Consider the following 56,444-nt stretch of genomic DNA (forward strand, 5'->3'; position numbering starts at 1 on the left):
CTCAAGAAGCATTCGATTTTTGAACGTGATGGCGATGACCTGCATTGCGCAGTGCCCATCAGCTTCACCAAAGCAGCCTTGGGCGGCGAAATCGACGTGCCCACTTTGGGTGGCAAAGCGGCCATCGACATCCCTGAAGGCACCCAGACGGGCAAGCAGTTCCGTTTGCGCGGCAAAGGCATCAAGGGCGTGCGAGGCAGCTACCCCGGCGACCTGTACTGCCACATCACCGTGGAGACGCCGGTCAAACTCACCGAACACCAGCGCAAGCTGCTCAAGGAATTTGACGAATCGCTCTCCAAAGGCGGCGGCAAACACCAGCCCAGCGGCGAAAGCTGGACCGACAAGCTCAAGGGGTTTTTCGGGGCTTGATGTTTTGCCGGGTCGTGTCTGTTGTGGGAGCGAGCCCCTGCTCGCGAATGTTTGCTGTGGCGGTGCAAGCATTCGGCCGCAGGGGCAGCCTCCCACAGAAAGAAGGACGCGAATATTTGGTGTGACTCAGACACCCGCCTGTCAGTGATCCAAAGGCTGTTTGACTTGCGTCAAACAGCCTTTTTGTTTTAGGCGCAGCATGATGGGCATGAGCGCTACCATCACCTTCCTCGGCGGAGCCGACACCGTCACCGGATCCAAGTACCTGATTGAGCACAATCACCAGCGTTTGCTGGTCGATTGCGGCTTGTTTCAGGGCTACAAACAACTGCGTTTGCGCAACTGGAACCCTTTGCCGGTGGTGGCCGAAGCCATCAATGCGGTGGTGCTGACCCATGCGCACTTGGACCACAGCGGCTACCTGCCCTTGTTGGTGAAAAACGGTTTCAGGGGCCGTGTGCACGCCACATCGGGCACCTGCGATTTGGCGACGATCTTGCTGCCGGACAGCGGGCACATTCAGGAAGAAGACGCTTTTTTTGCCAACCGGCATGGTTTCTCCAAACATGCCCCTGCCCTGCCGCTGTACACCAAGCAAGAAGCCATCGATTGTCTGAAGCAATTGCATGCGGAAAAACAAGGCCAATGGTTCGAACCCATTCGCGGCTGGAAAGCCCGCTTTCAACCGGCGGGCCACATCCTGGGGGCAGCGAGTTTGCTGCTGGATGTCGGCGGGCGGCGTATTCTGTTTTCAGGCGATCTGGGGCGGCCGGACGACCCGCTGATGAACCCGCCCGAGCCGCCACCGCAGGCCGATACGGTGTTGATCGAATCCACCTATGGCGACCGCCAACACCCCAAGGAAAAACTGTTCGAAGAACTCGGCCCACTGTTGCACAAACTGGCCGCACGCGGTGGCGTGGCGGTGGTGCCCGTGTTTGCGGTGGGCCGGGCTCAAGCGGTGCTGCACACCATTGCGCAGCTCAAGGCCGCCGGCACCATCCCCAAGGGTTTGCCCATTTTTCTGGACAGCCCGATGGCCATTCACAGCACGGCCCTGTTTGAGCGCCATCCCGGCGAGCATCGCCTGAGCGCGCAAGAGGTGCGCAGCATGGACCATGTGGCGACCATGCTGGAGACACCTGAACAATCCAAATCCTTGGTCCATCGGCATGGCCCGATGGTGATCCTGGCGGCCAGCGGCATGGCCACCGGCGGACGCGTGCTGCACCACTTGACGCAATACGCGGGCGATCACCGCAACATGGTCATTTTGACGGGCTACCAGGCACCGGGCACCCGTGGCGCTGCGCTGGCCAGCGGCCACACCACGATTCGCATCCATGCACAAGATGTGACCGTGCGGGCCGAGGTGGTGCAAATCGAATCCGCGTCGGCACATGCCGATGCCAACCAACTGTTGAGTTGGTTGCACAAAATGCCCAGCGCACCGGGTCAGGTGTATGTGGTGCATGGCGAGCGAGAAGGCTCGGACATGCTGCGCCAGCGCATCGAGCACGAAATCAAATGGCGTGCGCTGGTGCCCGAGCAAGGCTCGGTCTGGCCTTTGTAGCCAAACGGGCTGGGGTTTGATTGAGCAGCAACCGGCTTGCAGGCGATCGCAAGGGGTTCACACACCATCGCTGGCAGGCAAGCGCCCACCAACACCCGCACCACTGGTTTTGAATGTCGAATGCGCTTACAAAAAGCGATCGAGCAGCTTGCGGGAGTGTTTGTCCATGGCCGCCAGGTCGCGGATCATGAACTGAACGCCATTGGCATCGTTGATCAGCAGCACCGTGCCGGTCAGGCGACGGATGTCTTCTTCGCCTTTGAGCAAAAACTGCGTGGTACCCCGATCGGTGAGCACCGACCAGGTGCTGGGCGTGGCAAAACTGCTGACGTCCGTCAGCTGCAGGATTTCAGGCAAGAACTCGCGCTCATTCAAAGCCTGCATCACCTTGGCCCGCAGCGATGCGTCAAGTTGCGCCAATTCGTCAATCCAAAAGATCTCATGCCCATCCACGTCCATCAGCGCCACACCCGCATCGGGGGCCGACACAGGGTAAGCACGCAAAGCCGTCACAGGCACATGGCGCGTGCCGTCGGGCATCGCCAACACCCAACGACCAAAGGCATCGCGTTGCAAGTCAAACGGGCTCATGCGCTCACCTTTTGTTCTGATGCTTCGAGGCTGCCGCCCAAAACCGCCTCGGTTTCGGCTTGGCGCTGCTGGGCTTCGTACAGGCGCCAATAAGCGCCTTGCGCCTCAATCAAGGCCTCATGCGTGCCCTCTTCCACCACCACACCTTTGTCCATGACCACCAAGCGGTCGGCTTTGCGCAAAGTGGACAGGCGGTGCGCAATCGCAATCGTGGTGCGGCCACGCACCAGGTTGTCCAGCGCACGTTGAATTTCTTTTTCGGTCTCGGTGTCCACGGCCGATGTGGCTTCATCCAGAATCAAAATGCGCGGGTTGATCAGCAAGGCACGGGCAATCGAAATGCGCTGGCGTTCGCCGCCGGACAGGCCCTGACCGCGCTCACCCACCAGCGAGTCATAGCCCTGCGGCATGCGCAAGATGAACTCATGGGCATGGGCAGCACGGGCTGCCGCAACGATGTCTTCACGGGTGGCTTCGGGCTTGCCATAAGCAATGTTGTCGGCGATGGTGCCGAAGAACAAGAACGGCTCTTGCAACACCAAGCCGATTTGGCGGCGATAGTCGGCCACTTTCAGCTGACGGATGTCGGTGCCGTCCAGTTCGATGGCCCCTTCGGTCAAATCGTAAAAGCGGCAAATCAGGTTGACCAAGGTGCTCTTACCCGAACCGCTGTGGCCCACCAGACCGATCATCTGGCCGGGCTGGATGTCCAGGTTGAGTTGGCGGATCACGGCGCGGTTGCCATAACGGAAGCCCGCATCGCGCACCGTGATACGGCCTTGCACCTGAGGCGGCAAAGCCACCGGGTTGACGGCCTCTGGCACGCTGGACACATGGTCCAGGATGTCAAAAATGCGCTTGGCCCCCGATGCGGCTTTTTGCGTGTTCGAGACGATTCGGCTCATGGAATCGAGGCGGCTGTAAAACCGGCCGATGTAGGCCAAAAAGGCGGTCAACACACCCACCGTGATCTGGTCGTCCGACACCAGCCAGATGCCAAAACCCCAAACGACCAGCAAGCCGATTTCGGTCATCAAGGTCACCGTGGGCGAGAACAGCGACCACACCCGGTTCAAGCGGTCATTGACCTGCAGGTTGTGTTTATTGGCGTCCTTGAAGCGCTGGGCTTCACGGTCTTCCTGCGCAAAGGCCTTGACCACCCGAATGCCGGGAATGGTGTCGGTCAACACGTTCGTCACCTCGGCCCAGACGCGGTCGATCTTTTCAAAGCCGGTGCGCAGTTTTTCGCGCACCACATGGATCAACCAGGCAATAAAAGGCAAGGGCAGCAAGGTGACCAGGGCCAAGGTCGGGTTGATGGTGAACAGGATGACCGCCGTCATCAGGATCATCAGCACATCGGTGGCAAAGTCCAGCAGGTGCAGCGACAAAAACACGTTGATGCGATCGGTCTCGCTGCCAATGCGGGCGATCAGATCCCCCGTGCGCCGCCCGCCAAAGTACTCCAAAGAGAGTTTGAGCAAATGCTCATAGGTCGTGGTGCGCAGATCAGCGCCAATGCGCTCGGACACCAAGGCCAAGATGTAGGTTTTGGCCCAGCCCAAACCCCAGGCGAGCAAGGCCGAGGCCAGCAAGCCCAGCAAATACAGGGATACCAATGTAGGGTCGATTTCTTTGCCGTTTTGGTACGGAATCAGGATGTCGTCCATCAGCGGCATGGTCAGGTAAGGCGGCACCAAAGTGGCGGCCGTCGCAGCCAAGGTGAGCGAGAAGCCCGCCAGCAAAGAACGCTGGTAAGGCCGCGCAAAACGCCAAAGCTTGAACAGGGTCCAGGTCGATGGCGGTGCCAGGTCTTCACGGCCACAGCTGGGGCACTCTTCGTCGTCATCGCCCATGACGGTCTGGCAGACCGGGCACACCGAACCCGACAACACCGCCTGCAATGGGCGCCCCTCGGCAGGGTTGCCCCATTGGGCCAATTGGCTTTCGAACTGTGCGGCCCAGCGCGCAACGGCCGCCTGCAGACCCAGCGTGAAGCGCCAAACGGCCAATTGCCCCTTTGGGCTGGTCAATGCCAGACACCCCACACCCGCATGGTCCGTGAGTTTCAGAGACAAACCGGGCTGCAAAGCCCAGCTGGACCAGTTTTTTTCACCTTCGGGCCGGGATAAGACCCGCTGATCGGTCAAAATGATGGCACTTTTGGCAAATCGCAAGCTGCCGTCAAGGTCAACCTCTAACCAGGCTGTTGCGTTCTCATCAGGTTGCAGACAAGAATGGACTTCAACCTGCCAAGCGTCTGGAAGAACCTGACGGGATGCAGAGGCCAAAGAAGAAGTTGATGTCATTGAAAGATGAACCGGAAGCGACTCGAACGACCACGGCGGCCGACGAGACAAAAAACAACCATTGATGTCGCACACGACTGCAAATGAACTGCCCATGACTCTTTTGAATCCAGCGCAATCTACCAGTGCCATGACGGGCCGGTCATTGTATAGCCGCCCTTTTCATTCATGAACGCCAAAAATATCCAATTTCTGCGCATGACCCATTTGCGCGGTCCCAACATCTGGACTTACCGTCCTGTCATGGAAGCGCTGATCGACATTGGTGCACTGGAAGACTTCCCCTCCAACACCTTGCCCGGGTTCAACCAACGCCTGACCGCCTGGCTGCCCGGTCTGATCGAACACCGCTGCAGCGTCGGTGAACGCGGCGGCTTTTTGCAACGCCTGGAAGAAGGCACCTGGGCTGGCCATGTGCTGGAACACGTTGCACTGGAGTTGCAAACCCAGGCTGGCATGCAAACCGGTTTTGGCAAAGCACGCGAGGCAGGGCCACGAGGCATCTACAAAGTCGTGATTCGCACCCGCCACGAAGCCGTCAGCCGCAGCGCACTCGAGACCGCTCGTGAGCTGATCCTGGCCGCCATCGAAGACCGGCCTTTTGACGTCAAGACCGAAGTCAACCGCCTCAAGCAAATGGTGGACAGCCTGTGCATTGGCCCCAGCACCGCCAGCATCGTGGACGCGGCCAGCGAGCGGGGCATTCCCGCCATTCGCCTGAACGACGGCAACTTGGTGCAGTTGGGCCACGGTGCCCAGCAGCGCCGCATCTGGACGGCTGAAACCGACCGCACCAGCGCAATTGCCGAAGGCATTTCCAAAGACAAGGACCTGACCAAGCAACTGCTCAGCATGTGCGGCGTGCCTGTACCGCAAGGTCAAATTGTGGACAGCCCCGCTGCAGCCTGGGAGGCCGCACAAGACATTGGCCTGCCGGTGTGCGTCAAACCCACAGACGGCAACCATGCGCGTGGCGTTTCGCTCGAACTGTCCAAACAGGAAGACATCGAAGCCGCCTACGACATTGCGCTGGCCGAAGGCAGCGAAGTCATTGTGGAAAGCTTCATTCGCGGTGAAGAACACCGCCTGCTGGTGGTGGGCGACCATGTGGCCGCGGCCAACAAAGGCGAAACCGCCAGCGTGGTGGGTGATGGCGTGCACACCGTGGCCGAGTTGATCGAACTGCAAATCAACTCCGACCCCCGCCGTGGCGAAGAAGAAGATTTTCCGCTCGACACCATCCGACTCGATGAACACACCACCTCGGTGCTCGAACTCAAACGCCAGGGCCTGACCGCTGACAGCGTGCCAGACAAAGACCGCTCCGTGCTCATCATGCGCACCGGCAACATGGCGCTGGATGTGACCGACGAAGTGCACCCCGATGTGGCCGCGCAAGCCGTGCTGGCCGCACGCGTCGTGGGCCTGGACATCGCGGGCGTTGATCTGGTTGCACAAGACATTTCACAGCCGCTGGCGGCACAAGGTGGCGCGATTGTCGAGGTCAATGCCGGCCCCGGTTTGTTGATGCACCTGAAACCCGCTGTCGGCCAGCCACGCCCTGTGGGTCAGGCCATTGCCAATCACTTGTTCAAACCCGCAGATACCGGGCGCATTCCGGTGGTGGGCCTCATGGGTGATGGCGACACGACCCGCCCGGCGCAATTGGTGGCCTGGCTGTTGCACCTGAAAGGCCTGTACACCGGGCTGGCCTGCGCAGACGGTTTGTTCATGAACCAGCGCCAACTGCAAAACCACGGCGGCATGGACTGGGAAAATGCCCAACGGCTTTTGATCAACCGCTCGGTCGAAACCGCTGTGTTTGAAAGCGATGTGCGCCATTTGCTGGCCGAAGGTTTGCCTTATGACCGCTGCCAAGTGGGCGTCGTCACACGCATGCCCAAGGCCCAAGGTCTGGACGACTTGTACGCTGGCAGCGACGAAAAAATGCCGGGCTACGTGCGCACACAAATCGACGTGGTTTTATCTGATGGCACAGCCGTGCTGAACGCCGCCGACCCGCAAGTGGCCGACTTGGCCCGCCATTGCGATGGCAGCGTGATCTTTTACGCCGATGACGAAACCAATCCTCGCCTTGTGGCCCACTCGGCCGAAGGTGGCCGAGTCGCTTTCTGGCGTGACGGTCAACTGGTGCTGAGCGAAGGCTCGCGCGAGTCGCTTGTGCTGTCTGCCAAACGCCCTGCCGTGTCACGCTTGCTGCAAGACGGCCGACTCAACACCGACGACATGCTGGTCGCGGCCTGTGTGGCTTGGGCTCTGGACATCAGCACCGATCTGATCCGTGCCGGCGTCAAAAGCTTCGGCCAGAACACCTCCCATTAACACCCGACGAGCCCCTCGGCCTTACCGCATCACAGGAATCCTGGTTCATGGAAGTGTCAAGAATTCGCGCACTGCGCGGTCCCAATTTGTGGAGCCGTCACACGGCCATTGAAGCCATCGTGACTTGCCCGGAGGCAGAACGCAGCCTGTCGGCCAACCACCCGATCGAGCAGCGCCTGCGCCGCATCTTTCCGGAAGTCGGCCCCATCGATGGCAGCCGCTCGGGCCAAGCGCCGTCCATGGCCCATGCCCTGGAAAAAGTCACACTGGCATTGCAAGCCCATGCGGGCTGCCCCGTGACTTTCAGCCGCACCACAGCCACCGAAGAGGCTGGTGTTTACCAGGTCGTGGTGCAATATTCCGAAGAGTCTGTCGGTCGCATGGCGTTGGAGCTGGCAGAAAAACTCTGCAAAGCGGCCACAGAAGGCCATGGCTTTGACCTGGAAAGCGCGCTGGCCCAACTGCATGAACTTGATGAAGACGTGCGCCTCGGGCCCTCTACGGGTTCGATCGTGGACGCAGCGGTGGCCAGAGGCGTACCCTTTCGCCGCCTGACCGATGGCAGCTTGGTGCAATTTGGCTGGGGCTCACAACAGCGGCGCATTCAAGCGGCAGAAATCGACTCGACCAGTGCGATTGCCGAATCGATTGCCCAAGACAAAGACCTGACCAAAAAACTGCTGCACGCAGCCGGTGTGCCCGTGCCCTTGGGCCGCCCGGCCCAAACGCCTGACGAAGCCTGGGCCATCGCCCAGGAAGTGGGCTTGCCCGTGGTGGTCAAACCGCAAGACGGCAACCAGGGCAAAGGCGTCACGGTCAACATCACCGAGCGCACCGCTTTTGACAACGCCTATGCCACCGCAGAGCGCTATGGCACCGTGATGGTCGAGAAGTTTTTGCCCGGCCATGATTACCGCCTGTTGGTGGTGGGCAACAAGCTCATCGCCGCAGCACGCCGCGAACCGCCTTTGGTGGTCGGTGACGGCAAGCACACCGTGCGCCAATTGGTCGATCTGGTGAACGCCGATCCGCGTCGCGGCACCGGCCACTCCACCTCGCTCACCAAAATCCGGTTTGACGACATCGCGATTGGCCGTCTGCACGCCCAGGATCTGGAGCCTGAATCGGTGCCCGAAAAAGGCCGCCGCGTCATTTTGCGCAACAACGCCAACCTGTCCACAGGCGGCAGCGCCACCGACGTGACCGACGACGTGCACCCCGAAGTGGCTGCCCGTGTCGTGGAAGCGGCGCAAATGGTCGGTCTCGACATTTGCGGTGTGGACGTGGTGTGCGAATCCGTTTTGCGGCCTCTCGAAGAACAAAACGGCGGCATTGTCGAAGTCAATGCCGCACCCGGCCTACGCATGCACATCAGCCCGTCTTACGGCAAAGGCCGTGACGTGGGCAATGCCGTGATCGACCAGATGTTCCCGGGCGGCGCAACCGGCCGCATCCCCGTGATCGCGGTGACCGGCACCAACGGCAAAACCACCACCGTGCGCCTGACTGCGCATTTGCTCAAGGCGCAAGGCCTGCGCGTGGGCATGACCAACACCGATGGCGTTTACGTCAATGGCCGTCAGACCGACTCTGGCGACTGCAGCGGCCCGCGCAGTGCACGCAATGTGCTGATGCACCCCGATGTAGATGCCGCTGTTTTTGAAACCGCGCGTGGCGGCCTGCTGCGCGAAGGCCTGGCCTTTGACCGCTGCAACGTGGCCATCGTGACCAACATGGGCGGTGGCGATCACCTGGGTCTGAACTACATCACCACGCTCGAAGACCTGTCCGTCCTGAAACGTGTGATCGTGCTCAACGTGGAACAAAGCGGCATGGCAGTGCTCAATGCAGCCGACCCTGCCGTGGCCTCGATGGCACCCCACTGCCCGGGCGATGTGACCTTCTTTGCGCTTGACGCCAACCAGCCCGTGCTGGCCACGCACCGCGCACAAGGCAAGCGTGTGGTGTTCACCGAAGACGACCACATCGTGGCCCAAAAAGGCAAGCAGGTGTTCCGCATTCCGCTGTCCCAAGTGCCGATCACCCGGCAAGGCCAAATCGGGTTCCAGACCGAAAACGTCATGGCATCCATTGCTGCGGCCTGGGCCGTGGGTGTGCCGTGGGAAGCCATTGCGCAAGGTGTGGCCACTTTCATCAGCGACATTCAGGGCGTGCCTGGCCGGTTCAACGTGTTTGACTACCGTGGCGCCACCCTGATTGCCGACTACGGCCACAACCCGGATGCCATTCAGGCCCTGGTGCAAGCCGTGGACAACATGCCCGCCAAAAAGCGCATGGTGGTCATCAGCGGTGCAGGTGATCGCCGCGACCAGGACATCCGCGACCAGACCAAAATTCTGGGCCAGGCTTTCGACGAAGTCTTGCTTTACCAGGATGCCTGCCAGCGCGGACGCGAAGACGGCGAAGTGATTGCCTTGCTGCGCGAAGGCCTGCAAGGTGCGGCCCGGACCACCTACGTGCAGGACATCCAGGGTGAATTCAATGCCATTGACACGGCCTTGAGCCGCCTGTCAGCGGGCGACCTGTGCCTGATTCTGATCGACCAGGTGGAAGAGGCTTTGGCCTACATTGGTCAAAAGGTCGCATCCGCCAACTGACGGATGAGGCCTGTCGCTGACAGCGTTGCCGATGCAGCGCTTTCAGCGAAGCCCATGCTCAGGCCAGCGCCATTGCCAACCCGCCGCTCAAAGCAAACGCCACCTGCCACAGCAGCAAATGGCCCCAGGTGGCAGGCCGGCACTCCACCGCACGGTAAAGCCCTGAGCCCACCCACAGTGACATGGCAAACGACAGGCACATGCCGGCCAAATTGGCCCATGGGTCTTGCCAGTCGACTTGGAACCACGCGGCACTCACCAGCAAGCTGACCGCAAAGTGCACCAAAAAGACCGAATACGATTTTTGCGCCAGACTTGAAATGGCCCGCCGCCAGCCTGCCCCCGCAGAGGCCACCGCCTCGGACGCTGCGCTGGATGGCAAAGCCGCCAACATCAAGGCCATGCCCCAAGCCAGCCCCATGCGCATGCGCGGCTCCAGCCACAAAGCAAACAAGCCCAATACAAAAATAATGGACCAGCCTTTGGCCGTGATGCGACTCAGGCGAACCCGGTACGCCAGCATGCCCAAACCATAAGAGCCAAAGAAATACAGGCCCTGAACATCGAGGTTGTCCTGACGGTTCCACCAGTCCAACGACAAAGCGGACAAGCTCAGCCACAACAACACCGTCAGCCCACGCAAATTGACACGGGGCTGCCACCGTTGAATGTGACCGGCCAACCAGACACAGCCCAAAGCAATCGCAAACAACTGAAAATCAATGGCCACATACCAGATGCCGGCCGACAAGGCAGGCACCCCCAGCAGGTCTTGCAGCATCAAGGCATGCACCACCAGCGTCCACACGCGGGGCGCATCGGACAAAGAGCCATGTGGATACCAGGGCCGAACCAGTGCTGTCACGCACACGGTGAAGGTGAGCGCCGCCATCAAGGGGATGGCCAGTCGCAAGTACCTTTTGGCCAGCAAACGGAGCACTGAAAAGCGGGCAGGCAAAGCTTGTGCATTCACGGGCACAAATCGCAAAAGCTGCGCCGCACTGAGGAAACCCGCCACCACCAGAAAAGCCTGAACAGCCAGTTGCCCGTGGTTGTAGAGCACAGCGAACGGATCGGGTGCCAGCCACATGACCCGGTCGAACATCGGGCTGTACACCGCCAGGTGGTGCCAGACGATGAGTACGCAGCCGATGGCCTTGATCACATCCAATAAAAACCAACGGCCTCCATCGCTGGAGGCCGTTGCAGGGGAAAAATCACGAATCGAATCCAAATCGGCTTTCAACAAGGCCCATCAAAGCGCCAGTCGGGCGCGTGCAGCTGCGTATTCTCGCTTGAACTTGGCCGCCAGCTCGGCCGTGCTTTGAACAGCCTGGATGGCCCCAATGCCCTGCCCGCAACCCCAGATGTCTTTCCAGGCTTTTTTTGCATCGCCGCCAAAATTCATTTTGGTCGGATCGGACTCGGGCAGGTTCTCTGGGTCCAGCCCTGCCGCACGGATGGAAGGTGCCAAGTAGTTGCCATGCACGCCGGTGAACAGGTTGCTGTAGACGATGTCGTCCGAGTTGCTGTCGACGATGGCTTGCTTGTAGTCGTCTGCAGCACGCGCCTCGTGGGTCGCAATGAAGGCCGAGCCAATGTAGGCAAAGTCTGCGCCCATGGCTTGTGCGGCCAAAATGGCATCGCCCGAAGCGATCGAGCCCGACAAAGCCACCGGACCGTCAAACCACTGGCGGATTTCCTGAATCAAGGCAAACGGGCTTTTCACGCCAGCATGACCACCAGCCCCTGCAGCCACGGCGATCAGGCCGTCAGCGCCCTTTTCAATGGCCTTGTGCGCGTGCTTGTTGTTGATGACGTCGTGCAACACCACACCGCCGTAGCTGTGCGCGGCGGCGTTGATCTCTTCGCGGGCCCCCAGCGAGGTGATGATGATCGGCACCTTGTATTTCACGCACATGGCCATGTCGTGTTCCAGACGGTCGTTGCTCTTGTGCACGATCTGGTTGATCGCAAAAGGTGCAGCGGGCTTGTCCGGGTTGGCGGCGTTGTAGGCGGCCAGGGCTTCGGTGATTTCGATCAGCCACTCTTCCAGTTGCGCGGCAGGCCGGGCGTTCAGGGCAGGCATGGAGCCCACAATGCCGGCCTTGCACTGCTCGATCACCAGCTTGGGGTTGCTGATGATGAACAAGGGCGATGCGATGACAGGGAATGGCAATTTAGCCAGAACGGGGGGCAACTTGGACATGGGGTCTCCTGAAATGATGGCGCGATTGTGTAAGACCGGTGCAGCACGAGCTGTCGGCGTGGAGACACGCCAACAGCTGCAGCGGCCCGATCAGAATGCGTCGAGCGGCAAAGCCGTGACGCTGCCAGCACCTTCCACGATGCTGTCACGCACCCCAGGGGCTTTGGACAGGATGTGGTCGGCATAGAAACGGGCGGTCGTGACCTTGGCGGCCATGAAGGCGGCGTCTTGGGCCTGCGCTTCGGGTGTGAGCGCCACCAGCAAAGCGCGGCCCAGTTGCCAGCCTGCCATCAGGTTGCCAGCCAGCATGAGGTAGGGCACGCTGCCTGCAAACACGTCGTTGGGGTGGGCTTTGGTGTTGCCTGCCACAAAGTCCACCACATCCACAAAGGCCACGCGGGCGGCTTTGAGGCGACGGGCCACGGCCTGCGCGTCGGCGTTGCCCGAAGCGGTCAGTTCGCTTTCGGTCTGTGCCACTTGCGCGGCCAAGGCTTTGGCGGTCTGACCACCGTCGCGGGCGGTCTTGCGGCCCACCAGGTCATTGGCCTGGATGGCGGTCGTGCCTTCGTAAATCGTCAGGATCTTGGCGTCGCGGTAATACTGGGCGGCACCGGTTTCCTCGATGAAGCCCATGCCGCCGTGCACTTGCACGCCTAGGCTGGTGACTTCCAGGCTCATCTCGGTGCTGTAGCCCTTGACCAGCGGCACCATGAATTCGTAAAACGCCGCGTTTTGCTTGCGCACTTCGGCATCAGGGTGGTGGTGCGATGCGTCATAAGCGGCCGCAGCGGTAGAGGCCATGGCTCGGCAGCCTTCGGTGTAGGCGCGCATGGTCATCAGCATGCGACGCACATCGGGGTGGTGAATGATCGGGCCGGCTGCGGGCAAGCTGCCGTCTACAGGGCGACTTTGCACACGGTCGCGGGCGTACTGCACGGCACGCTGGTAAGAGCGCTCGGCAATGGCAATGCCCTGCACACCCACCGCATAACGGGCGGCGTTCATCATGATGAACATGTATTCGAGGCCCCGGTTTTCCTGACCCACCAGGAAACCGGTCGCGCCGCCGTGGTCGCCGAATTGCAGCACCGCAGTCGGGCTGGCCTTGATGCCCATCTTGTGTTCGATGCTCACGCAATGCACATCGTTGCGCTCACCCAATGAGCCATCGGCTTTGACCATGAATTTGGGCACCACAAACAGGCTGATGCCCTTGACGCCTTCGGGCGCACCCTGCACGCGGGCCAGCACCAAATGAACGATGTTGTCGGCCATGTCGTGCTCACCATAGGTGATGTAGATCTTGGTGCCAAACACCTTGAAGGTGCCGTCTGGCTGGGGCTCAGCGCGGGTGCGCACGGCAGCCAGGTCCGAACCGGCTTGGGGCTCGGTCAGGTTCATGGTGCCGGTCCATTCGCCGGAGATCAGCTTTTCGAGGTAGGTCGCTTTGAGTTCGTCGGAGCCTGCGGTCAGCAAAGCCTCGATCGCGCCGTCGGTCAGCATGGGGCACAGCGCAAAGCTCATGTTGGCCGAGTTAAGCATTTCGCCGCAGGCTGCGCCAATCGTTTTGGGCAGACCCTGGCCACCAAACTCGGCGGGATGCTGCAGGCTTTGCCAGCCGCCTTCGGTGAATTGTTTGTAGGCTTCCTTGAAGCCAGGGGTGGTGGTGACGCCGCTGCCGTTGTGGAACGAGGGGTTCTTGTCGCCTTCCCAGTTGAGCGGTGCGATCACGTCGCGGTTGAGCTTGCCGCATTCCTCGAGCACGGCCTGCGCGGTTTCCAGACCAGCGTCTTCAAAGCCGGGAATCTGTGCAATCTGGTCGATGCGGGCCAAGTGTTCGATGTTGAACAGCATGTCCTTGAGGGGGGCGGTGTAGCTCATGAAAGTCTCCTGTCTGTCTAGGGTCGGGTACAAAAAAGACCTCTCACGGAGGCCTTTTTTGCAGTCATCAAATGATCACAGTGCGTTGGTCAATTCAGGCACTGCAGCAAACAAATCGGCTTCGAGGCCGAAGTCGGCCACGCTGAAGATCGGCGCTTCAGGATCCTTGTTGATCGCCACGATCACCTTGGAATCCTTCATGCCCGCCAAATGCTGGATAGCACCCGAAATGCCGCAAGCGACATACAGCTGCGGTGCGACGATCTTGCCGGTCTGGCCCACTTGCAGGTCGTTGACGGCATAACCGGCATCGACCGCAGCGCGGCTGGCACCGATGGCCGCGCCCAGCTTGTCGGCCAGCGGGGTCATCACTTCATTGAACTTTTCCGAGCTGCCCAAAGCACGGCCACCGGACACGATGATCTTGGCGGCGGTCAGTTCGGGGCGGTCGTTCTTGGCGATCTCGCTGCGTGTGAAGCTGCTCTTGCCGCTGTCGGCTTGGGACGCGGCGCTTTCAACGGCGGCAGAGCCACCGGTGGCTGCTGCGGCGTCAAAGCCAGTGGTGCGCACGGTGATCACTTTGGTCGCGTCCTGGCTTTGCACGGTGGCGATAGCGTTGCCGGCGTAGATCGGGCGCTCAAACGTGTCGGCCGCAACCACTTGGGTCACGTCGCTGATCTGGCCCACGTCCAGTTTGGCGGCCACGCGAGGGGCCACGTTTTTGCCTGCGGCCGTGGCGGGGAACAGGATGTGGCTGTAATTGCTGGCGATGGCCAACACCTGGGCGGCCACGTTTTCGGCCAGGCCGTGGGCCAGCGCTTCGCTGTCGGCATGGATCACTTTGGCCACACCGGCAATTTGCGCGGCAGCGGCTGCGGCTGCGCCCGCGTTGTGACCAGCCACCAGCACGTGCACATCACCACCGCAAGCGGCAGCGGCTGTCACGGTGTTCAGGGTCGCGCCTTTGATGGAGGCGTTGTCGTGTTCTGCAATAACGAGAGAAGTCATGTTTTTTCCTTGATTCGTTGTTCTGTAGGAGCGAGCCACTGCTCGCGAATGGCTGTTAACCGTCATTCGGCCGCGGGGGCGGCCTCCCACAAGAGCTTCAGATGACCTTGGCCACGTTTTTCAATTTATCCACCAAAGTGGCGACATCGGGCACCTTGATGCCAGCGCTGCGCTTGGCGGGCTCGGCCACTTTGAGGGTCTTGATGCGGGGGGCCACATCGACGCCGAGGTCTTCGGGCTTGAAGGTGTCGAGCTGCTTTTTCTTGGCCTTCATGATGTTGGGCAGCGTCACATAACGCGGCTCGTTCAGGCGCAAGTCGGTGGTCACCACCGCAGGCAGGCTGATGGACAGCACTTCCAGGCCGCCGTCGATCTCGCGGGTCACTTGCGCCTTGCCGTCCACAATCTCGACCTTGGAGGCAAAAGTAGCCTGGGGCAAATCAGCCAAAGCCGCCAGCATCTGGCCGGTCTGGTTGCAGTCGTCGTCAATGGCTTGCTTGCCCAGAATGATCAGGCCGGGTTGCTCTTTGTCCACCAAGGCCTTGAGCAGCTTGGCCACAGCCAGGGGCTGCAGGTCCAAGTCGGCTGGGGTCTCAACCAAAATGCCGCGGTCGGCACCAATGGCCATGGCGGTGCGCAGGGTTTCCTGGCACTGGGCCACGCCGCAGGACACGGCGATGACTTCGGTGGCAAAACCTTTTTCTTTGAGGCGCACGGCTTCTTCGACAGCGATTTCGTCAAAGGGGTTCATGCTCATCTTGACGTTGGCGATGTCCACACCCGAACCATCGGACTTGACGCGCACTTTGACGTTGTAGTCAACGACCCGCTTCACGGGAACCAGAATTTTCATGAAAGCATCTCCATTGATAAATCAAAACCAGCGACGTTTTGAAACACGCCATTAAGGGGAACCAATTGACGTTAACGTAAACGTCAATTGTGCATCAAAACACTTTTAAAACCATGGATTATCAGCAAAAAAGCACGGTCGTTCGTATTTTCCAGACTGCATTTTGGCATTTTTTCAGCATCCTAACCCCGGGAATTCACCGACCAACCGGTTGGCGAATCAGGGTTAGCATGGAGTGCGTTCTGGCCGAATCCAGATTAGATTATGTTTTGTAACCAATTTGACGGAGCATTCTGATGAAAAAAACCCTGATTTCCATGGCGGCAGTCGCTCTGACCAGCTTGACTGGTCTGGCCCAAGCGCAGACGGTGCTGACCGTCTCCAGCTGGCTCCCCCCCACACACACCGCCAGCATGGCGCAAAAGGAATGGTGCGATCTGCTGACAGAAAACACCAAGGGTCGCATCAAGTGCAACATCTTGCCCCGCGGTGTCACGCCCGCACCTGGCACCTACGATGCCGTCAAAAACGGTTTGGCTGATCTGTCGTACACCGTGCACGGCTACACACCCGGCCGCTTTGTGATGACACAAATGACCGAATTGCCATTTTTGGGCAACAGCGCAGAAACCATCTCGGTGGCCCTGAGCCGCGTGACTGGCAAACACCCTGAATTCGCCGCCGAGCACCAAGGCGTCAAAGTCCTGACCTTGTTCTCGCACGGTCCCGGCATCGTGTTCAACACCAAGCGCCCCATCACCAAAGTGGATGACCTGTCCGGTCTGAAGTTCCGCGTGGGCGGCGGCATGGTCAACGAAATGTCCAAGGCTTTGGGCATGAATGTGACCTTGAAGCCAGCACCTGACTCTTATGAGTTGCTGTCGAGCGGCGTGATGGACGGCACTTTGTTCCCGGCCGAATCCACCGAGTCGTTCAAGATCGACAAGATCATCAAGCACGCCACCACGTTCCCAGGCGGCATGTACAACACCAGCTTCGTCTTCATGATGAACCAGGCCAAATACGACAAGTTGTCGGCCGAAGACAAAAAAGCTGTGGATGACATCTCTGGCGAAACTGCAGCACGCATCTTTGGTCGTGGCTGGGACAAAGTGGACCGCCGCGCTTTCGCTCTGATGCAAGTCAACGGCGTGGTGATCACCAAGGCCGATGCCAAGTTTGTCAAAGAGGTCAAGGACAAGACTGCCCCTCTGGAGCAAGCATGGGTCAAGGCCGCTGAAGGCAAGGGCCTGAAGAATCCAGCCAAGGTGCTGGCCGACTTCCGCGCCGAAATCGCCAAACTGGAGAAGTGATGCCCGCTTTGCCTCGCAAGGGCAAATGCTGATATCCGGCAGTCCCCGTCTACAAGGCGGAGACTGCTTTTGAATTTTGAAAGACCCGATTTTGAAAAAATTGCTCGAAACCCTCAGCGGACTGCTGGCAGGCATTGCCCTGTTTGCCATCATGCTGCTCACCTTCCTGGATGTCGTGGGACGCAAACTGCTCGACCACTCCATCACAGGCTCTCTGGAACTGACCGAACTCTTGATGGTGGTCGTGATCTTCGGGGCTTTGCCTTTGGTGTCCGAACGCGGAGAGCACGTGGTGTTCGACTCCATGGACCCCTATTTGCCTCAATTCATTCAGAAACTCCAACGCGCAGTGGTGCACCTGCTGTGTGCTGCGGCCCTGCTGGGTCTGGGCTGGCTGATGTGGAAAACCGGCGGTGACTTTCTCGAAACGGGCGAAACCACGGCTCAACTCAAAATTCTCAAGGCCCCGTTCATTTATGGCATGGGCCTGCTGTGCGCCTTCACGGGCGTCATCCACTTGGGCTTGATGTTCAAGGAACAACAAGACAACGAAGGAGGCGTGCTGTGATTGAAGCGCTGATTGGATTTGCGGCCATCTTTGGCCTGGCGCTGCTGCGCGTGCCCTTGGCTTTTTCGATGGGCCTGGTCGGCCTGGTCGGTATTGGCCTGACCCGAGGCTGGTTGCCAGCCCTTGCCAGCACGGCGCAGGTTGTTTACGAAACCGGATTTGCCTACACCCTGTCGGTGATCCCCTTGTTCATCCTGATGGGCAACTTTGTCGCCCGCGCAGGTCTGGCCCACGAACTGTTTCATGCGGCCTACACCTTCATTGGTCACCGCCGAGGGGGTTTGGCCCATGCCACGATTGCCGCTTGCGCGGGTTTTGGCGCCATCTGCGGCTCGTCGATTGCCACCGCTGCCACGATGAGCAAAGTGGCCTACCCCTCGATGAAAAAGCTCGGTTACAGCGATGCGCTGTCGACCGGCGTGATCGCTGCGGGTGGCACCTTGGGCATCATGATCCCGCCGTCCACCATCATGGTGATCTACGGCATCATCACCGAGACCCACATCGGCAAGTTGTTTGCTGCTGGCGTGATTCCCGGCATCCTGACCGCCATCTTGATGATGGTGGCCGTGGTCATCATGACCTCACGCGACCCCGAACACGCGCCTGCCGGTGAAAAATTCACCTGGGCACAACGTTGGGCGGCACTGCGCGGCATCTGGGGCGTTTTGTTGCTGGTGGTCATTGTGCTGGGCGGCATCTATGGCGGCTTTTTCACTGCCACCGAAGGCGCAGGCATGGGGGCCATGGGGGCTTTTGTGTTTGCCGTGGCACGCGGCTCTCTGAGCTTCAAGGCCTTGTTCGAGGTGCTGGTCGAATCGGCTCGAACCACCGCCATGCTGTTCACCTTGCTGATTGCCGCCACCATTTTTGCCAACTTCGTGAACTTCACCACCATGCCCATGGAGCTGAAGGACTGGATCACCCACCTGGGCCTGTCCCCCATCATGGTGGTGGCCGCCATGATGCTGATTTATGTGATCCTGGGCACCGTGATGGAAGAACTCACCATGGTCTTGCTGACCATCCCCTTGTTCTTCCCCATCGTGGTTCAACTGGGTTTTGACCCAGTCTGGTTTGGCGTGTTGATCGTGATGGTCATTCAGATCGGCCTGATCTCGCCCCCCGTCGGCATGAACCTGTTTGTGCTCAACACCTTGTTGCCCAAAGTCGGCCTGGGCACCATCTTCCGTGGCGTCTGGCCGCTGGTGGTGGTGCTGGTCATCACTCTGGGCATCTTGCTGGCCTTCCCCAGCCTGAGCCTGTGGTTGCCATCCATGATGGACTGAGCCCCAAGTCCCACCTGGCTCCAACGAAAAAGGCACACCCGGGGTGTGCCTTTTTTCATGGTGTTGACCCGTCCTGCCAGAGGTTGACACCTTTTCTTGAAAGAAAAGGCAAGTCAAATGGAATCAGGCATCAAGAGAACTCAGAAAGACTACACGCTGGCTTTTAAACTGGCTGTGGTCGAGCAAGTAGAAAAAGGCGAGCTGACCTACACACAAGCGCAGCAACGGTATGGGATCCAAGGACGCTCGACGGTGCTGGTGTGGATGCGCAAGCATGGACGCCAAAGCTGGGGCATTCAGGCATCATCGGCAGCCATGCCCCGAGACAAAACACCCACATCTCTGACACCCGAGCAACAGATCAAGGCCTTGCAAGTTCAACTGAAAGAGGCCAACGAGAAGGCCCAGTTGTTCGAGGCTGTACTGGACGTCCTGAAGAAGGACTATGGGGTGCGCGTCGTAAAAAAGCCTTTGGGCAAGTCCTCTCGCAGCAACTCGTCCAAGGGTTGAGTGTGAAGAGGGCTTGCCGCCATATGGGGGTGAGTCGCCAAGCTTACTATCAGGGCCAGCGGCGTCATGCCCAGCTTGAGAGTCGAAGCCAGGCGGTGGTGAAGTTGGTGCGAGATTGGCGTGTGCGACAGCCTCGGTTGGGCACACGCAAGCTGCACCATGTGTTGCACGAGTCACTGCAGCGTGCTGGCATTGAACTGGGGCGCGATGCGATGTTTGATGTGCTGCGCAACGCTGGCATGCTGGTGCCGCAGCGACGGGCGTATCACAAGACCACAGACAGCCATCACCGGTTTCGTCGCCATCCGAACTTGCTCAAGGCGGGGGCGCAGCAACTGTGCGCTACAGCCAGCGAGCAAGTATGGGTGGCCGATATCACCTACTTGCCCACGAACGACAAATTTGTCTACCTGAGCTTGGTCACTGATGCCTACTCGCGCAAGATCGTGGGCTGGCATGTGCACGACAGCTTGCAAACCGAGCCGGTAGCACAAGCCTTGAAAATGGCCTTGCGCACACGTCAAAGTGATCAACGCTTGGTGCATCACTCGGATCGGGGCATCCAGTACTGCTCGAACTATTACCAAGCCATTCATCAGCGCCACGGCCTGCTGTGCTCGATGACCGATGGCTACGACTGTTACCAAAATGCGCTGGCAGAGCGGGTCAACGGCATCCTCAAAGGCGAGTTGCTGTTGCAGCGCCCCGCTGATTTGGAGCAAGCGCGGCGGATGGTGCGAGAGTCAGTGCAGATCTATAACGACGAGCGCCCTCATTTATCGCTGAAAATGCAAACGCCCGATGCGGTGCATCGGGCGTCTTTGGCCGACATTCGTCGGCTTGAATCACCGTCCCAGGTGTCAACCTAATTTAGGACGGGTCATGTGAACCACGCCCATGGTCTCTCAGGACTTGTTTGGCATGTGCACCACGCGCTGGGGAAACGGAATTTGTATCCCGTTGTCCTGCAGCGTTTTCAATATCGCCCGGTTGATGTCCGACTTGAGGTTGAGCTGACCACTGGCCGGGTCTTCAAACCAATAGTTCACCGTGAACTCCAGCCCATCTGCGCCAAAGGCCGACAAAGCCACCAAAGGGGCTGGGTCGGTCAACACGCGGGGCTGCGCCACACAGGCTTGGTGCAGCAGCGTCATGACCTGGTCAACTGGTGCGTCATAAGCCACCGAAACCACCGTGCTTTGCGCGACCTTGGCGTCAGCCAGTGACAAATTTTCTACACGCTGCGTGATCAGCATCTCGTTGGGCACAATGGACTCGCGCCCAGACGGAGAACGGATGACGGTGTAGCGGGCTTTGATGTCGGTGATGCGGCCTTCAAAATTGTCGACCTTCACGCTGTCGCCAATCCGCATGCTGCGCTCGGCCAGGATGACAAAACCACTGACATAGTTGGCCGCCAGCTTTTGCAGGCCAAAGCCAATGCCCACACCCACCGCGCCGCCCAGCACCGACAAGGCCGTCAGGTCAATGCCCACCGAAGACAGCGCCAACAGCAAGCCCACAAACATCAGCAAGGCCCGCACCGTGTTGCTGATGACCTTGCGCAGCGACAAATCGCTGCCCGTGGCCGACTTGAGCAAGCGTGACTCCAAGGCCGCAGACACCCACAAGGTAACGATCAGCACCGCGCCCGCTGTCAGCGCACCTTCGATCAGGGTGCGCACCGAGAGCATGGAGCCGCCGACCTTCCAACGAATCTGGTCCAGCTCGTCCAGGATGAGCGGCAAGATGCCCGTGACCCACAACACCACCGCCAACCAAGCGATCCACGAAATCGTGCGCTCCAGCACCCGCACAAACGGGGCCGCGCCAAACGCCACCTGCAACACCTTGACCCCGAACCGGATCAAGGCCAGCGAGATGCAGACCGGCAACAAAATGCCAAACAAAGCCACCGGGTGGTCAGCCGTCAACAAGGTCCGCGCCACAAACGTCAGACCCAACAACAGCGCCGGAAACAAGACCCCGTCGATCAAGCGCTTGCCCAACAAAACCGACAAATCCTGCGCCGCGAACGCCTGGCGAATGAGCCAGACGGCCAACCAGGTCAGCGCCACGCAAACGGCAAACGCCCCCAGCACCTGAAGCGACTCGGCACGGGCCAAAGCATCCAGCCAGCCCAGCGGGTCGGCAATGTTCAAAGATTTCATGCTCGCCATGACGGTTTCCTTTTGTCGATGAAAGCCTGCACGCCCTCTTGGGCAACGTCATCCATCATGTTGCAGGCCATGGTTTGGCCTGCCAATTGGTAAGCGGCCTCCACGCCCATTTCGCGCTGCTTGTAAAACAAGGCTTTGCCCAGGCGCACCGCTTCGCGCGGCTTGCTCAGAATAGCGTTCACCAGCGCATCGACCTGGGCATCCAGCTCGGCGGCCGCACACACCCGGTTGACCAGCCCCCGGCTGCGGGCCTCTTCGGCCGAAATGAACCCACCCGTGAGCAGCATCTCCATGGCTTGCTTGGCGTGCATGTTGCGTACCAAAGGCACGCTGGGCGTGGCACAAAACAAGCCCACGTCAATGCCATTGACGCCAAAGCTCGCGCTGTCCACCGACACCGCCAGATCGCACTGCGCCACCAACTGGCAGCCCGCTGCTGTGGCCAGGCCCTGCACGCGGGCGATCACAGGCACCGGTAAATTCTGAATCGACAGCATCATGCGGTTGCACTGGGCAAACAGCTTTTGGTAATACGCCAGCGCGGGTTGCGCCCGCATTTCTTTCAGGTTGTGCCCGGCGCAAAAGGCCTTGCCAGCAGCGGCCAACACCACCACACGGGCCTCTTCGTCCTGCGCGATGGCGTTCAAGGCTTTTTGCAGCGCATCGAGCATGGCCTCGCTCAGGGTGTTGAAGCTGGCGGGGCTGTTCAAGGTCAAGCGGTGCACGCCACGCGCATCGCGCTGGTGCAGCAGCAAGTCAGCGGAGCCAGGTGCAGTGGAGGCTGGAGCAATGGAATCGGTCATGTGCCCGATTGTGCCCAAACTGGCGCGTCAAACGTCGGCCAGCACGCGCAGGTGCGCTTCGACACTGCGGCCGAGCGCACTCAGGTTGTAGCCGCCCTCCAGGCAACTGACGATGCGGCCCTTGGCGTAGCGCAACGCCACGTCCTTGATGCGCTGGGTGATCCAGGCGTAATCCTGCTCGACCAAGCCCATCTGGCCCATGTCGTCTTCGCGGTGCGCGTCAAAGCCTGCGCTGATGAAAATCAGCTCGGGCTTGTGCGCCTCCAGCCGCGGTATCCACATCATGTCGATCAACTCGCGGATGTCCATGCCCTTGGTGTAGGCGGGCACCGGCAAGTTGACCAAGTTGGAGGCATGAGATGTCGAGCCACCCTCCGGGTAAAACGGATGCTGGAAAAAACTGACCATCAAAATGCGGTCGTCGCCCGCCACGATGTCTTCGGTGCCGTTGCCGTGGTGCACATCAAAGTCCACGATCGCCACCCTTTTCAGGCCATGGCGCTCCACCGCATGTTTGGCAGCAATGGCCACGTTGTTGAAAAAGCAAAAACCCATGGCCTTGTCGCGGCAGGCGTGGTGCCCGGGTGGGCGAATGGCACAAAACGCATTCTCCAGCTCGCCTGCCATGACGGCATCGGTGGCCTCGATGGCGGCACCGGCCGACAGCAAGGCCGCGTCCCAAGTGTGGGCGTTGATCATGGTGTCCGGGTCCAGCGCGGTGTGGCTGGGGCCGCCCGCAGCGATGTCTTCGCGCAAAACATCGCCCAAACCGCGCAAAGCCGCCACATGCATGCGCCCATGCGCCAACTCGATGTCGGCCAAAGCCGCAGGCCCGGCCTCGCGGCGCTGCAAGGCCATGTCCAGGCCGGTGATCAGCAAACGGTCTTCGATGGCGCCCAATCGCTCCGGGCATTCGGGATGCCCCGCGCCCATTTCGTGTTTCCAGCAAGTGGGATGTGTGAAATAACCTGTCGCACCCATACGGCTTGTTTTCCTGCATGCTCAACAGCTTGTCAAATCTGTCGATTTTTTTGAATGACTGCACATTTGCTGCTTTCAGCTTATCACGCCAAGCCGCCACTTCCAGAGGCCATTTCGTCAGCCCCCTCCTTCGCACCTTACGCAACACCGCCCGAATGAATGCCCCTCGGGCGATTAAACTGGCTGCCGCATGAATTTTCTCTCACACCCCTCACACCAGCGCAGCCCCTTGCGCCTGAAAACCGTCTTGACAGGGCTGTTGGGCCTGGCTTTTTCGCTGGCATGCCTGGCGCCAGCCCAAGCGCAAACCCCGCCCAAAAAAGTCGCCAAACACACGCAACACGCGGGCAAAAAAGCCAAGAAGAAAACCAGCGCAGCCGAAGGCCGCAAACACAGCACGCCAAAACCATCTGCAGTGCCCGGTCCCAGCCTGAGCCAGAACCCCGAAGTGGCCATCTGGGCGCAAGAAGCCGCAGGGCGTTTGCAACTCGACCTGGACTGGGTGCAAAAAACCATTCAGCAAGCCCAACGCCTGCCCTTGGTGGAAAAGCTGGTGCTGCCAGCCACCAGCCCTGTGGCCAAAGACTGGGGCGCTTACCGTGCACGCTTCATTGAGCCCGTGCGCATCCAGGCGGGCCTGCAGTTCTGGCTCAAGCACCGCACCACGCTGGCGAAAGCCGAGCGCGAGTACGGCGTGCCCGCCGCCATCATCGTCGGCATCATCGGTGTCGAAACCCTCTATGGCCAAAACACCGGCCACTTCCGTGTGGTGGATGCCCTGAGCACCTTGGCCTTTCATTTTCCGCAAGCCCACCCCAGAGCCGCAGAGCGCCAAGCCTTCTTTCGCAGCGAGCTGGAGCAGTTTTTGTTGCTGACTTCGCGCAGCGGTGCCAACCCGATGGCCATCCGGGGCAGCTACGCAGGCGCGTTGGGCCTACCGCAATTCATGCCGTCCAGCTGGACCAAGTTCGCGGTGGACTTTGATGGCGATGGCCGCATCGACCTGTTTGGTAGCCCCGCCGACGCCATCGGTTCAGTGGCCAATTACTTCAAGGCTTTTGGCTGGCGCACCGGCATCCCCACCCACTACCCCGTCACCCTGAGCCCGGGCCAAACCGACATGGACAGCCTGCTGGCCCCGGACATCTTGCCGACCTTCAGCGTGGCCAGCTTCACAGGCAAAGGAGCTGCCTTGGAAGGTGCAGCACTGGCGCACACCGGCCCCTTGGCACTGATCGAGCTGCGCAACGGCAGCAACCCACCCAGCTACGTGGCAGGCACCGAAAACTTCTATGCGATCACCCGATACAACTGGAGCAGCTACTACGCCATGGCGGTGATCGAGCTGGCTGAAGCGGTGGCGCACGAGATGCAAAGCAAGCCATGAACCCGCTGAACCCTAAAAAATTGCTGCTGACCAAGTGGACAGCGGTCAAGCCCGTGGCCAAGCAAAAGCATTTTTTGGTCAGCCGGGTGATCCAACCCGACGATCCCACGGCTCCGATTGAGCATGTGGAAATCGAGGCGGTGTTTTCCAAGGCCACACAAGTTATCGCTTGGCGGGATCTACAGGACGACAGCGTGTGGCGGCAGGGTTGGGTTTAAAGGGTTTTATGTGTACGGGTACTTGACTGGACGAATTATTGACCCGGTCTCGATGCGCTAAAAACTGATGCGGCACGCCCAAATGTGCGCTTGCTCACTGACCACACCCCTTTCGAATCCTACGATGCCCCAATGGTGAAGGCATCCTTTATGGTTGTCCTTTCAAGTCGATCTATCTCGTCACATGTACGTGATCATGGGCACGGATCGATTCCAGATGATCAACAAAGGGGTGAATGATGAAACTGAAACATGCTCTCGCGGCCCTTACCTCAATCGTGATGTTGACCAGTGCCGCAATGGCCCAGCCTTACGGTAAGGGGGCGGCGATGATGGGCGGCTACGGTGGCAGTTACGGCATGGGCCCGGGAATGATGGGGGGCTACAGCATGGGTCCAGGCATGATGTCCGTTTGCGACAACGCTGCCTACGCAGGTTTGGACCTCACCCCAGAGCAGCACAAAGCCATCGCGGGCATCCACGAGCAGGCCTCCAAGGCAATGTGGCAGCTCATGGGAACGGTGCACGGACACGGTCACCATATGCAAGGCATGTTCGGACTTGGCCCATTGGACGAAGCTGAGACACGAAAGTCTTTCCAAGCGATGGCTGATGCCCAGAAAGCGATGTTCGAGTTGCAACTGAACACACGCAAAAAGCTTGAAGCTGTGTTGACGAAAGATCAGCGCGAAAAACTGAACCGTCACTGGCGTAGCCGCTGATTTGGCGATCGGAAAATCATGGCTTACGAACACATGATGGGTTGGGGCGGCGGCCACATGTTCGGGTTCGGGCTGCTTGGCTGGGTGCTCGTGGTCGTTGTTGCCGTTGTTGTGGTTCTGTTGGCCACCCGATGGCGCATTGGCAGGTCCCCAACCGACCCGCGCGGCGAAGATCGCTCGGTGGCAATCCTAAAGGAGCGCTACGCACGCGGTGAGATTGATAAAGCCGAATTCGAAGCCCGCAAACGGGATCTGAGCTGACTATCGGATCACTTACGTGATCTGACCTGACTTGCCCGAAGATCCCATTGCGTGGGTGGACATTGAAGCCGTGTCCTCAAAGGCCACACAAGTTATCGCTTGGCGGGATCTACAGGACGACAGCGTGTGGAGGCAGGGTTGGGTTTGATGTGGGTCGATGACCCTATGACTTGAGCTTGAGCAGCCCTTTCAACGCATACAAAAAGAACAAGGCACCCAGCACGTCCCCCACGAACATGGGCCAAACATCCACTATGAAGCTGGCACCATCTCGTTGAAATGCCCACCAAACCACTTGATGGAAGACAGCATTGAGCAGGGCATAAATCAATGCATATTGAATTAAGACAGAACTGGTTAAAACCATCAGGTCTGCGTCAATTTGCCCGCGCCAACGCATCAGCAACAGGGCAAACCATGCACCGAATCCTGATGCGACGGCAGTCAGCAAAAGGACCGTGCCATTCATATCTTCCATGTGCAACAGGTTGATCACAATGGTCGCCGCAAAGATACCCCAAGCGCCATTCAGTCCTGCTACCAAAACAAACACCACACGCAACCCTGCCGGCAAATAAAACCAATTAACGCCGGACACGTGCTCGGTGAACTGAAAAAGCCACCCCTGAAATTCATAACCTAACCAGTACAAAACCGCTGCTAAAAATATCAAAAAAGCGGTCTCAATTTGTCGCCTCACCATGTGGTCTCTTGTATTTGCCAGTTTAGGAACACTTGATTGACATCAAGCTGACCCAACTGCTTTTTCTAGGCTTGTATGTGTGGTTGAATCGCCCCGGGTTTCGTGGAGGCCAGTTGGTCTAAGTTGAGACCTCGGTCTTGCTCGTTGCGGCCAGTTGTCGGTAGCAGTTCAACTCAGCTTCAGCCGGTTGAATTTACCCAATCGGGTTGCGCAGTCGGTGGTAGTTGAACCAGGCCACCCATTTCAGGGTTGCCAGTTCCGGTGCCTCCTTGGTTTTCTAGGGTGCACGGCGGTGGATCAATTCGGTCTTGCACAGCCCATTGATCTTTTCGGCCAAGGCGTTGTCGTATCTGTCGCCATGGGTTTTATTCCTGCTTGGGCCATCCGTTCAGTTTGGATAATGGAAACATAATGAGACCCCCTGTCTGAGTGGTGAATCAAGGCATCCAAGCGTTCTGGTTGCCTGTCGAACAAGACTTGCGCCAGGGCATCCAAGACAAAGTCCGTGCGCATCGAACCCAGTCGTTGAGAGTTTGCAGCATGCAGCCATTCTTGGGGACAATGGACTCAATGGTGGCCCACAGGGAGGGGTACTAGCCTCGATGTTCAAGCACCATAAGGACAGCGCGTTGGGGCACCTCGGGTAAAAAACGGTTTGATTTCTTGCTCATGGCTCCATCTTCTCAAAGTGTAGCGCCTCCTCAAAACCCGGGGCAATACAGTCTGGTATTAACTATTGCCGAGGGAACGTGGAGATTCAAAATTTCTTATTACTGGAAAAAGAAGCGTGGGATTGCCATCGCACTAATTCAGAGCATACCTCACACCAAAAGATGGACGCTCTCCAGTCACATGCTTGAATTTATGGATAACAGCGCAGCGTTAACCCTCTGAAGACTGGCATTCATCCAAACCAGCGTTTTCAATACATAGAAACATTCACATTTTTAATTTGTGTGAATTCAAACAGTTCCTCTTTGGATTCTTCACGCCCAAGACCCGATTGCTTGTATCCACCAAAGGGGGCACCAATAAAATGTGAGGAGCAATCATTGATCCAAACATAACCAGCCTCTAAGCGATCAGCAGCTTGATGGGCGGTGCGCAAATTGTTTGTCCAAACTGAGGCTGTTAATCCCAAGTCTAAACCGTTGACGGCTGAAAAGAGCTCGCCCTCATGGCTCCACCGCATGATGCTCAGCACAGGTCCAAATATTTCCTCACGGGCAATGCGCATAGATGGCGTTACGCCAGTGAAAACGGTAGGTTGTATAAAAAAACCATGGGCCAAGGCTGGGTCTGATGGAGGGTGTCCGCCGGTCACCAGCAATGCACCTTCAGCTTGCGCACTCGCAATGAAGTCCATGGTGCGCTCGTACTGAGCACGGTTGATCAGGGCGCCCATGGTGGTGTCCATGTGCGTAGCCATACCCGGTTTGTGGCGTTTGGACAGCAGGTCCAAAAGCTGATCTACAAAACGATCATGCAAACTGTCATGGATGAATAGCCGACTGGTCGAACCACATGACTGTCCGCACCAGGTAAAGTTCATACCCCGCACAGCACCATCGACTGCTTTTTCCAGATCTGCATCGGGGTAAATCATCATGGCATTCTTACCGCCGAGTTCAAGCAATGTGCGCTTGAAAGTGTCAACCGCCGCGTGCAAGACGGCCTTACCAGCTTGCACGCTGCCGATCAAACCCACTGCTGCAACTTGCGGATGAGAAGTCAGCGCAGCGCCGACTTCCCGGCCACCGACCACGCAGTTGAGCACACCCGGCGGAAAAACATCTACCAGCAATTCCATCAAACGCAGGGTTGATAGGGGCGCTTGCTCAGGGGGTTTGATGACAACGGTGTTCCCTGCGGCCAAGGGGGCCGCAATTTTACCTGCTGCAAACATGAAGGGATGATTGAAGGGAAAGATGCGGGCGACGACGCCAAGCGGTTCGCGGCGGGTGTAGTTCAGTGAACCATTGCCCGTTGGAATAGTCTCGCCCTTGATCTCCAGGACTAAACCTGCAAAGTATTCCAACTGTGTGGCGGCAATTTCCGCATCAAAAAGCATGGCCTTCACGGGGTTGCCACAATCAGCCGCATCCAGCAAGGCAAGATCGGCTGCGTTGGTTCGAATGCGAGCAGCAGCCTCGCGCAAACAACGAGCACGAACCAAGGGCGGTGTTGAGGCCCAAGACTTGAAGGCAGCTTTTGCACTGCTGACAGCCGCGTCCACATCAGCGTCATTGGCTGTCTCAACTTCAGCCAATACCGCGCCTGTACAAGGGTTGATGCTGATGAGGCGTTGGGCTTTAGGGTTTTGGTGCCATGTTCCCCCATAAAACTGGCCTTGGCTAACGGGTAAAACTGATGAAACGTGGTTGGATAAATCTTTAGAAAGATCAGTCAAAGGAAAACCTTAAAGTGGAGAGGAAATTTTTTCGATGTGTGCACACGTTTCGTCCAAACCAACCACGTCGGCATACTTGGCTTGCAAGTCAAACAAGCTTTGGTCGTGCGCATTTTTTGAGCGGTCACCCACGCATTCGCGAATGACCATGGCTCGAAGCCCCGTCTGTAAAGCGTCAACTGCAGTAGCGCGAACGCAGCCGCTCGTAGTGCAACCAGCAATCAGCAAAGTGTCTATCCCTTGGGACAACAGTCGCGAGGTGAGATCTGTACCGAAAAAACAAGAGGCATATTTTTTGACCAGCCATCCTTCAGAGGGCATGCGCTGCAAACGGGGGTCTAGTTCAACTTCTGCTGTGCCAGCGCGCAAATTCATCACACCGCGTTGTTTCAACGCCCAAATGCCAGCGTCCTTGAGGTCAACATCGTCATAGCTGACTGTTGAAAAGATGACGGGGAGACCCCGTGCACGGGCGCTCCTCAGCAAAGTCTGAGTGGCTTCGATTTGTGCGTCCAGATTGGCACCCAACATCGCATCCGGGTTAGTGAAAGCCCGGATCATGTCAATCACCAACACCGCAGGGCGATGGCCGTACCCAATGGTCAGACCAAAACCACGTTGTTTAAAAAAATCCAATTCGTTTGTCATCGTACTTGCGCTCACCCCATCAAACCTGGCAACCAAATGGCGATGGGTTTGAAATAAAAGACCAAAACCAGCATCAAAAGGCTGATCATCACAAAAGGATAGGCCGATGCAAAAACCTCACGCATGGTGATGTGGGGTGGGGCAACGCTTTTCATGGTGAAAAGTAACAAACCAAAAGGAGGCGTCATCAGACCCAATTGCATGGCGATTAAGAAAAGCACGCCAAACCAAATCGGATCAATTCCGGCGCTCATGACCAGCGGCATAAAAAACGGCAACGTCAAAAGCATCATGCTGACTTGATCAACAAAACAGCCGAGCACCAACAAAATGAGGATCATGGCCAATATCAACATGTTGGGGCTCAGATCAAGCGCACCTACCGCCCCCAGAAAACCATTGGTGGCACCCGAAAAACCCAATATCTGAGAAAAAGCTGTGGCCCCAACGATGATGAAAAGTACCATGCAAGACACTTGCACCGTACCCTTCAACGACTCCACCAAGCTTTTCCAGGTCAAGACTCGGTAACAAGCTGCCAACAAAATCGTGGCAGCTGCCCCCAATGCCGCAGCTTCGCTCGGAGTGGAGATACCTGATGACATGGCACCGATCACCACACCAAAAACCGATAACAGTGGCAGTACATAGAGAACGAAAAGGCGCCAACGCTGCCAGCCGACGTAACGTGTTCCCTCATCATCAGAAGGTACGCTGTCTGGCTTTAAAACTGCTGTTGCAATGATGTAGGCCACGAAAGATATCGCCAACAAAATGCCAGGAATAATTCCTGCAAATAAGAGTTTAGTGATGGATATGTTGGACAAACTCCCAAACAACACAATGAGCGCTGATGGTGGAATGAGCATGTCAACGCCGCCAATAGCAATGATGGGCCCCATGGCCAAAGAGGGGTGATATTTCTTCTCCAGCATGATCGGGGTCATGGAGCGGCCCAACATGGCGGTTGTCGCAATGGTGGATCCAGAGATCGCTGAAAAGGCGGTTCCTGCCACCACAGACACGACTGGAAGACGCGCCGGTACGCGGTAGATTAGCCGATCAAACGCATCAATCACCTTCAGTGCTAGTCCGGTCTGGAACAACACCTCTCCCATCAAAATGAACAAGGGTATCGGCGTGAGAGAGAAAGTTATGACCGATGCAATCGAGTTGCGTGCCAGCTGATCAATCCCAGCCATGCCACCCATGAAGGCAAAGGCAGCCACTACGTTGGTGGCTAAAAAAGCCAACGCTACAGGTAACCCAATGAACATCAAAAAAATCACGCCTGCAAGCAACGCGATCAGGCTTATCATCCAGTCCACTTTGAACCTCTTGTTTCAATTAAAAGACATCAAACTGATGAAGTGGCTTCAGAGCGAATGGTCTTGGGACTGTTCATTTGACGCAAAAGCCTGAGCACGCACTCAACAGTCAAAACACCAAAAAGTATGCTTGCTGGCGTGATAAGCCACCATTCAGGAAATATAAAAATCTTGAACACCAAAGAGCCTTGTTCAGCGCTAGCCAAAGCTGCCTTGCTGCTTGCAATAGTTAAAGCACTGCATGCCAAAATTGCAAAAATGTCGGCCAACACCTCGAAAGCCCAAGCCAGATTGGTTGGCAGCATTTTGAGCACAACGTCCATGCGCACATGCGCTCCTTGGCGCAACAACCAAGGAGCAGCCAAGAAGGTAGACAAGTAAAGGGTGTACTCGGCCACCTCATTGGCCCAAGCCATATTGCCGAGCCTCAGGTTGCGCACCAAAACATCAGCGCATATGACCACCACCATCAAAGCCACCAACGCACAAGCGAGCAGCGCCAATATAGAAAGCAGACGTTCCCAATGAGCGTCGAGGCGAGCGAAGATTTTCATACGCAAGGGCTTAGATGAAATTTCACGTCTTAGCGAACAAGAAGCTGGCGCAGCTTGGGACCGTGCTCTGGACTGCGTTTGTTAATGCTTTCCCAAATGGCGTCGGTTGCACGCTTGGAATAAGCCGCCGTTTCAGCAGGCGAAAACACAATGGCTTGGATGCCGGCGGCGGCTTGACGTTTCTTCTCGTCCTCCCACTTTTTAGGGTTTTCCAAGTTGAGGTTTTCCATCCAGATTGCGGCATTCGTTAGTACGGCACGTTGCTTTTCGTTCAAGCGTTTCCACGTGTTCAGATTCATCAAAACGCCAACCTCTGTGTTGTAAAAACCAGGCTCCACGCGGTATTTGGTGTGTTCTTGCAGGTTCAGATCAAAAATACCCGAAACTGGCCAGCCGTAACCGTCAATGACCCCTCGCTCCAGTGCTGTGTAAACCTCACCTGGAGCAATTGTCAGAACATTGCCACCCATACTTTGAAAAAATTCTCGGTAAATGGGAATACCGCGAAGACGCATTCCGGCAAGATCAGGTTTGGCAATCGGCTTTTTCAAGAAGATGTGGTAGGGCATGTTGTCAATCGACCGGCCCAAGTAGTGTGCGTTGAGCTTTTCACCCCAGAGTTTGTTGACATAGTCGTAAGCGCCATTTTTACGCCATTCCTGAACGGGAATAGTGCTCACCGACAAAGCGTCAGACTCGGGTAGCAAGTTGGTATAAAAGTTTCCTGTGACATTGGCGATGTCGACCACGCCACTTTTCACAGCATTGCCCACCTCAAAGGGAGGCATCACCTTAGCGCCACCGCCCACATAATTGATCTGAATAGAACCTTTACCATCCGTATTGACTTTTTGAACAAATTTTTCAAAATTTTGTGAGAAAAAATTACCTTCAGGCCAAGCGCTGACCGCCTTGATGGTGACTTCTTGCGATAGCGCGGGGGCTGAACTCAGAGCAAATGCGCAAGCAGCCGTTAAATGGCTCAGTTTTTTAATCAATTTCATTTTGTCTCCTGGTGGTTGGGAATGAATCACAGCTGAAATGACGTGGCGTGGAAATTACAAAAAGTAGTAGCCGCCATCAACGACCAATGACTGGCCTGTGATGAAAGCACTTTCGTCAGAGGCAAGAAAGCTGACCACGCCTTCCAGATCGCGTGGACCTTCTTCTCTCTGGATGCAACGCATGGCAATTTGTTGGCGCTTTTGTTCAGGTGTCACCGTGCCACGGGGCACTTCAGTGTCAGTGGCCCCGGGAAGAAGTGCATTGACCGTGATGCCGTCCGGCCCAAGCTCGCGTGCGAGTGAGCGGGTCATTCCAACCACTGCAGCTTTGGAAGTGGTGTAGTGGAGGTAATTGGGACGACCCATTAAAAAAGCAGCGGAGGATACGTTGATCACCCGCCCCCATTTGTTGCGCCGCATCAGCGGAACCAACGCCCGGGTCATCAAAAAAGTGCCCGTGATGTTGACATTGAGGACTCGAATCCACTCGTCCACTGGAATTTCTTCGAATGGCCGCATGGTTATGGTAGAAAAAATCGCAGCGTTATTGACCAGTACATCGCAAGACCCCAATTCCTGCTCGATGGACATGGCAGCTTGCTCGACGCTGCTGACATCAGACACATCAACGGTCAATGGAAGACATGTGGCCCCCAGCGCCCTGACCTCTAGAGCCACACGATTGAGCGCATCTGTTTGCAAATCCATGGCCACCACTCGGTGGCCCTCTTTGGCAAAGCGCAATGCATAGGCCCGTCCTAGCCCTTGTGCTGCGCCAGTGATCACAACGACCCGGCCTTTCGGGTTTTGTGCTGATAGTTCTGTCAAAGGATTGTCCCCTTGTGAAGCCTGCGTTGAAAAACTCGAATTATTCTTAGTTGACGAATCATTTCGATTGCTGCTAGTCTGTGAATTAGTTGATCGCGTGTCAATCTCGATTCGATCATCGATCAACGAAAACCCCTAGATGCCTCCGTAGCTGCTGATTCCTTTTCAAGATGGAGACACGGAGGGGTTTGCTGGTTTACCCAACATGTCCCAACCGATCACTGCAGGAATATGATGAAACCAGAACCTTGCATAGACGCAGGTCAATTGCTGACTGCGCAAGAGGCCAGCGCCATGTTGGGGATCAAACCTGCAACGCTCTACACCTATGTCAGCCGTGGACTTTTGCACCCTTTGCGGCAAGCCCATCGCAAAGCCAATCGCTATCTCTTAGAAGAACTTCAGAGCTTGAAGGTCCGAAGCAGCGTGAGACAAGGCAGCGGCCCAGTGGCTGCCGCAGCCATGCGCTGGGGCCAACCGGTCATCGAGACCTCCATCACCGAGATAGAGGCAGATGGCCCACGCTATCGAGGATATTTGGCTACGGATCTCGTCAGACACCCGGGTAGATTTGAAAATACGGCTGAACTGTTGTGGAGTGGATTGCAAACCGATGGTCCTCAAACATGGCCCGTCGAGACGATGAAAGTCGATGTGGCTCGTGCCTTGGAGGCCGTGCTGCAGCAAGGCAGTAACAGGCCGCGCATGATGCGGGTTTTTTCAATTGTTGCGACAGTCTTGGGTGGTGGAACATTAGAGCAAGAGCTTCGCATGGGATCGACAGAGCGTTTGTCGCGACAGATGCTTTTTGCTTTTGCCGGGGCTTGTGGTTTGCTCGGCCCAAGAGGGGTGTACCAACCGCCCCAAGTTGAGCAATCTCTTGCGCTGCATGTGATGGAAGCCATGGGCGTAACGAAGACATCTGCTTTGGAAAATGCCATCAACACGGCTCTGATCCTTAGCGCAGACCACGAACTCTCGTCCAGTACATTTTCAGCGCGAATTGCTGCGTCTACGGGTGCCACCCTCCATGCATGCGTGGTTGCCGCTTTAGCCACACACCAAGGAGCGGCTCTGGCAGGCGGAACCGATGCGGCCGAAGACTTGATTGAAAGCTTGCGTTCAAATGCCGATTTGAAAGGCCGACTGGCTGAGGCCGAACTTAAAGGGCAGCGACTCCCAGGCTTCGGATTGCCCATTTACCCGAATGGCGATCCACGCGCAGCGCTGATGATCAAATTAGCCCAGCAAACGGCTCCAGGATCTGCACAAGCGGACTTGGCGCTGCGTTTCGTGGAGGGTATCAACGAACGACTTGGCTTGCATCCCAATATCGAAATGGGTTTGGTGGTACTGTGCAATGCATGGCGCCTGCCACCAAGAAGCGCTTGTGCGCTGTGGGGCATCGGCAGAACCGCTGGTTGGATCGCTCACACGATGGAGCAGAGGCTGGCAGGCTTCACCATACGACCACGGGGCTTGTATCAGGTGAATCGTTGAAGGATAGGCTTTGCCTGTGAATCCAAGAGATCGCTCTGCAACTTTTCGAGGACCGCGACGGCATCGGCCACTCGGGCTTCTTGCCACATCTGAAATTTGTTCGCACAGACACTGGCAAAGCCTCGCGGGGAAAAGCTTGTTGACGCCGACCGAAAACTGACCATCTAAACGTTGGAGTGCCGACTCAAAATTGACCAGGTTGTTCAACTGGCCTGCTGAATATTTCAGCAGGAGAGCAAGATGGTGATCAGCATGGAAATGATAGGTAAGGTCAGGCACATGAAGTTGCACGTGAAACTCTCAAAAAGCGAGATCGCCAAGCGCATGGGGTTATCGCGCAACACGGGCAAAAAATGGCTCAAGGCCCTAGGCGATCAAACGCCCAAATGCAAAGGACAAAGCGGATTCACCAAGCTCAGTGCGTTTGAGGCGACATGGGTACAGGCACTCAAGGCCGATTCCCACAGACCCCAATATGCCCGGCGCAGTGCGCGGGCGTTGTTGGCGCAGTTGCAGGCGCAAGGCTATCGGGGCGGCTACAGCCGCTTGACGGATTTCATTCGGGCTTGGCGCGCGCAAGAGGGCAAGGCGGCATCCAAGGCCTATGTACCTTTGAGTTTTGAACTGGGAGAGGCGTTTCAGTTTGACCAGAGTGAGGAAGGGTTGCTCAATGGCGGGGGGTTCAGACCCCGTGCAATCTGTGCGTCACGATACTTGGTGGCGTGTGAATGCCGCAACTCTTGCAGAGTCAAATCACCAAACTGGGCCCGAAAGTAATTGAAATCTCGCGTGGCGTTGTCACGGAACTTCTTACGACTGGCCGCTGACTTTTCATGCATGTAGATCTCAAACGCCGTTGTCAATGTTGGCTGCTTGAGGTGTCCTCGCTGGCTCATGTGCTTGGCAACTAGTCCAGCCAGGAACTCTTCATCAAATTCCACGCCGTTGATGGCCACCCGCTTGATGATGCGTGTATCGATGTAGTTGTCTGTGATAACTTGGAGATCGTTGGTCATGGCTTTGCGTAAAAAGCTCTATCTAGAGGGCATTGGCGTGGATACCTGCAATCTGGATTCAAATGGCATGGTCACACAGCAGCCCTCGTTGCTGCCGTGCCACACTCATGTCACTTGCCAAAACCTTCACGAAGCTTGATGCCAGCAGCTTCAATTTGTGCGTCTAACTCCCCTGCTTCCACTGCCTGTTTGATCAACTCCAATGTGGGCACCAGTTGATCAGTGCCGCCGATCTCGATTGAGCTTTTGCCCTTGGCCAATTCAATCCTTCGAGCACCGTAGAGAACATTCATTGTCAGCTTGCCGTTATCAGCGGTGAACCACCACGGTTTGACCCGCTTGGTCGATTCCACCTGCCGACGAAAGCCCGTTTCCTTGTCCACATACGAACGCAGCTTGATGGGTGCGAATACGGTGCCTGACTGCTGTGCACGGGCCAGTTGTATCTGCTCCCACAAGCGTCGAGACATTTTGTTACGCCGCACTTGGACTGCGGGCATGTGGGTGGGTTTGACTGCTGTGCTCAGCTTGAGTGTTGCAAGGGTTGCCATGTGCTTTTCCTTTCAGATGTTGTTAAAGCACAGACTATTTTGTGATCGACCACGGCTTCAGGACGACCAGAAACCCGAAACCGTGGCGGGTTATAAAAAAAGCCTGTCGTGCTGCATGCACGAACAGGCTTGGAAATGTGTGCGGATGCTCAACTCTCAAAATGAGAGTTGGATCAACTCACAGTGTCATGGGAGCAATGCGATCCAGCAACGTGAGGTGCTTTTCCATCTCATAGGATGCAGCCACTGCATCGCTGCAGGCAAAAAAACTTTTGACTAGTTCAATGCACCCCCAGTATTCAACAGGAATACGCTGGGTGTCACGTTGTTCAAACAAATGATTTGCTCGAGCAAAAGCATCCAAATGAATCCAGATATTGTGATTGATCAGCAAGGTATTGCTGAGCGAATCAAATTGTCGTGGCTCCCACTTGCCCTCTTTGACATTCAGCTGGTTGAGCATCAATTGCTTCCCAAGTGGACTTTCAGGATACGGGAAAGGATCCTGGCATGAGTCCAAGGCCAGAGAAGGACGCTGCGGGGCTCGCTCAGCACGCAAGGTCCAGGTTGACTTTTCTGCAGTCAATTCTGGTGCCAAGCAGGCTTGCTCAAAACGCCCACCCAACAAAAACGGACTACTGGAGTCAAAGCTGATGGTCAATGCACTGTTGGATTTCCGCAATTCCTGCTGAACCGTTGTCAAGATAACTGCCCAGATCGGAGTTGATACACCCAGTACATGCAACCAGTCTTGACCAGGCCTAAAAGCTCCCTTGTCTCGCATGATCAACACGGTCATCAGGAAGTTAATCAACCCACCCGCCACACCAGCAGAACCAGCCAAAGCCCACCCACCGCGCTGGAACCACTTGACCGCCTCAAACCACTCGATGGTGTCCAGATAGTTTTCGCCACCTTGGACCACATTGAGCCATTTGGAATCGGCAGGGGCGAAGGCTTCAACGTGACGCAAATTTTGCACCGTCATGTCCATCAGTTGCTGACTTGAACAGTTGTGAAACGGTGAATTTGCACCACTATTGGTCATGGCCCACAAGGGCATGTCAATGGTCATGCCATAGTCGCATTGCTGGCTCAGCCAGTCCTTGATCCAATTGCGTGCTTCACGTTCATGACGCCATGCATCAACTGCATCAAGAGCAGTCATGGGTCCATTTTTGACTTGTTCAAGGCCTTTTAAGGTGCCTTTTCCAATCTGGAACCCACCACTGTCACCCAACAGCAAGCTGTCACTTCGGCTGGCCTTGTCCAGCACCGCACTGGGGCTGGTGCCAACACGATACTGCCCAATGCTATGAAGTAAGACGGGGTAGTGCCACAGGTTGTTTTTCTCCCAAAACATCAGGTCCTTGGGGATAAGGCCCTTGGGGAAACGTCGACCCTTGGCCATGGTGCGGGTAACGCTCGCGATGTAGCCAGAGTTGACCGCTGGCGTGTAGACGGCAAATTGAGGGTTGTACAGTTCCATTACAGATCTCCCTCGTCGGTGTCACTGACCAAAGCGTCGATTACATGATCCGCAGGCACGATTGACTGCATGCTGTATTGACCAAAACCATGGGCTTGATGAACGCCAACACTGTTGACCGTTGGGATGTACAAGTGAATCGCCCCGGATTTTGAGGAGGTGACCCGTCCTGCCAGAGGTTGACACCTTTTCTTGAAAGAAAAGGCAAGTCAAATGGAATCAGGCATCAAGAGAACTCAGAAAGACTACACGCTGGCTTTTAAACTGGCTGTGGTCGAGCAAGTAGAAAAAGGCGAGCTGACCTACACACAAGCGCAGCAACGGTATGGGATCCAAGGACGCTCGACGGTGCTGGTGTGGATGCGCAAGCATGGACGCCAAAGCTGGGGCATTCAGGCATCATCGGCAGCCATGCCCCGAGACAAAACACCCACATCTCTGACACCCGAGCAACAGATCAAGGCCTTGCAAGTTCAACTGAAAGAGGCCAACGAGAAGGCCCAGTTGTTCGAGGCTGTACTGGACGTCCTGAAGAAGGACTATGGGGTGCGCGTCGTAAAAAAGCCTTTGGGCAAGTCCTCTCGCAGCAACTCGTCCAAGGGTTGAGTGTGAAGAGGGCTTGCCGCCATATGGGGGTGAGTCGCCAAGCTTACTATCAGGGCCAGCGGCGTCATGCCCAGCTTGAGAGTCGAAGCCAGGCGGTGGTGAAGTTGGTGCGAGATTGGCGTGTGCGACAGCCTCGGTTGGGCACACGCAAGCTGCACCATGTGTTGCACGAGTCACTGCAGCGTGCTGGCATTGAACTGGGGCGCGATGCGATGTTTGATGTGCTGCGCAACGCTGGCATGCTGGTGCCGCAGCGACGGGCGTATCACAAGACCACAGACAGCCATCACCGGTTTCGTCGCCATCCGAACTTGCTCAAGGCGGGGGCGCAGCAACTGTGCGCTACAGCCAGCGAGCAAGTATGGGTGGCCGATATCACCTACTTGCCCACGAACGACAAATTTGTCTACCTGAGCTTGGTCACTGATGCCTACTCGCGCAAGATCGTGGGCTGGCATGTGCACGACAGCTTGCAAACCGAGCCGGTAGCACAAGCCTTGAAAATGGCCTTGCGCACACGTCAAAGTGATCAACGCTTGGTGCATCACTCGGATCGGGGCATCCAGTACTGCTCGAACTATTACCAAGCCATTCATCAGCGCCACGGCCTGCTGTGCTCGATGACCGATGGCTACGACTGTTACCAAAATGCGCTGGCAGAGCGGGTCAACGGCATCCTCAAAGGCGAGTTGCTGTTGCAGCGCCCCGCTGATTTGGAGCAAGCGCGGCGGATGGTGCGAGAGTCAGTGCAGATCTATAACGACGAGCGCCCTCATTTATCGCTGAAAATGCAAACGCCCGATGCGGTGCATCGGGCGTCTTTGGCCGACATTCGTCGGCTTGAATCACCGTCCCAGGTGTCAACCTAATTTAGGACGGGTCAAGGCTCCACACTTTGAGAAGATGGAGCCATGAGCAAGAAATCAAACCGTTTTTCACCCGAAGTGCGCGAACGCGCTGTCCGCATGGTGCTCGAACACCGCGGCGAGTACCCATCTCTTTGGGCCACCATTGAATCAATTGCCCCCAAGATCGGGTGTGTGCCGCAAACCCTCAACGACTGGGTTCGCCAGCACGAAGTTGATGCAGGCATGCGCGATGGCCTCAGCTCTGACGAGCGAGCCCGCATCAAAGACCTTGAGCGTGAAGTCAAAGAACTGCGCAAAGCCAACGAAATCCTCAAGCTGGCGAGCGCTTTTTTTGCCCAGGCGGAGCTCGACCGCCGACTCAAGTCCTGAGAGCCTTTGTAGATAAACATCGTGCCACCTACGGGGTCGAGCCGATTTGCAAAGTGCTGCAAATTGCCCCCTCTGGTTACAGATGCCATGCTGCCCGCCAACGCAAACCCGAACTGCTTTGCGCCCGAGCCAAACGCGATGAAGCCCTGATGCCAAAGATCCAAGCCGTCTGGCAGGCCAATATGCAGGTCTATGGGGCCGACAAGGTCTGGCACCAGATGAATCGTGAAGGAACTGAGGTGGCGCGTTGTACGGTCGAGCGGCTCATGAAACGCATGGGGTTGCAGGGTGTGCGCAGGGGCAAGGTCGTGCGCACGACAGTCCCGGACAAAGCAGCTCCCTGCCCGTTGGACCGGGTCAACCGTCAATTCAAGGCCGATCGGCCCAACCAGCTGTGGGTGTCGGACTTCACCTACGTCAGCACCTGGCAGGGCTGGCAATACGTGGCCTTTGTGATCGATGTGTTTGCCCGGCGCATCGTGGGCTGGCGGGTGAGCAGCTCCATGCGCACGGACTTTGTGCTCGATGCGCTGGAGCAAGCGCTGTTTGACAGGCAACCCGAGCGCTCGGATGCCTTGATACATCACTCGGACAGGGGGTCACAATATGTTTCCATTCTCTACACCGAACGCCTGGCCCAAGCTGGGATAGAGCCCTCGGTGGGCAGCCGTGGCGACAGCTACGACAACGCCTTGGCCGAGACGATCAATGGGCTGTACAAGGCCGAATTGATCCACCGCTGTGCGCCTTGGAAAACCAAGGAGGCACTGGAGCTGGCGACCCTGGAATGGGTGGCTTGGTTCAACCACCACCGACTGCTCAGCTCGATTGGGTATATTCCACCGGCTGAAGCTGAGGAGAACTACTACCGGCAGCTAGCCGGCAAGAACGAGACCGAGGTCTCAACTTAAACCAACTGGCCTCCACGAAAACCGGGGCGATTCACTGGCGATCAACCCGGATATCAACTCTGTTTTGTTGTTTTTCTTGGCGTATTTGAAAAACTCAGTCAAAGAAATACCGCCATTGCTGTGCCCCATCAACCAAACCGGCAGGCCTGTTTTTTCCTTGTAATAACGAATCGCGCTTTCTATTCTGATCATGTGATCAAAAGCGGTTCTGGCGGATGGGTAGCGTTGGTTGGGTGAGAGTGCAGACGGGCTGTCCAAATAAACAAGATCGATCTTTCCACTGGTTAATTCAGCATCCGACAAGCTGGCAAGCCCCTGCGCAAAAGGAGATTTACCCACTTGTCTGGGCGGTGGCGCTACCGCGACCAGTTTTTTCAGGCCCAAATCACCATCACCACCGGGAATGAAGATCAACACAGCTTTCGATGCCTTGCCGGGGACATAAAGCGTCAAGGAAGGATCGGCGCTGCAAGAAAAACAAGTTTCCAATGGTTTGATGGGAATGATTTGGGCATGTGCACACGCAGCCCAAAGCGAGATCAACAAGGTGATGAATTTCATGCTCGCCCATGCGCCTTCATGGCCTTGCCCACTTCCAGCGCCCCTTGCTCCGAACCCGAGCGCGGCACCGTCTCACCTTGGCGATCCATCACCTGCGCCAGCGCGGCAGCCAGGCGTTCTGGCGTATCGGGGCCCACACCCAGGTGCACGCCTTTCGTCAGGGTGATGTGCGCCACTTCAAAGCTGCCGGCACCTGCGCAAATGATGGTGCGGTTGGGCGCGTCTTCGCTTGCCATGACCAGCATGGCGGGCACCACGGCGCTGGGCTCAAGCGCCTTCAAAACGGCCTCGGGCATCAGGCCTTCGGTCATGCGGGTGGCCGCGGTGGGGGCCAGGCAATTGACGCGGATGTGGTGTTTTTCGCCTTCGATCGACAAGGTTTGCATCAAACCCGCCAGCGCCATCTTGGCCGCGCCGTAGTTGGCCTGGCCAAAGTTGCCATACAAGCCGCTCGAAGACGTGGTCATGACGATGCGGCCATAGTTTTGCGCCTGCATGATCGGCCAGACGGCCTGGGTGCAATGGAAAGCGCCCATGACGTGCACATCCATGACCAGTTTGAAGTCGGCCAGCGCCATCTTGCCAAAGCTCTTGTCGCGCAAGATGCCTGCGTTGTTGACCAGAATGTCGACCCGGCCCCAGGCGTCCATGGCTTGCTGCACCATGGCTTTGACAGCCTCAGCATCGGTGACCGATGCGCCGTTGGCCATGGCTTCGCCACCCGCTGCACGGATTTCATCGACCACGGCTTGCGCTGCCGACACCGAGCCGCCCACCCCGTGCACATCGCCGCCCAGGTCGTTCACCAGCACTTTGGCCCCACGCGCCGCCAGCGCCAGGGCATGTTGTTTGCCCAAACCACCGCCTGCGCCTGTGACGATCGCGACGCGGCCTTTGAAATCGATGCTCATGTGTTTTCCTTGATTGAATGCGTGTGAATGGGTGACAGGGCGTTTCGGCACCATCTGCTAATCTGGCTGCCGATTGAAAGCTTGCCCTACTTTAAAACAGCCAGCGCCTTGGCTGTGTTGCACGATTGACAGCCCACCATGGAACTGAACACCGAAATCATCACCACCCCGCCCTTGGACTCTGCCTCGGTGGTCTTGCTGCGCGACACTGCGCAGGGCATGCAAGTGCTGCTGCTCAGACGCCATCAAGCCTCCAATGTGCTGGGAGGGGCTTATGTGTTTCCGGGGGGCAAGCTCGATCCCGAAGACCAACACCCGGACCTGTTGTCTCAGCTCAGCCAGGATGCCGCCACCTTGCACCAGCGCTTGGCCGAGCCCGATCTGAACCCGCAACGTGCAGCGGGCCTGTTTGTGGCGGCCATTCGCGAGGCGTTTGAAGAATGCCGCATCTTGCTGGGCCAAACCGGTGCCGACACCCCCGATCTGCAAGCCTTGCAAGATGCCTTGGCCAGCGGGCAAAGCTGGTCGCAGGCGTTTCAAAACCTGTCACTTCAGCTGCACACCGATGCCTTGGTGCCCTGGACCCGGTGGATCACGCCACGCCAGGCATCGGTGACCAGCAAGCGCTTTGACACCCGTTTTTTCATCACCCGGGTGCCCGAAGGCCAAACCGCCGAGCACGACAACTTTGAGGCCACCGAAACACTGTGGACCACCCCGCGCGAAGCCTTGATCCGCTATTGGGACCACCAAATCGAGCTGGCACCGCCCCAAATCATGGGCTTGGTCCAACTGGCCCGGCACACCAACACCCAAAGTGCGTTGGCCGAAGCCCAGAGCCGTCAACCGCCCGTGGTGCAACCCGAACCCTTTGACCAGGACGGTGTTCGCACCATTTGTTACCCCGGCGACCCGCGGCACTCGGTTGCACAGGCGGTTTTTCCAGGTCCCACACGTTTGTTGTTTAAAAACAAGCGATTTGAGCCCGAGCTGGGTTTAGCCGCTTTGCTTGATTAAAATTGGACGATTACAATTTGTAACTTTTGAACGCCTTGATACGCCACTTGACTGTATGAGCCAACCATCTGTGCCAATTTACCTGTCTGTTGAACGGGCCATGGAATTCATTGGCGATGCCAGCGGGGTTCTGTCTTTGCTCAAAACCCTGCACCAGACGCTGGGTGAGGATCTGCCGCGCATCAAGGCCCTGCTGGACAAAGACGACATGCACGGTGCCAACCGCTTGTTGCACCAGCTCAAAGGCTTCACCCCTGTGTTTTGTGTGGACAGCCTGGTTGAGCTGGTAGTGTCGGTCGAACACCTGAGCAAACACGGAGAATCTTCAGAGGTCATTGCCGCCTACAACCGGCTGGCTCCTCAACTGGAGCAACTTCGCAACGAAGTGGCCACTCACCTGGCTGAGCACCCCGAGGCCTGAGCCCCCCGCAGGGGCTCCCCTCCAACAACCCCGTCAGCCTTCCCGATCAAGGCCCCGGCCTGGTTCGGTGCTTTTATGCCGCAGGCAGTGCCTGAGTCTCCAGCCACTGTGCGATTTGGGCGGGGTCGTGCATCAAACGCAGCTGGTCAAAAGCTTCTTGTGCCTCGGGATACACCCGGCGCAAATAATTGAGCCACTGCTTGAGTCGCCCCGCACGGTGCCTGGGGGCCACGCGCAGGCTGATGCCCTGCCAAAACAACCGCATCAACACCACAATGTGCGACCAGGTCACCGACTCGCTGGTCAAACTACCGATCAACACGGCATCGTGGCGTGCAATGGCCAAAGCCAAGCCCGGATCGGCCACCATGCCGCGCCCGATCATCAGCCGGTCACACCCGGTCACTTCGCGGCAACGCAAGGCGTCTGACAAAGTCCAGATTTCGCCATTGGCCACCATGGGCAGGCGCACATGCTGGCGCAAATCGGCAATGCGGTCCCAATAAGCGGGCGGCCTGTAACCATGCGCCTTGGTGCGGGCGTGCACCACCAGGTCGCTGGCCCCTGCGGCCTCAATGGCCAGGGCGCAGTCTTCCGCGCGGCTGTCGTCGTTAAAACCCAGCCGCATCTTGGCCGAGACCGGAATGTGCGCCGGCACAGCACGGCGCACCGCCGCCACGATTTGGCCCACCAACTCGGGTTCATCAAGCAAGACCGCGCCGCCGCGGTGCTGGTTCACGGTTTTGGCGGGGCACCCAAAATTCAAATCAATGCCCGCAGGCTGCAGCTCGGCCAAAGCCGCCGCATTGGCCGCCAAATAATTGGGGTCAGACCCCAACAGTTGCACCCTGACAGGCACGCCCGCCACGGTGCGGCTGTTGTTGAGCAACTCGGGGGCCACCCGAATGAAGGCGCGGCGCGGCAGCACGGTGTTGGTGACCCGGATGAATTCGGACACGCACAAGTCCACGCCCCCCACCCGGGTGAGCATGTCGCGCAAGGTGTGGTCCAGCAGCCCCTCCATGGGCGCCAGCAAGACACGCGCCCCCAAATGGCTCATGGGCATGCGGTCAAAACGTCAGGCCAATTTGCGCTTCAGGCGCACTTCTTCGACCTTGACGCCGCCCAAAGGCACGGTGCGAGCGGTGTTCATCTCGCGCTTGAAGCCCGCCAGATCGTGGAAACGCAGGGTTTTTTCGTGCAGCAAGGGCAGCCAGACCGTCACATCGGTGCAGCCCTCGTCTTCCAGACCTTCGCGGGCGGCATCCCACAGCGCCAAGCCAATGCCTTGGCCCAAACGGTCAGGCGCGGCATAAATGGCCCAGATTTCGCCAGTGGTGTTTTTGGACTTGGGATCGCGCGAGCGGTCAAAACCGACAAAACCAACGATCTCTTTGCCGTCAGTGGCCACCATGACTTGGGGCTCGCCGTATTCGATCGCTTCTTTCCAGAAGGACACGCGTTTGGGCATGGGGGTGGCGTCCCAATGGGCTTCAGGCACTTGGCCCGCATAGGCGGCACGGCAGGCGCTGGCGTGCAAAGCGGCCACAGCAGGGGCGTCTTGTTGGGTGGCAAATCGGACTTGGATATCGGACATGGCTGGAATGGGGGATGAAGAAACAAGGACTTAAAAACAAGGACTGAATGGGCGGATATGCCCAGAGCCAAACCCGATATTGTCGCCGCTTCGGTTATCTTCAAGGGATGAGGATGACATTGAACTTGTTGAATTTGCACAAAGTCTGGGCCGTGGGCCTTGCTTTGCTCGTCTGCGCCGCCGCCCAGGCCCAAAAACAGATCCTTCCCGGCCAAGCCCCTAGCCTTGCCCCGAGCATGGCCCCGGCCCCCGCGGCAGCGCCCCGTTTTGCAGACGACATGGCCGAGCGCACCCGGGCCTGCACCGCCTGCCACGGCGACCAGGGTCGGGCCGGACCCGACGGTTATTACCCACGGCTGGCGGGCAAACCTGCAGGCTATTTGCACAACCAGCTGCGCAATTTTGCACAAGGCCGCCGCCATTACGAGCTGATGACCCGCCTGATCGACCCGCTGTCTGACGAGTACCTGGGCGAGATGGCCCGGTATTTTTCATCTTTGGAGTTGCCTTACCCCAAACCCAGCGCCAGCAACACGATTTCGCCCGAGCGCTTGGCCAAAGGCCAGCAACTGGTGACCCAAGGCGACGCATCGCGGGGTTTGCCCGCCTGCACCCAATGTCACGGCGTGCGCTTGACCGGCGTGCAACCCCATGTGCCAGGCTTGCTGGGCCTGCCGCTGGATTACCTGAACGCCCAATTGGGGGCTTGGCAAACCGGCCAACGCAAGGGCCATGCGCCCGATTGCATGGCCGAAGTGGTCAAGCGCATCCCGGCCAATGACCTGATTGCCGTGTCCAGCTGGCTGGCCCGTCAGGCTTTGCCCACCGACACCCACCCTGCCCCTCGCCCTCCGGCAGGGCCGCCCTTGCCTGCCGCCTTGCGCTGCGGCAGCGCCCCCGAGCTGTCCAGCACAGCGGGAGGCCAGCGATGAAAGAATCACGCACCACTCGCATCGGCTGGGGCCTGGTCTGCGCTCTTCTGGCATTGACCGCCTATGTGGTTTGGGACAACTGGGGCGACGCCTGGACCACACCGGCAACTCCAGCCGCGAGTCCAGCGCCCAACGCCTCAGCCGGTCCATTGGACAAAACCGCTCAAATTGAACGCGGCCAGTACCTGGCCCGCGCGGGCAACTGCGTGGCTTGCCACAGTGCACGCGGACCTGCCCCCATGGCTGGGGGCAGGCGCATTGACACCCCTTTTGGGGCCGTTTTCAGCAGCAACCTGACGCCCGATGCCAACACCGGCATCGGCACCTGGAGCCCGCAGGATTTTTGGCAAGCTTTGCACCACGGTCGCTCCAAAGATGGCCGCCTGCTGACACCCGCTTTCCCCTACAACCACACCAGCGTCATCACCCGCGCTGACAGCGACGACCTGCTGGCCTGGTTGCAAAGCCTGCCGCCCGTGCACCAACCCACACCGCCTCACACCCTCATGTGGCCAATGGGCACACAAGCGGCTTTAGCGGTCTGGCGCAGCCTGTTTTTCAGCCCCACGCCGTTCAAAGCTGACCCTGCGCAAACGGCCGAGTGGAACCGGGGCGCTTACCTGGTGACTGGTCTGGGCCACTGCGCCGCGTGCCACAGCCCGCGCAATGCCTTGGGGGCCAGCGGCGCTGTCGATGATTTGTCGGGCGGTCTGATGCCTGTGGTCAACTGGTACGCGCCCGACCTGACCCGCGACAGCGAAGCCGGTCTGGCCACCACGCCCTTGGCCCACATCGTGCAACTGCTGCGCACGGGCGAGTCAAGCCACGCCCAGACCAGTGGCCCGATGGCCGAAGTGGTGCAACACGGCACCCAGCACATGACCGAAGCCGACTTGCACGCCATGGCGGTGTACCTGCAGTCCCGCGCACAAAAAACCGCCACGGTGGCCCAGCCACCCGTACGCGCCAAAGTCAGCCTGACCGTGGCCGAAAAAGGCATGCAAATCTACGACCGGCATTGCGCGCAATGCCACGGCGAACAAGGCCAGGGCATCATCACACCAGCAGGCCAAACGGCCTACCCCGCTCTGGCGGGCAACCGCGCCGTGCTGCTGAACGACCCGACCAACCTGGTGCAGATGGTCTTGTACGGCGGCTATGGCCCCGCCACCGCTTTGCATCCGCGCCCCTTTGGCATGCCACCAGCGGTGCTGGAGCTGGACGACCGCGACATCTCGGCCGTGCTCACCCACCTGCGCACCCAGTGGGGCAACCAGGCCAGCGAAGTCACGCCTCTGCAAGTCAACCGCATCCGGGCCGCGCAGGGCAACTGAGCTCAGCCACAAGCGCCCCGTGCGTCTGTGAGGGGCTGCCCCCGCGGCCAAACGTCTGAAGTGGCTCGGCACGCATTCGCGAGCAGGGGCTCGCTCCCACAAGGGCCTGAATGCGTGCTCGCCCGCAAGCCGTCCGCCTTTGTGTCTGTGGGAGGCTGCCCCTGCGGCCGAATGCGTGTGAAGCTGACCGTTCGGTCTGTCATGTGCGGCACCCCATGGCCGGGGTCGCGCCGCTACCATGTCGGACATGACACAACACCTCTACATCCTGACAGGCGCTTCCCGGGGCATGGGCTTGGCCATCGCGCAGCAATTGCTCACACCTGGCAACAATCTGCTGTGCATCTCGCGCCACGCCAACGATGCGCTGGCCACTGCCGCCCAACAAAGCCATGTCCCGCTGACGCAATGGACGCAAGATCTGAGCGATGGGCAAGGTGCCAGCCAGCGGCTGCGCGATTGGCTGGTGAGTCTGGACGCGGCTGCTTATGCCAGCGTCACGCTGATCAACAACGCCGGGGTCATTCCGCGCATTGGCCCGCTCAGCCAGGCCGATGCCCCTGATCTGGCGCAAGCCCTGCGCGTCGGCCTGGAAGCGCCGATGCAACTGTGCGCGGCTTTTCTGGGCGCTACCGAGCACTGGGGCATCCCGCGCAAAGTGCTCAACATTTCGTCGGGCTTGGGGCGCAGCGCCATGGCGTCTCAGGCGGGTTATTGCGCCGCCAAGGCGGGCATGGACCATTTCACCCGCTGCATGGCGTTGGACGAAGCCCTCAAACCCTTCGGTGCCAAAGTCTGCTCTTTGGCCCCCGGCGTCATCGACACCGACATGCAGGTGCAGCTGCGCGGAGCGGCCAGCAACGCCTTCCCGGACCAAGCCAAGTTCGCCCAACTCAAAGCAAACGGCCTGCTCAGCTCCGCCCCCCAAGCGGCCAGCCAGGTGCTGGCTTATCTGGCCAGGGCAGACTTTGGCCAAAACCCAGTGGCCGACGTGCGGGACTGATGCCCACTGCGCATGCAGTCATCCGACCTGTCAGGTCAATGTAGTGATTGACCTTGAAACTGTGCCGCTTACCCCATTCCTGTTTTTAAATTCTGGAGACATCCCATGAGCCGTGAAGTTGTTGTTGTCAGCGGTGTGCGCACCGCCATTGGTACCTATGGCGGCAGCCTCAAAGACATTGCCCCCACCGAGCTGGCCGCACAGGTTGTGCGCGAAGCCCTGTCCCGCGCGGGCACCGACGGCAAGGACGTGGGCCACGTCGTGTTCGGCCATGTGGTCAACACCGAGCCCAAAGACATGTATTTGTCGCGCGTGGCGGCCATCAACGGTGGCTGCGCCGAAGGCACCCCCGCCTTCAACGTCAACCGCCTGTGCGGCTCGGGCCTGCAGGCCATCGTGAGCGCCAGCCAGTCCATCTTGCTGGGTGACTGCGACATCGCCATCGGTGGCGGTGCAGAAAACATGAGCCGTGGGCCCTACGCCAGCTTGAGCGCCCGCTGGGGTGCCCGCATGGGTGACACCAAGATGGTCGACATGGTGGTCGGCGCGCTACACGACCCCTTCCACACCATCCACATGGGCGTAACGGCTGAAAACGTGGCCACCAAATACGGCATCACCCGCGAGATGCAAGACGCGCTGGCCGTGGAAAGCCACAACCGCGCCGAGCGCGCCACCCTGGCCGGTTACTTCAAAGACCAGATCATGCCGGTCATGCTGAAAAGCAAAAAAGGCGAAATCGCTTACGCCACCGACGAGCACTTCCGCCCCGGCTGCAAGCTCGAAGACATGGCCAAGCTCAAGCCCGTGTTTGTGAAAGAAAACGGCACTGTGACCGCTGGCAACGCCTCGGGCATCAATGACGCCGCTGCGGCCGTGGTGCTGATGGAGGCCGGTGCCGCCAAGGCCCGTGGTGCCAAGCCTCTGGCCCGCCTGGTGGGCTATGCCCACACCGGTCTGGACCCCAAGATCATGGGCGTGGGTCCGATCTCGGCCACGCAGGCCGTGCTCAAGAAAACCGGATTGACGGTCAATGACCTCGATGTGATCGAAGCCAACGAAGCCTTTGCCGCGCAAGCCTGCGCCGTGACCCGTGAGCTGGGCTTGGATCCGGCCAAAGTCAACCCCAACGGCTCAGGCATTTCGCTGGGTCACCCCATCGGTGCCACGGGTGCATTGATCACAGTGAAAGCTTTGTACGAGCTGCAGCGCGTGAACGGCCGCTATGCGCTGGTGACCATGTGCATCGGCGGCGGTCAGGGCATTGCGGCCATTTTTGAGCGGATGTGATGCAGCGGGGCTGACCTGAACGCAAAATTCAGGTCGACCGTCTGCCGCAGGCGTCAACAAAAATGGGCATCAGAGATGCCCATTTTTTTCATCTGAACACAACGGCCTCGTTCAAAGGCCGTTTGGGAGAAGCGCCCTCAGGACTTCACCGCCCCTGTCACCACCACCTCGATCAAATACGCTGGATTGGCCAGCGCAGCCTCAACCGTGGCGCGTGGGGGTGCACTGCCTGCCACCACCCAGGCATCCCACACCTCGTTCATGGCGGTGATGTCGCTGATGTCTTTCAGGTAAATCTGGGTGCGCAAGATGCGGGTCTTGTCACTGCCTGCTTCAGCCAAGCGCTGCTCGATCTGGCGCAGCACATCGGCGGTCTGGCTGCGGATGTCGGTGGCTTCGCATTCGGGCACCATGCCCGCCAAATAAACCACGCCATTGAAAATGGCCGCCTCACTGTAGCGGGCCGCCACATGCAAACGCTGGATGTCCTGGCTCATTCTTTTTTCTTTCCCAATTTGGATTCGGTACCGGCCAACAGGCGGTTGATGTTTTCACGGTGCCGCCAGACCAGCAGCAAGGCCATCACGGCCAGGCAGAAAACCTCTGTGGCGTTGACATCCCAGGCCACGCCGTCGCCAAACACATAAAACACCGGCGCAAACACCGCGGCCACCATGGACGCCAGCGACACATAGCGGCTGAAATAGACCACGATGCCAAAGGTGAGCACAGTGGCCAGCGCCAGCAAGCCATTGACGCCCACCAGCACGCCCACCGCCGTGGCCACGCCCTTGCCCCCCACAAAACCAAAGAACACCGGGTACAGGTGCCCCAGAAAGGCCGCCAGCCCGGCCAGCGCAGCCACACCGACGCCCAATCCGTGTTCAGGCCCCCAAGCCAACACCAGCGCCACGGGCAACCAGCCCTTCACCGCGTCCAGCAGCAAGGTCAGGATGGCGGCTTTTTTGCTGCCCGAGCGCAGCACGTTGGTGGCACCGGGGTTTTTGCTGCCGTAGCTGCGCGGGTCGTTCAGGCCCATCAAGCGGCTGACGATGACGGCAAAACTGAGCGAGCCCATCAAATAACTGGCCAACACCACGGCCACTGGAATCAACAAATCCATCGAAAGCTCCCTTGTTCTTGTACGGGCGTCATTCTGCCAGTGCGCAATTCACCGGCTGCGCGCCCAGCAACTGCACGCACACCTGGGGGTCGATGCCGACCAGATAACCGCGCCTGCCGCCATTGATGCAGATGCGCGGCAAGGCCAGGATGGTTTCCTCGATGTAGACCGGCATGGCCCGGCGCGTGGCAAACGGCGAAGTGCCGCCCACCAGGTAACCGCTGTGGCGGTTGGCCACCTCGGGGGCGCAAGGCTCGATGGACTTGAGTCCCACCTGCCGCGCCAGGTTTTTGGTGGACACCTTGCGGTTGCCGTGCATCAACACCACCAGCGGCTTGGCGTCCTGGTCTTGCATGATCAGGGTCTTGACCACAGCAAACGGGTCCATGCCCAGCACCTGGGCGCTGTGCTGGGCGCCGCCGTGCTCCAGGTACTCGTAGGGGTGTTCGGTGAAGCTCACCCCCTGCTGGCGCAAGAGCGCCGTGGCCGGGGTTTCGCTGACTTTGTCTTTTTTGGCCATGGGCCAGGATCACAAAGCCGGGTCGCGCATGTCCCAACGGATCGCGTCGATGGCCTTGAGCACTTCAAGTGACAACTCGGTCGACCAGGCGGCTAGGTCTTCGTTCAATTGCGCGACAGAAGTCACGCCAATGATGGTGCTGGCCACGCTCCAGCGGTGGTAGCAAAACGCCAACGCCATCTGGGTGGGCGTCATGCCGTTGTCACGGGCCAACTGGTTGTAGCGGCGTGCCGCCACCAGCGCCTCAGGGCGGCCCCAGCGCTGTTTGCGCATCGAGTCGTAACGGGCAATGCGGCCACCCTCGGGCACCAGCGGGCCGGTCAAATCCATGTTGTCGTATTTGCCGGTCAGCAAGCCAAAGCCCAATGGCGAATAAGCCAGCATCGACACGTTCAGGCGGTGGCAGGTTTCGTCCAGCGCGTTGTCATAGGTGCGGTTCACCAGGCAATACGGGTTTTGAATCGTGGCCACACGCGGCAGGCCATGCTGCTCGGCCAGACGCACAAATTCGTGCACGCCATAAGGCGTTTCATTGGACAGGCCAACGTAACGCACCTTGCCCGCTTTGACCAATTTGGACAGGGCTTCAAGCTGCTCGTGAATCGAGGTGAGCGGCTTGTCTTTGCTGGGGTCGAAATACGTCATGCCAAACACGGGCACATGGCGCTCGGGCCAGTGGATTTGGTAGAGATCGATCACGTCGGTTTGCAGACGGCGCAAGCTGGCATCGCAGGAATTGAGAATGTCCTGGCCGGTCATGCCAGAGCCTTCTCGGATCCAGGGCATGCCACGCGAGGGGCCGGCCACCTTGGTGGCCAGCACCAGCTTCTGACGGGCACCGGGGTTTTTGGCAAACCAATTGCCGATGTAGGTTTCAGTGAAGCCGCAGGTGGCTGCGGTGGCGGGCACGGCATACATCTCGGCGGTGTCGATGAAGTTGATCCCGGCTTCGAGTGAGCGGTCCAGAATGGCGTGCGAGTCGGCTTCGTTGACTTGCTCGCCAAAGGTCATGGTGCCCAGGCAGATGGGGGTCACTTGCAAGTCGGACTGGCCGAGTTGAACGAGTTTCATGGTGTTTCCTGTGTTGAATTCAAGTCGTCCTGAGTTCCCTGGGCAGGGGAAAACGGTGTTGGGTTGATTTTGTCACGCCTCAACGTGCTTGGGCCTGCACCGCTGTCGCGCGTGCTTCTTCTTGCAAACGCAACACCCGCCGCTGCACTTTGCCGGTGGTGGTCATGGGCAGCTGGTCGATGAATTCGATCTCTTTGGGGTATTCATAAGGCGCCAGCAAGCCCTTCACATGGCCCTGCAGCTCACGGCGCACCTCGTCGTCAAAGGCGCTTTGGCCCAGCCCCGAGGGCCTGCGGCTTTGCCAGTCGGGCGACATGACCACATAGGCCTTGACCAGCGCCCCCCGGTCTTTGTCGGGCTTGGGCACCACAGCGGCATTGGCCACGGCGGGGTGTTTGACCAGGCAGTTTTCAATCTCGCCCGGGCCAATGCGGTAACCCGCCGCCTTGAACATGTCGTCGGTGCGGCCCTGGTACCAAAGGTAGCCGTCTTCGTCGGCCACGGCCATGTCGCCTGTGCGGCACCAATCGCCTGTGTATTTGGCTTGGGTGGCTTTGTCGTTGTGCCAGTAACCCAAAAAGAACACCGGGTCAGGGTGCCCATGCACGTCAAAACGGTTGACCGCCACCTCGCCCGGCGTGCCGACCGGGCAAACGCGACCCTCATCGTCGATCACCGCGACCTGGTGGCCGGGGTAGCCCTTGCCCATGCTGCCCGGTTTGGCGGGCCACAAGCGTGTGCAGTTGCCCACCACGTAGTTGATTTCGGTCTGGCCAAACATCTCGTTCACGGTGACGCCCAGCTGCTTTTGGCAATAGTCGAACACCGCATCACCGACCGCCTCACCCGCGCTCATCATGGCTTGCAGCTTGAGCTGATAACGGGCTTTCACGTCGGGCACCGCCTTCATCATGGCCTTGAGCGCCGTGGGAAACAAAAAGCTGTGCGTGACGGCATGGCTTTGCAAAATCTCGAACGCAGCCTCTGGCGAAAAGCGCCCGTTGAAGGCCACGATGGGCCGTCCGAAATACAGACTGGGCAGCAAGGCGTCCATCAAGCCGCCCGTCCAGGCCCAGTCGGCAGGCGACCAGAACACGGCTTTCGACGGACGCTCAGCCTTGAAAGGGTCAAAGCCAAACCAGTTCTGGCTGCACACAAAACCCGTGAGGTTGCCGATCAGCGCCCGATGCGGAATGAGTGCGCCTTTGGGGTTGCCGGTGGTGCCACTGGTGTAGATCAGCACCGCCGAGTCTTCGGCCAGGGTGCTCACGGGTTGGAAGCTGCTCTCGCTGGCCTGCATGGCGCGGGCGTAGTCCAGGTCGGCCTGCGCCCCCGCCTGCCCCACCCCGATCAGGGTTTGCAAGCCCGGGCAATCGGGCCGGGCTTGTCGCAAAGCGTCAAGGGTCGATTCGTCGCACACCGCCACACGGGCCTGGCTGTCGTTGATGCGAAAAGACAGCGCCTCGGGGCCAAACAACATGGACAGCGGCATGGCCACTGCGCCCATTTGCAGCACCGCCATGTAGGCCACGGCAGTCTCAAAGCGCTGCGGCATCACGATCGCCACCCGGTCACCGCGCCGCACACCCTGCGCACGCAACACCCGGCTCAGACGGTTGGCGTCTTGTTGCAACTGCCCGAAGGTCCAGCTGCGGCCCAAGCCCTGCCCCGCCACATGCTCGCGCACCGCCTGGCGTTTGGCCGTGGCGGGCTGCGCGGCCCATTGCCCGCAACAAGCCTGCGCCATGTTGAAGCGCTTGGGCACTTTCCAGCCAAAGCCCTGGTGGATGGCCTGGTAACGATTGGTTGTGGCTTGAGTTTGGGCTTGGCGGTCCTGGTTGCGACTGACGCTCATGGTTTGTCTCCTTATGATTCAAAGTATGTACCAAGTTCAACGCGAATCACAAAGCTCCTGGGTGCCGCTGCGCGGCTGCCGTTACCACGTGCGCCAATGGGGCACGCCCACACCCGGTGCCACACCGCTCGTTTTGGCCCACGGCTGGATGGACGTGGCCGCCTCCTGGCAATTCATGGTCGATGCCTTCAGCGAAGCTTTTGTCAGCCAGCGCCCCATCATTGCCATGGACTGGCGCGGCTACGGCCTGACCGAAGCCCCGGTCACCGACAGTTATTGGTTCCCCGACTACTTGGCCGATCTGGACGCGCTGCTCGATGCGCTTTACCCCGGCCAGGCGATTGACTTGGTGGGCCACAGCATGGGCGGCAACGTGGTGATGATGTACGCGGGCTCACGACCCGAGCGCATTCGCCGACTGGTCAACCTGGAAGGCTTTGGCATGCCTGCCACCCAAGCCGACCAAGCCCCCGCACGCATGGGCCAATGGCTGGATGAGCTGAAAGCGCAGCGCGACGGTGCCAACGAGCTCAAACCCTATGCCGATGCCGCAGGTGTTGCAGCACGCCTGATGAAAACCAACCGACGCCTGGGCGCAGACAAAGCCAACTGGCTGGCACAGCACTGGGCCCAACCCGGCAGCGATGGGCAGTGGCGCATTCTGGGCGATGCGGCGCACAAGGTGATCAACCCTTACTTGTTCCACGTCGACGAAGCGCTGGCCATGTATGGCCGCATCACAGCCCCCGTGCTGGCGGTGGAAGCTTCTGACGACTCGCTGGGCCAATGGTGGAAAGGCCGGTACACATTGGCCGAATTTCACGCGCGTTTGAAGGCCGTGCCTGTGCTTGAAAAAGCCGTCATTCAAGACGCGGGCCACATGCTGCACCACGACCAACCCCAACTGCTGGCCGCCATGATCGAAAAGTTCACGCGCTGAGAGGCCCTAAAATCACACCGTTTTAATATCGATGATCGTTTGCCATGCACCCCGTACACATTTTGCGCATTTTTCTGGCTCTCGCCTTATCAGCCTTGTTCTCGTTGGCACACGCTGACGCCGGCAACCGCTATTGCCCCGACCTGTTGGCCGTGAAAGGGGCACCAGAGCCCGCACATCGGGGTGAATTCACGTTTTCTCCTTACACCCACCACTTCAGCAACAACCCGGACCACAAGCATGTGGTGCTGGTGGCGATCGACGAGCAATTGCCCGGCGACCGTTTGTGTGGCATCAGCTTTTTCAGCAACTCGTTTGGGCAGCCTTCGGTCTACGTGTATGCAGGCCAGCAGTTCAACAACCTGTTTGGGGTGCCTCAATTGTTTGCCAAAGTCACGGGTGGCCTGATGTACGGCTACGTGGCCCCTTACGAGAACAAAGTGCCCTTGAACTACAAAGGCTTCAACCCCGCCATCATCCCGGCCGTGGGCTACAAGCTGACCCAGCACGACTCGGTTCAGGTCAAGTTTCTGGGCACCGCCGCAGTGATGTTCTCTTACGGACGGCAGTTTTAAGCCCTCCGGCAGGCAAGCATGACATCAACTCATGAGAAAATGCCCGGTTTACCGAACCGGACACTTTCATCATGGACGCAGAACGCATCAACCAAATCGGCGCATCCCTCACAGACCTGACCGCTCGTACCCACGAGTTACGGGGGTATCTTTGACTACGATGCCAAATCTGAACGGCTGAGAACCGTCAACGCATCACTCGAAGATCCCTCGGTCTGGAACGACCCGAAAAAAGCCCAGGAGCTGGGCAAAGAGAAAAAAGCCCTGGACGGCGTGGTGGTGACCATCACCAACCTGACCAGCGAGTTGGCCGACAACCTTGAACTCTTCGAGATGAGCAAGGAAGAAGGCGACGACGAAGGCCTGCTGACCATCGAAGCCGAAGCCGCCAAATTGGCCAAACTGGTGGAAGACCTCGAATTCCGCCGCATGTTCCGCCACGAGGCTGATCCGCTGAACTGCTTTGTCGACATCCAGGCGGGCGCAGGCGGCACCGAAGCCTGTGACTGGGCCAGCATG

General features: G+C 58.4%; 54 protein-coding genes, 2 pseudogenes and 1 other annotated feature (2 of these 57 only partly in view). Of the genes and pseudogenes, 26 read left to right on the plus strand and 30 right to left on the minus strand.

The window, feature by feature from the left end; all coding sequences use genetic code 11:
- Both dnaJ and ACZ5VE_RS10265 read left to right on the plus strand, forming a co-directional pair.
- A protein-coding gene (dnaJ, locus tag ACZ5VE_RS10260) for a molecular chaperone DnaJ (RefSeq protein ID WP_464455079.1) crosses the window boundary here: on the plus strand, positions 1-372 show its 3' end. 771 nt of this gene lie to the left of the window's left edge; 372 of the gene's 1,143 nt are visible here — the last part of the coding sequence; its start codon lies off the left edge, out of view; it ends in the stop codon at positions 370-372.
- Between the two features lie 208 nt (positions 373-580).
- Positions 581-1,945 (plus strand): MBL fold metallo-hydrolase RNA specificity domain-containing protein, encoded by a 1,365-nt coding sequence (locus ACZ5VE_RS10265; protein WP_464455080.1) that lies wholly within the window; start codon positions 581-583, stop codon positions 1,943-1,945.
- A 126-nt stretch (positions 1,946-2,071) separates the two neighbouring features.
- Here the strand turns inward: ACZ5VE_RS10265 and ACZ5VE_RS10270 are convergent, their stop codons facing one another.
- Together ACZ5VE_RS10270 and ACZ5VE_RS10275 are read right to left on the minus strand one after the other, a co-directional pair.
- Positions 2,072-2,536, minus strand: a complete 465-nt coding sequence (locus ACZ5VE_RS10270) for a cyanophycin metabolism-associated DUF1854 family protein (protein ID WP_464455081.1) — start codon at positions 2,534-2,536, stop codon at positions 2,072-2,074.
- Entirely contained in the window at positions 2,533-4,845 is a 2,313-nt protein-coding gene (locus tag ACZ5VE_RS10275; protein WP_464455082.1) for a cyanophycin metabolism-associated ABC transporter, read from the minus strand. The genes ACZ5VE_RS10270 and ACZ5VE_RS10275 overlap by 4 nt, the downstream gene beginning before the upstream one ends.
- A gap of 168 nt (positions 4,846-5,013) precedes the next feature.
- Here ACZ5VE_RS10275 and ACZ5VE_RS10280 point away from each other — a divergent pair, with 168 nt between their 5' ends.
- Positions 5,014-7,188, plus strand: a complete 2,175-nt coding sequence (locus ACZ5VE_RS10280) for a cyanophycin synthetase (protein ID WP_464455083.1) — start codon at positions 5,014-5,016, stop codon at positions 7,186-7,188.
- A 47-nt stretch (positions 7,189-7,235) separates the two neighbouring features.
- The gene (gene cphA / locus ACZ5VE_RS10285) at positions 7,236-9,806 is read left to right on the plus strand and encodes a cyanophycin synthetase (RefSeq protein ID WP_464455084.1); all 2,571 of its coding nucleotides are present in this window, start codon (positions 7,236-7,238) and stop codon (positions 9,804-9,806) included.
- 58 nt (positions 9,807-9,864) lie between these two features.
- Here the strand turns inward: cphA and ACZ5VE_RS10290 are convergent, their stop codons facing one another.
- From ACZ5VE_RS10290 to ACZ5VE_RS10310, 5 genes are all read right to left on the minus strand, one after another.
- The gene (locus ACZ5VE_RS10290) at positions 9,865-11,040 is read right to left on the minus strand and encodes an acyltransferase family protein (RefSeq protein ID WP_464455085.1); all 1,176 of its coding nucleotides are present in this window, start codon (positions 11,038-11,040) and stop codon (positions 9,865-9,867) included.
- A gap of 21 nt (positions 11,041-11,061) precedes the next feature.
- On the minus strand, positions 11,062-12,015 hold the full coding sequence (locus ACZ5VE_RS10295; protein ID WP_464455086.1) for an NAD(P)H-dependent flavin oxidoreductase: 954 nt from the start codon (positions 12,013-12,015) through the stop codon (positions 11,062-11,064).
- 90 nt (positions 12,016-12,105) lie between these two features.
- Positions 12,106-13,896, minus strand: coding sequence for an acyl-CoA dehydrogenase (locus ACZ5VE_RS10300; RefSeq protein WP_464455087.1), 1,791 nt, complete (start codon positions 13,894-13,896; stop codon positions 12,106-12,108).
- A gap of 75 nt (positions 13,897-13,971) precedes the next feature.
- Positions 13,972-14,904, minus strand: coding sequence for an electron transfer flavoprotein subunit alpha/FixB family protein (locus ACZ5VE_RS10305; protein WP_464455088.1), 933 nt, complete (start codon positions 14,902-14,904; stop codon positions 13,972-13,974).
- A gap of 97 nt (positions 14,905-15,001) precedes the next feature.
- On the minus strand, positions 15,002-15,757 hold the full coding sequence (locus tag ACZ5VE_RS10310; RefSeq protein WP_464455089.1) for an electron transfer flavoprotein subunit beta/FixA family protein: 756 nt from the start codon (positions 15,755-15,757) through the stop codon (positions 15,002-15,004).
- A 296-nt stretch (positions 15,758-16,053) separates the two neighbouring features.
- Between ACZ5VE_RS10310 and ACZ5VE_RS10315 the strand changes: the two genes are divergently transcribed.
- The 4 genes from ACZ5VE_RS10315 (at position 16,054) to ACZ5VE_RS10330 (ending at position 20,306) form a co-directional block, all read left to right on the plus strand.
- Positions 16,054-17,070 (plus strand): TRAP transporter substrate-binding protein, encoded by a 1,017-nt coding sequence (locus ACZ5VE_RS10315; RefSeq protein ID WP_464455090.1) that lies wholly within the window; start codon positions 16,054-16,056, stop codon positions 17,068-17,070.
- Between the two features lie 91 nt (positions 17,071-17,161).
- On the plus strand, positions 17,162-17,638 hold the full coding sequence (locus ACZ5VE_RS10320) for a TRAP transporter small permease (RefSeq protein ID WP_464455091.1): 477 nt from the start codon (positions 17,162-17,164) through the stop codon (positions 17,636-17,638).
- Positions 17,635-18,927 (plus strand): TRAP transporter large permease, encoded by a 1,293-nt coding sequence (locus ACZ5VE_RS10325; RefSeq protein ID WP_464455092.1) that lies wholly within the window; start codon positions 17,635-17,637, stop codon positions 18,925-18,927. Before ACZ5VE_RS10320 ends, ACZ5VE_RS10325 begins: the two co-directional genes overlap by 4 nt.
- Positions 18,928-19,044: 117 nt before the next feature.
- Positions 19,045-20,306 (plus strand): IS3 family transposase gene (locus ACZ5VE_RS10330; RefSeq protein WP_464454783.1). Its coding sequence is split into 2 segments (ribosomal slippage): positions 19,045-19,402 and positions 19,402-20,306, totalling 1,263 coding nucleotides; the frame shifts between segments, so codons are not numbered across the junction.
- Between the two features lie 36 nt (positions 20,307-20,342).
- On the opposite strand, the gene ACZ5VE_RS10335 is transcribed toward ACZ5VE_RS10330, so the two are convergent.
- From ACZ5VE_RS10335 to ACZ5VE_RS10345, 3 genes are read right to left on the minus strand one after another with little or no spacing between them, the layout of a single operon-like run.
- Complete coding sequence (locus ACZ5VE_RS10335; RefSeq protein WP_464455093.1) at positions 20,343-21,617, minus strand: mechanosensitive ion channel family protein; 1,275 nt, start codon at positions 21,615-21,617, stop codon at positions 20,343-20,345.
- The gene (locus ACZ5VE_RS10340) at positions 21,605-22,420 is read right to left on the minus strand and encodes an enoyl-CoA hydratase (RefSeq protein WP_464455094.1); all 816 of its coding nucleotides are present in this window, start codon (positions 22,418-22,420) and stop codon (positions 21,605-21,607) included. Before ACZ5VE_RS10340 ends, ACZ5VE_RS10335 begins: the two co-directional genes overlap by 13 nt.
- Before the next feature lie 27 nt (positions 22,421-22,447).
- Positions 22,448-23,401, minus strand: coding sequence for a histone deacetylase family protein (locus ACZ5VE_RS10345; protein WP_464455095.1), 954 nt, complete (start codon positions 23,399-23,401; stop codon positions 22,448-22,450).
- A gap of 190 nt (positions 23,402-23,591) precedes the next feature.
- Between ACZ5VE_RS10345 and mltB the strand changes: the two genes are divergently transcribed.
- From mltB to ACZ5VE_RS10370, 5 genes are all read left to right on the plus strand, one after another.
- Complete coding sequence (gene mltB / locus ACZ5VE_RS10350) at positions 23,592-24,788, plus strand: lytic murein transglycosylase B (protein WP_464455096.1); 1,197 nt, start codon at positions 23,592-23,594, stop codon at positions 24,786-24,788.
- The gene (locus tag ACZ5VE_RS10355) at positions 24,785-25,006 is read left to right on the plus strand and encodes a TIGR02450 family Trp-rich protein (RefSeq protein WP_464455097.1); all 222 of its coding nucleotides are present in this window, start codon (positions 24,785-24,787) and stop codon (positions 25,004-25,006) included. Before mltB ends, ACZ5VE_RS10355 begins: the two co-directional genes overlap by 4 nt.
- Before the next feature lie 239 nt (positions 25,007-25,245).
- A complete protein-coding gene (locus ACZ5VE_RS10360) occupies positions 25,246-25,728 on the plus strand; it encodes a Spy/CpxP family protein refolding chaperone (protein ID WP_464455098.1) in 483 nt (160 codons plus the stop codon).
- An 18-nt stretch (positions 25,729-25,746) separates the two neighbouring features.
- Positions 25,747-25,989, plus strand: a complete 243-nt coding sequence (locus ACZ5VE_RS10365) for an SHOCT domain-containing protein (RefSeq protein ID WP_464455099.1) — start codon at positions 25,747-25,749, stop codon at positions 25,987-25,989.
- Between the two features lie 31 nt (positions 25,990-26,020).
- The gene (locus ACZ5VE_RS10370; protein WP_464455100.1) at positions 26,021-26,137 is read left to right on the plus strand and encodes a TIGR02450 family Trp-rich protein; all 117 of its coding nucleotides are present in this window, start codon (positions 26,021-26,023) and stop codon (positions 26,135-26,137) included.
- A gap of 15 nt (positions 26,138-26,152) precedes the next feature.
- On the opposite strand, the gene ACZ5VE_RS10375 is transcribed toward ACZ5VE_RS10370, so the two are convergent.
- From ACZ5VE_RS10375 to ACZ5VE_RS10410, 8 genes and pseudogenes are all read right to left on the minus strand, one after another.
- Complete coding sequence (locus ACZ5VE_RS10375) at positions 26,153-26,692, minus strand: hypothetical protein (protein ID WP_464455101.1); 540 nt, start codon at positions 26,690-26,692, stop codon at positions 26,153-26,155.
- A 118-nt stretch (positions 26,693-26,810) separates the two neighbouring features.
- Positions 26,811-27,208, minus strand: a pseudogene (locus tag ACZ5VE_RS10380) (IS3 family transposase); the annotation flags it as partial.
- Between the two features lie 406 nt (positions 27,209-27,614).
- Complete coding sequence (locus ACZ5VE_RS10385) at positions 27,615-29,102, minus strand: aldehyde dehydrogenase family protein (RefSeq protein WP_464455102.1); 1,488 nt, start codon at positions 29,100-29,102, stop codon at positions 27,615-27,617.
- A 9-nt stretch (positions 29,103-29,111) separates the two neighbouring features.
- Complete coding sequence (locus tag ACZ5VE_RS10390; RefSeq protein WP_464455103.1) at positions 29,112-29,750, minus strand: isochorismatase family protein; 639 nt, start codon at positions 29,748-29,750, stop codon at positions 29,112-29,114.
- An 11-nt stretch (positions 29,751-29,761) separates the two neighbouring features.
- Complete coding sequence (locus tag ACZ5VE_RS10395) at positions 29,762-31,069, minus strand: TRAP transporter large permease (RefSeq protein WP_464457477.1); 1,308 nt, start codon at positions 31,067-31,069, stop codon at positions 29,762-29,764.
- 38 nt (positions 31,070-31,107) lie between these two features.
- Entirely contained in the window at positions 31,108-31,632 is a 525-nt protein-coding gene (locus tag ACZ5VE_RS10400) for a TRAP transporter small permease (protein ID WP_464455104.1), read from the minus strand.
- A 29-nt stretch (positions 31,633-31,661) separates the two neighbouring features.
- Positions 31,662-32,636: a TRAP transporter substrate-binding protein DctP gene (dctP, locus tag ACZ5VE_RS10405; RefSeq protein ID WP_464455105.1), complete on the minus strand. Its 975-nt coding sequence runs from the start codon at positions 32,634-32,636 to the stop codon at positions 31,662-31,664.
- Positions 32,637-32,690: 54 nt separating this feature from the next.
- Entirely contained in the window at positions 32,691-33,464 is a 774-nt protein-coding gene (locus ACZ5VE_RS10410) for an SDR family NAD(P)-dependent oxidoreductase (RefSeq protein WP_464455106.1), read from the minus strand.
- 234 nt (positions 33,465-33,698) lie between these two features.
- Between ACZ5VE_RS10410 and ACZ5VE_RS10415 the strand changes: the two genes are divergently transcribed.
- Positions 33,699-34,964 carry a citrate synthase family protein gene (locus ACZ5VE_RS10415; protein WP_464457478.1) on the plus strand — a complete coding sequence of 422 codons (1,266 nt, stop codon included), beginning with the start codon at positions 33,699-33,701 and terminating at the stop codon, positions 34,962-34,964.
- 243 nt (positions 34,965-35,207) lie between these two features.
- Positions 35,208-35,687, plus strand: a pseudogene (locus ACZ5VE_RS10420) (IS21 family transposase); the annotation flags it as partial.
- Here ACZ5VE_RS10420 and ACZ5VE_RS10425 read toward each other — a convergent pair.
- From ACZ5VE_RS10425 to ACZ5VE_RS10435, 3 genes are all read right to left on the minus strand, one after another.
- A complete protein-coding gene (locus tag ACZ5VE_RS10425; protein WP_464457529.1) occupies positions 35,603-35,980 on the minus strand; it encodes a hypothetical protein in 378 nt (125 codons plus the stop codon). The pseudogene ACZ5VE_RS10420 and the gene ACZ5VE_RS10425 sit on opposite strands and share 85 nt — an antisense overlap.
- A gap of 110 nt (positions 35,981-36,090) precedes the next feature.
- Positions 36,091-36,531, minus strand: a complete 441-nt coding sequence (locus tag ACZ5VE_RS10430) for a DUF6641 family protein (RefSeq protein WP_464455107.1) — start codon at positions 36,529-36,531, stop codon at positions 36,091-36,093.
- Positions 36,532-36,709: 178 nt separating this feature from the next.
- Entirely contained in the window at positions 36,710-38,020 is a 1,311-nt protein-coding gene (locus tag ACZ5VE_RS10435) for a hypothetical protein (protein ID WP_464455108.1), read from the minus strand.
- 213 nt (positions 38,021-38,233) lie between these two features.
- Here ACZ5VE_RS10435 and ACZ5VE_RS10440 point away from each other — a divergent pair.
- A protein-coding gene (locus tag ACZ5VE_RS10440; protein WP_464454783.1) for an IS3 family transposase occupies positions 38,234-39,495 on the plus strand; the annotation gives its coding sequence in 2 pieces (ribosomal slippage) (positions 38,234-38,591 and positions 38,591-39,495; 1,263 coding nt in all).
- Positions 39,496-39,537: 42 nt separating this feature from the next.
- A protein-coding gene (locus tag ACZ5VE_RS10445) for an IS3 family transposase (RefSeq protein ID WP_464455109.1) occupies positions 39,538-40,775 on the plus strand; the annotation gives its coding sequence in 2 pieces (ribosomal slippage) (positions 39,538-39,829 and positions 39,829-40,775; 1,239 coding nt in all).
- Positions 39,819-39,935, plus strand: a sequence feature (AL1L pseudoknot). (Overlaps the previous gene by 117 nt.)
- Here ACZ5VE_RS10445 and ACZ5VE_RS10450 read toward each other — a convergent pair.
- Positions 40,767-41,336, minus strand: coding sequence for a hypothetical protein (locus ACZ5VE_RS10450; protein WP_464455110.1), 570 nt, complete (start codon positions 41,334-41,336; stop codon positions 40,767-40,769). The genes ACZ5VE_RS10445 and ACZ5VE_RS10450 overlap by 9 nt on opposite strands.
- Positions 41,333-42,247, minus strand: a complete 915-nt coding sequence (locus ACZ5VE_RS10455; protein ID WP_464455111.1) for an SDR family NAD(P)-dependent oxidoreductase — start codon at positions 42,245-42,247, stop codon at positions 41,333-41,335. Before ACZ5VE_RS10455 ends, ACZ5VE_RS10450 begins: the two co-directional genes overlap by 4 nt.
- Before the next feature lie 138 nt (positions 42,248-42,385).
- Here ACZ5VE_RS10455 and ACZ5VE_RS10460 point away from each other — a divergent pair, with 138 nt between their 5' ends.
- On the plus strand, positions 42,386-43,264 hold the full coding sequence (locus tag ACZ5VE_RS10460; RefSeq protein WP_464455112.1) for an NUDIX hydrolase: 879 nt from the start codon (positions 42,386-42,388) through the stop codon (positions 43,262-43,264).
- 55 nt (positions 43,265-43,319) lie between these two features.
- Complete coding sequence (locus tag ACZ5VE_RS10465) at positions 43,320-43,685, plus strand: Hpt domain-containing protein (RefSeq protein WP_464455113.1); 366 nt, start codon at positions 43,320-43,322, stop codon at positions 43,683-43,685.
- 73 nt (positions 43,686-43,758) lie between these two features.
- Here ACZ5VE_RS10465 and ACZ5VE_RS10470 read toward each other — a convergent pair whose 3' ends face one another.
- Together ACZ5VE_RS10470 and ACZ5VE_RS10475 are read right to left on the minus strand one after the other, a co-directional pair.
- Positions 43,759-44,751, minus strand: coding sequence for a tRNA dihydrouridine synthase (locus tag ACZ5VE_RS10470; RefSeq protein WP_464455114.1), 993 nt, complete (start codon positions 44,749-44,751; stop codon positions 43,759-43,761).
- Positions 44,752-44,763: 12 nt separating this feature from the next.
- Positions 44,764-45,282 carry an N-acetyltransferase family protein gene (locus tag ACZ5VE_RS10475; protein ID WP_464455115.1) on the minus strand — a complete coding sequence of 173 codons (519 nt, stop codon included), beginning with the start codon at positions 45,280-45,282 and terminating at the stop codon, positions 44,764-44,766.
- A gap of 113 nt (positions 45,283-45,395) precedes the next feature.
- On the opposite strand from ACZ5VE_RS10475, the gene ACZ5VE_RS10480 reads away from it, so the two are divergent.
- The 4 genes from ACZ5VE_RS10480 (at position 45,396) to bktB (ending at position 49,841) form a co-directional block, all read left to right on the plus strand.
- A complete protein-coding gene (locus tag ACZ5VE_RS10480) occupies positions 45,396-46,214 on the plus strand; it encodes a c-type cytochrome (protein ID WP_464455116.1) in 819 nt (272 codons plus the stop codon).
- Entirely contained in the window at positions 46,211-47,548 is a 1,338-nt protein-coding gene (locus ACZ5VE_RS10485) for a c-type cytochrome (protein WP_464455117.1), read from the plus strand. Before ACZ5VE_RS10480 ends, ACZ5VE_RS10485 begins: the two co-directional genes overlap by 4 nt.
- Positions 47,549-47,795: 247 nt before the next feature.
- Positions 47,796-48,551 carry an SDR family NAD(P)-dependent oxidoreductase gene (locus ACZ5VE_RS10490; RefSeq protein ID WP_464455118.1) on the plus strand — a complete coding sequence of 252 codons (756 nt, stop codon included), beginning with the start codon at positions 47,796-47,798 and terminating at the stop codon, positions 48,549-48,551.
- 105 nt (positions 48,552-48,656) lie between these two features.
- On the plus strand, positions 48,657-49,841 hold the full coding sequence (bktB, locus tag ACZ5VE_RS10495) for a beta-ketothiolase BktB (RefSeq protein WP_464455119.1): 1,185 nt from the start codon (positions 48,657-48,659) through the stop codon (positions 49,839-49,841).
- A gap of 137 nt (positions 49,842-49,978) precedes the next feature.
- Here bktB and ACZ5VE_RS10500 read toward each other — a convergent pair whose 3' ends face one another.
- The 5 genes from ACZ5VE_RS10500 to ACZ5VE_RS10520 all read right to left on the minus strand — a co-directional run bounded on the left by ACZ5VE_RS10500 (position 49,979) and on the right by ACZ5VE_RS10520 (position 54,410).
- The gene (locus tag ACZ5VE_RS10500) at positions 49,979-50,338 is read right to left on the minus strand and encodes a RidA family protein (protein ID WP_464455120.1); all 360 of its coding nucleotides are present in this window, start codon (positions 50,336-50,338) and stop codon (positions 49,979-49,981) included.
- The gene (gene plsY, locus ACZ5VE_RS10505; RefSeq protein WP_464455121.1) at positions 50,335-50,964 is read right to left on the minus strand and encodes a glycerol-3-phosphate 1-O-acyltransferase PlsY; all 630 of its coding nucleotides are present in this window, start codon (positions 50,962-50,964) and stop codon (positions 50,335-50,337) included. The genes ACZ5VE_RS10500 and plsY overlap by 4 nt, the downstream gene beginning before the upstream one ends.
- Before the next feature lie 28 nt (positions 50,965-50,992).
- Entirely contained in the window at positions 50,993-51,484 is a 492-nt protein-coding gene (locus ACZ5VE_RS10510; RefSeq protein ID WP_464455122.1) for an aminoacyl-tRNA deacylase, read from the minus strand.
- Positions 51,485-51,493: 9 nt separating this feature from the next.
- The gene (locus tag ACZ5VE_RS10515) at positions 51,494-52,555 is read right to left on the minus strand and encodes an aldo/keto reductase (RefSeq protein WP_464455123.1); all 1,062 of its coding nucleotides are present in this window, start codon (positions 52,553-52,555) and stop codon (positions 51,494-51,496) included.
- 79 nt (positions 52,556-52,634) lie between these two features.
- Complete coding sequence (locus ACZ5VE_RS10520) at positions 52,635-54,410, minus strand: acyl-CoA synthetase (RefSeq protein WP_464455124.1); 1,776 nt, start codon at positions 54,408-54,410, stop codon at positions 52,635-52,637.
- 25 nt (positions 54,411-54,435) lie between these two features.
- Between ACZ5VE_RS10520 and ACZ5VE_RS10525 the strand changes: the two genes are divergently transcribed.
- The 3 genes from ACZ5VE_RS10525 to prfB all read left to right on the plus strand — a co-directional run.
- Positions 54,436-55,350, plus strand: a complete 915-nt coding sequence (locus ACZ5VE_RS10525; RefSeq protein ID WP_464455125.1) for an alpha/beta fold hydrolase — start codon at positions 54,436-54,438, stop codon at positions 55,348-55,350.
- 44 nt (positions 55,351-55,394) lie between these two features.
- On the plus strand, positions 55,395-55,925 hold the full coding sequence (locus ACZ5VE_RS10530) for a hypothetical protein (protein WP_464455126.1): 531 nt from the start codon (positions 55,395-55,397) through the stop codon (positions 55,923-55,925).
- A gap of 71 nt (positions 55,926-55,996) precedes the next feature.
- Positions 55,997-56,444 (plus strand): peptide chain release factor 2 gene (gene prfB, locus ACZ5VE_RS10535; protein ID WP_464455127.1). Its coding sequence is split into 2 segments (ribosomal slippage): positions 55,997-56,077 and positions 56,079-56,444, totalling 1,104 coding nucleotides (it continues 657 nt past the right edge of the window); the frame shifts between segments, so codons are not numbered across the junction.

Source organism: Limnohabitans sp. INBF003 (genome assembly GCF_055396645.1).

Excerpts from the sequence above, each read along its gene's own strand:
- ACZ5VE_RS10390 (WP_464455103.1), bottom strand. The coding sequence starts at position 29,750 with ATGACAAACGAATTGGATTTTTTTAAACAACGTGGTTTTGGTCTGACC.
- plsY (WP_464455121.1), bottom strand. The coding sequence starts at position 50,964 with ATGGATTTGTTGATTCCAGTGGCCGTGGTGTTGGCCAGTTATTTGATG.
- ACZ5VE_RS10270 (WP_464455081.1), bottom strand. The coding sequence starts at position 2,536 with ATGAGCCCGTTTGACTTGCAACGCGATGCCTTTGGTCGTTGGGTGTTG.
- ACZ5VE_RS10295 (WP_464455086.1), bottom strand. The coding sequence starts at position 12,015 with ATGTCCAAGTTGCCCCCCGTTCTGGCTAAATTGCCATTCCCTGTCATC.
- ACZ5VE_RS10335 (WP_464455093.1), bottom strand. The coding sequence starts at position 21,617 with ATGGCGAGCATGAAATCTTTGAACATTGCCGACCCGCTGGGCTGGCTG.
- ACZ5VE_RS10435 (WP_464455108.1), bottom strand. The coding sequence starts at position 38,020 with ATGGAACTGTACAACCCTCAATTTGCCGTCTACACGCCAGCGGTCAAC.
- ACZ5VE_RS10450 (WP_464455110.1), bottom strand. The coding sequence starts at position 41,336 with ATGAAATTCATCACCTTGTTGATCTCGCTTTGGGCTGCGTGTGCACAT.
- ACZ5VE_RS10455 (WP_464455111.1), bottom strand. The coding sequence starts at position 42,247 with ATGAGCATCGATTTCAAAGGCCGCGTCGCGATCGTCACAGGCGCAGGC.
- ACZ5VE_RS10305 (WP_464455088.1), bottom strand. The coding sequence starts at position 14,904 with ATGACTTCTCTCGTTATTGCAGAACACGACAACGCCTCCATCAAAGGC.
- ACZ5VE_RS10340 (WP_464455094.1), bottom strand. The coding sequence starts at position 22,420 with ATGACCGATTCCATTGCTCCAGCCTCCACTGCACCTGGCTCCGCTGAC.
- ACZ5VE_RS10520 (WP_464455124.1), bottom strand. The coding sequence starts at position 54,410 with ATGAGCGTCAGTCGCAACCAGGACCGCCAAGCCCAAACTCAAGCCACA.
- ACZ5VE_RS10375 (WP_464455101.1), bottom strand. The coding sequence starts at position 26,692 with ATGGTGAGGCGACAAATTGAGACCGCTTTTTTGATATTTTTAGCAGCG.
- ACZ5VE_RS10365 (WP_464455099.1), top strand. The coding sequence starts at position 25,747 with ATGGCTTACGAACACATGATGGGTTGGGGCGGCGGCCACATGTTCGGG.
- ACZ5VE_RS10345 (WP_464455095.1), bottom strand. The coding sequence starts at position 23,401 with ATGGGTGCGACAGGTTATTTCACACATCCCACTTGCTGGAAACACGAA.
- ACZ5VE_RS10355 (WP_464455097.1), top strand. The coding sequence starts at position 24,785 with ATGAACCCGCTGAACCCTAAAAAATTGCTGCTGACCAAGTGGACAGCG.
- ACZ5VE_RS10265 (WP_464455080.1), top strand. The coding sequence starts at position 581 with ATGAGCGCTACCATCACCTTCCTCGGCGGAGCCGACACCGTCACCGGA.
- ACZ5VE_RS10475 (WP_464455115.1), bottom strand. The coding sequence starts at position 45,282 with ATGTCCGATATCCAAGTCCGATTTGCCACCCAACAAGACGCCCCTGCT.
- ACZ5VE_RS10510 (WP_464455122.1), bottom strand. The coding sequence starts at position 51,484 with ATGGCCAAAAAAGACAAAGTCAGCGAAACCCCGGCCACGGCGCTCTTG.
- ACZ5VE_RS10395 (WP_464457477.1), bottom strand. The coding sequence starts at position 31,069 with ATGATAAGCCTGATCGCGTTGCTTGCAGGCGTGATTTTTTTGATGTTC.
- ACZ5VE_RS10480 (WP_464455116.1), top strand. The coding sequence starts at position 45,396 with ATGACATTGAACTTGTTGAATTTGCACAAAGTCTGGGCCGTGGGCCTT.
- cphA (WP_464455084.1), top strand. The coding sequence starts at position 7,236 with ATGGAAGTGTCAAGAATTCGCGCACTGCGCGGTCCCAATTTGTGGAGC.
- ACZ5VE_RS10460 (WP_464455112.1), top strand. The coding sequence starts at position 42,386 with ATGGAACTGAACACCGAAATCATCACCACCCCGCCCTTGGACTCTGCC.
- ACZ5VE_RS10275 (WP_464455082.1), bottom strand. The coding sequence starts at position 4,845 with ATGACATCAACTTCTTCTTTGGCCTCTGCATCCCGTCAGGTTCTTCCA.
- ACZ5VE_RS10430 (WP_464455107.1), bottom strand. The coding sequence starts at position 36,531 with ATGGCAACCCTTGCAACACTCAAGCTGAGCACAGCAGTCAAACCCACC.
- ACZ5VE_RS10490 (WP_464455118.1), top strand. The coding sequence starts at position 47,796 with ATGACACAACACCTCTACATCCTGACAGGCGCTTCCCGGGGCATGGGC.
- ACZ5VE_RS10465 (WP_464455113.1), top strand. The coding sequence starts at position 43,320 with ATGAGCCAACCATCTGTGCCAATTTACCTGTCTGTTGAACGGGCCATG.
- dctP (WP_464455105.1), bottom strand. The coding sequence starts at position 32,636 with ATGAAATTGATTAAAAAACTGAGCCATTTAACGGCTGCTTGCGCATTT.
- ACZ5VE_RS10500 (WP_464455120.1), bottom strand. The coding sequence starts at position 50,338 with ATGAGCCAGGACATCCAGCGTTTGCATGTGGCGGCCCGCTACAGTGAG.
- ACZ5VE_RS10280 (WP_464455083.1), top strand. The coding sequence starts at position 5,014 with ATGAACGCCAAAAATATCCAATTTCTGCGCATGACCCATTTGCGCGGT.
- ACZ5VE_RS10515 (WP_464455123.1), bottom strand. The coding sequence starts at position 52,555 with ATGAAACTCGTTCAACTCGGCCAGTCCGACTTGCAAGTGACCCCCATC.
- ACZ5VE_RS10400 (WP_464455104.1), bottom strand. The coding sequence starts at position 31,632 with ATGAAAATCTTCGCTCGCCTCGACGCTCATTGGGAACGTCTGCTTTCT.
- ACZ5VE_RS10310 (WP_464455089.1), bottom strand. The coding sequence starts at position 15,757 with ATGAAAATTCTGGTTCCCGTGAAGCGGGTCGTTGACTACAACGTCAAA.
- ACZ5VE_RS10530 (WP_464455126.1), top strand. The coding sequence starts at position 55,395 with ATGCACCCCGTACACATTTTGCGCATTTTTCTGGCTCTCGCCTTATCA.
- mltB (WP_464455096.1), top strand. The coding sequence starts at position 23,592 with ATGAATTTTCTCTCACACCCCTCACACCAGCGCAGCCCCTTGCGCCTG.
- ACZ5VE_RS10360 (WP_464455098.1), top strand. The coding sequence starts at position 25,246 with ATGAAACTGAAACATGCTCTCGCGGCCCTTACCTCAATCGTGATGTTG.
- ACZ5VE_RS10415 (WP_464457478.1), top strand. The coding sequence starts at position 33,699 with ATGAAACCAGAACCTTGCATAGACGCAGGTCAATTGCTGACTGCGCAA.
- ACZ5VE_RS10425 (WP_464457529.1), bottom strand. The coding sequence starts at position 35,980 with ATGACCAACGATCTCCAAGTTATCACAGACAACTACATCGATACACGC.
- ACZ5VE_RS10485 (WP_464455117.1), top strand. The coding sequence starts at position 46,211 with ATGAAAGAATCACGCACCACTCGCATCGGCTGGGGCCTGGTCTGCGCT.
- bktB (WP_464455119.1), top strand. The coding sequence starts at position 48,657 with ATGAGCCGTGAAGTTGTTGTTGTCAGCGGTGTGCGCACCGCCATTGGT.
- ACZ5VE_RS10300 (WP_464455087.1), bottom strand. The coding sequence starts at position 13,896 with ATGAGCTACACCGCCCCCCTCAAGGACATGCTGTTCAACATCGAACAC.
- ACZ5VE_RS10470 (WP_464455114.1), bottom strand. The coding sequence starts at position 44,751 with ATGCCCATGAGCCATTTGGGGGCGCGTGTCTTGCTGGCGCCCATGGAG.
- ACZ5VE_RS10315 (WP_464455090.1), top strand. The coding sequence starts at position 16,054 with ATGAAAAAAACCCTGATTTCCATGGCGGCAGTCGCTCTGACCAGCTTG.
- ACZ5VE_RS10525 (WP_464455125.1), top strand. The coding sequence starts at position 54,436 with ATGTACCAAGTTCAACGCGAATCACAAAGCTCCTGGGTGCCGCTGCGC.